We start from the raw sequence: 57671 nt of genomic DNA, 5'->3' as shown, positions 1-57671 counted from the left end.
GCCTCGCAGATCAACCACTGCGCGTTCTGCCTGGACATGCACACCAAGGACGCGCTGGCCGCCGGCGAGAGCGTCGAGCGTCTGATCCAGCTCGGCGCCTGGGAGGAGTCCCGGCACTTCTACACCGAGCGGGAGCTGGCGGCGATCGAGCTGACCGAGGCGGTGACCGTCCTGACGGACGGGTTCGTGCCGGACGCGGTCTACGGGAAGGCGGCCGAGCTGTTCGACGAGACGGAACTGGCCCAGTTGATCGCCGTGATCACGGCGATCAACGCCTGGAACCGGTTCGGCGTGGCCTGCCGCCTCGCGCCGGGGCACTACACCCCGGGCATGTTCAAGCACTGAGCCCGAGGGTCGCCCGGCCCGGCGCGGCGTCTCAGCCGCCCGGCCGGAACGCGGCCAGCGCCCGTACCTGGTGGTCCCGCGTGGCCGTCCACGCGGTGTCCGGGCCCGCCGCGAGGACGGCCCACTTGGCGCCGTCCGCGGCGATGAAGACGCGTTCGACGCCGCGCCGGCGACCGCCCGACTCGGCGTTGTCGTACTCGTACACCAGCTCCCCCGCCCCGGTGTCGCCCTGGACGGCGCCGATCCGGATCTCCTGGTAGCCGGGGTTGGCGGTCCGCAGGTAGGCGGACGCGGCCCGGACGGCTTCGAGCGGGTCGAGTTCCGGTTCCGCGACCCGGAAGACCTGGAGCAGGGCGCTCCGGTCGGGCGAGCGGTACAGGACCCCCGCGCCGCTCTCCTCGCGGACCCAGCCCGCGGGCACGGCGACGGTGAAGCCCTTCGGGTCGCGCCGCACCTCGTGGCCGTCGCCCGGACTCCCGGTGGCCCCCGGCGCGGTCTCCGCGCCGGTTCCGGGCGCCGACGGCGTCGGCGGCGGGCCGCTCGTGCCCGTCGGGCCCGCGGAGCCGAGCCCGCCCGACTCCGTCGCCTGCGCCGGCGGCTTCGCGTCGTCGTCCCGTTCGACGAACCACACCGCGGCGCCGCCGATCGCGACGGCGGCCACCGCGATCCCGGCCATCGCCGGGTTCAACCACCGCCCGGTCCGCGGCCGGCGGCCGGGCGACGGCGGCAGCGGTGCGGGCGACGGGGCCCCGGTCGGCAGGGGCGGCGGCGACGGGGCCACCAACGGCAGGGGCGGCGGCGCGGACGGGGGCGGGACCGCGGGCCGCGCCGTCTCCGGCGACACCCAGCGCTGCGTCCGCGCGTCCCAGCGCAGCCCGTCCCCCGGTTCCGGAGCCACGACTCAGCCCCCCAGCGAGCCCAGCAGCCCGCCCAGGGCGGTCGCCGCGCTCACCGACTCGATCAGCGGGGCCCAGCGTTCCAACGCCCCGCGCAGCCGGGCGGGCAGGCCGGGCCGGATGGTGTCGGCGTCCTCCAGGTCCCCGGCGACCGCGTCGAGTTCGCTGTCGAGCGCCGCCCGGTCCTCGCCGCGGGGCAGCCGCACGAGGGCGGCGCGCAGCTCCTGTACGGCGGCCAGCAGTTCTCCCGGGCCGGGGGCGGCGGCTCCCGGGCCCCCGTGGTGGACGGTGTTGGTGTGGTGCGCACCCCCGATGCTGAACGCGCTGCCGTTGACGGATTCGATCCGCACGGGCGGTTCCGCCCCGCTCTCTCCGCTCATCGTGTTCCCCCCTGCTTCTTGACCTTGTTGACGTGTCCGGATCCGCCGATGCTGAAGGCGCTGTCGTGGACCGCGCGGATGAAGACCCCGCCCTCGGCCACGTTGACGGCGCGCTCGGCGAACTCCTCGGTGTGCCAGCCCGCTTCGTGCAGGGCGACGGTAACGCCCCCGACGACCCGGTCCTGAATGGTTTTCAGGAACCGGTCGAGGTCCATGAGGTGGAACAGCGAGCCGTTGTCCTGCGAGGCCAGCTCGCGCACCGACAGGCGCGGCCCCTCGGGCCGGGCGCCGCCGTTGCCGCTGGTGGCGATCCGCCACCAGCTGCTCACGCCGCGGGCCAGGGCGAGAACGGCGGTGGCGAAGGAGGTGGGGGTGTGCCGCAGGGCCGCGGCGGCCTTGCCGAGCAGGTTGCTGTCGCGGTGGCGCCGCGCGTCGGCGTCCGCGTTGTGGAAGGCGGTGCGGACGGGCAGCAGCACGTGCGGGGCCACCTCCAGCATCATCATGCCGCCCTGGGTGTGCACCCGTACGAAGACGGTGACGACGAGGTTCTCGTCCCAGCCGCCGACCCGGACGCGCAGGAAGTGCCGGCGGCGTTCACCGCCCTCCTCGATGGCGGCGGCGCGCTGTTCGGCGTACTGCCGGTGGATGGCCTGGGCTGCGTCGCGGTGAGGCAGTCCGTTGGCCGGCAGGAACACGCACTCGTCCACGACGAGTTCGCGCAGCCGGTCCTCGACGGCGGCCTCGGCCTGGAGGGAGCCGTGCGGCGAGGGCACCCGCAGGCGTTCCAGCAGCGGGATGATCCGGGCCACGAGGTGCGCGTTGGTGACGGGCGTCGGCTTGCGGTCGGGGCCGAGGTCCTCGCGCGGGCGCAGTTCCACGGAGAGCTGCCACGGCCGGTACGGGTCACCCGCCCCGCAGAACGGGTCGTTGACGTCGTACATGACCACCGGGGCGTGCTGCTCGGCGCGGACGCGGTCCCGGATCCGGGCGAAGCGGGTGCCGGGCGAGGCTTCGGCGGGGTCGCCCGCGTGGTCGGCGTACCGGCTCTCCTCCAGGTCCTCGGCGATCGTGCGGTACACGTGGCCGCGCTGCAGACCGACCACGGCGACCACGCCGGCGAAGACGACCGGAACCCACCAGAGGACGGCGGTGGAGTCCGGGCCGCCGGACGGGCCGAGGTCCGGTTCGTAGGGGGAGTAGGGACCCGTTGCGTCGACCCCGACGGCCCCCGTGACGTATCCGCCCAGATCGGAGGGACCGAATCCGGAGAAGACGACGAGGACGACGACCAGCGCGAGGAGCAGCCAGGCGTAGACGCGCAGGAGGGTGCCCAACAGCCGTGCGAGCACCGGTTCCCGGCCCTGGAGCCAGTCGGCCAGGGTGAGCATCAGGAAGAGCGGGAGCAGCAGCCCGAGGACGCCTCCGGTGAGCAGGGAGCCGACGAACCAGGCGCCGAGCACGGCGACCGCCCAGCCGAGTTCGGCCCGCCGGGCACGGAGCGCGTGGGCGAGCACCCGGGCGGCGTCGTAGCCGTACGAGGGGGCGACGATGCGTTCCTCGTGGACGAAGAGTTCGTCGATGACCTGGTCGCGGTACCCGGCGTCGAGGTGGACGCCCGCGCAGAGGAATCGGCCGGCCGAGCTGCGGGAGGGGTGCACCGGAGCGCGGTCGGCGCGGGGATCGCCCCAGGCGCCGACGGGGGGCTGCTGCCGAGGGATCGGGTTGTCGGTCACCGACCGACTTTAGTTTTCGCCTGGATCGCCCGCCAGGCCGCTTCACGCCAAAGCGCCCCGGCCTGGTGCGGCCGGGGCGCTTCGCCGTGTGTACGGGTTCGATCAGAGCAGGCCGAGCTCGCGCACCGCGTCGCGCTCCTCGACGAGCTCCGCCACGGACGCGTCGATGCGCGCACGGGAGAACTCGTTGATGTCCAGGCCCTGGACGATCTCGTACTTGCCGTCCTTGGTGGTGACGGGGAAGGACGAGATGATGCCCTCCGGGACGCCGTAGGAGCCGTCCGACGGAATGCCCATCGAGGTCCAGTCGCCCGCGGCGGTGCCGTTGACCCAGGTGTGCACGTGGTCGATGGCGGCGTTGGCGGCCGACGCGGCCGAGGACGCGCCACGCGCCTCGATGATCGCGGCGCCGCGCTTGGCGACGGTCGGGATGAAGGTGTCGGCGAGCCACTGCTCGTCGCTGACGACCTCGGCGGCGTTCTTGCCGGCGATCTCCGCGTGGAAGATGTCGGGGTACTGGGTCGCCGAGTGGTTGCCCCAGATGGTCAGGCGCTTGATGTCGGAGACGGCGGCGCCGGTCTTGGCGGCCAGCTGCGAGATCGCGCGGTTGTGGTCCAGGCGGGTCATCGCGGTGAAGCGCTCGGCCGGTACGTCCGGGGCGGCGGCCTGCGCGATGAGCGCGTTGGTGTTGGCCGGGTTGCCCACGACCAGGACCTTGATGTCGTCCGCGGCGTGCGCGTTGATCGCGGCGCCCTGCGGCTTGAAGATGCCGCCGTTGGCGGAGAGCAGGTCACCGCGCTCCATGCCCTTGGTACGCGGGCGGGCGCCCACGAGCAGCGCGACGTTCGCACCCTCGAAGCCCTTGTTCGGGTCGTCGAAGATGTCGATGCCGGCGAGCAGCGGGAAGGCGCAGTCGTCAAGCTCCATGGCGGTGCCCTCAGCGGCCTTCATGCCCTGCGGGATCTCCAGGAGGCGGAGCTTGACCGGCACGTCCGCGCCGAGGAGGTGACCGGACGCGATGCGGAAGAGCAGCGCGTAGCCGATCTGTCCGGCGGCGCCGGTGACGGTGACATTCACGGGAGTGCGGGTCATGGCCTTCTCCGTTAGACAGCTGGCGATGGGGCGTCCCTGCCCCCTGTGCTGGGAGGACGCCGCTCCCCGACCCTGTAAATCTTGACGTGAAGAGACATCCGTCGATCAGGCTATCCGACCCGGGGGGCGCCCAACCCCCGGGTCCGTGTGGTGCAGGGCACACGGACCCGGGCGTTCGAAGGCGGCATCGGGGGCCGGGCCCTCGTTCCACCCCTGAGACCTCGCCGGTGCGGTGGTCTTCCACCGGCGTGACGCGGCCGTGCGCGGCGCGCGCCACCGGACGACGTACGAGGCCCGCACACGGGTCCCCGTACGCGTCGAGGGACTCGGCGGACTCGGCGAACACCAGTGGGGCCTGGGCCCTGTCGTCGAAGTGGCGCCGCGGGCCGGGCGCGACTTCGACGACGGGGACTAGCGCACGGTGAAGCGGACCACGTCGGTCAGGAAGGGGATCTCCAGCCACGCCTTGGGGGCTTGCACGACCAGCGCGAGCAGCGTGATCGACGCCCCCAGCAGCCCGTACGTGACCATGTCCGTGAACCGGGACCGCACCGCGAGCATCCCCACCGACGGCAGTATCCAGCGCATGACCGCCCCCGCGATCAGTGCGGCCCCGATGATCAGGCACCCGACGCGGGGGTATCCGATCGCCGTGGTGAGCAGCCCGATCGCGGTGGCGCCCAGCACGCTGAGCATCGGCCACTGACGCGCCGGGGCGGGCGCGCCCCCGGGCGCGGCCCGGCCGCCCCCCTCGGGGCGGGCGGTGTCGCGGGTGACGGAGGGGAAGCGACGGGACTTCGCCGCCGCCGCCTCCGGCCCCTCGCCGTCGGCCTCGTCCGCGTCGCTCTCGTCACCCGCGGCGACTGCCTCGACCGGCGTGGCCGGCTCGGCCGAGCCGGCCGGGTCGGGCTCGTCGGCCACGTCGGGCTCGGCCGGGAGCGGCTGCGACCGCCGCGCTTCCGTCGGCTCGACGGCACCCTCGGGCGCCCTCGGCTCCGGGGCCTCCGCCGGTTCCGTGTCGCGCTCAGCCCGCACTGGTCGTCCGCTCCGCCGCCTCGACGACGTTGACGAGCAGCTGGGCGCGGGTCATCGGGCCGACACCGCCCGGGTTCGGCGAGATCCAGCCGGCCACCTCGGCGACACCGGGGTGCACGTCGCCGACGATCTTCCCGCTCTCGTCGCGGCTCACGCCGACGTCGAGTACGGCCGCGCCCGGCTTCACGTCCTCCGGCTTGACCAGGTGCGGGACACCGGCCGCCGCGACGACGATGTCGGCCTGGCGCAGCAGCCCGGACAGGTCTCGCGTGCCGGTGTGGCACAGCGTCACGGTCGCGTTCTCGGACTTGCGGGTCAGGAGCAGGCCGATCGAGCGGCCCACGGTGATGCCGCGGCCCAGCACCACGACGTGCGCGCCGTTGATCTCGACCCCGTGGTGGCGGAGCAGTTCGACGATCCCGTACGGGGTGCAGGGCAGCGGGCCCGGCTCGTTCAGCACGAGCCGGCCGAGCGACATGGGGTGCAGGCCGTCGGCGTCCTTGGTCGGGTCCATCAGTTCGAGCACGCGGTTGGTGTCGATGCCCTTGGGGAGGGGGAGTTGGACGATGTAGCCGGTGCACTCGGGATTGGCGTTGAGTTCCCGCACGACCTCCTCGATGTCCTCCTGGGAGGCCGTCGCGGGCAGTTCGCGCTGGATGGAGGCGATGCCGACCTCGGCACAGTCCTTGTGCTTGCCGTTGACGTACCAGCGGCTGCCCGGATCGTCACCGACCAGCAGGGTGCCGAGGCCGGGGGTGATGCCCCGTGCCTTCAGCGCCGCCACGCGGGCGGTCAGTTCGGACTTGATCGCGGCTGCGGTGGCCTTGCCATCGAGAATCTGGGCGGTCATGCCCCCCATCCTCCCGGATGGAGTGGCCCCGGTTCCAGTCAAGGGGTCTCCGGTGGACCGCCGGGTGTACGCGGGTGAGGTGGTTCATTGCACTTGCACAACAAGTGGCACGCCGTTCGTGCCCCGGCTGGACAACGCGGGGTCGACCGGACCACGATGACGGGCAATGAGTGCCGCGGGCAGTGCCGGGGGGCGGACCGCAGAGAAGTGCAGTGTTCCTCCGATAGTGCCGTGCGTCCCCGCACTTCCACGGAGGAACACCGCAAGATGAGCTTCGGCGACCCGAACAACCCGTACGGACAGCAACCCCAGAACCCGCCGGCCCAGCCGGGCCAGCAGCCCGGCTACGGCTACCCCCAGCAGGCCCCGCAGGGCGTCCCGCCGCAGGGTGCCTACGGCTACCCGCAGCAGGGGCAGGCCCCGTACGGCGCCATGCCCCCGCAGGCCCCCGGCACACTGCAGGCCAACAACGGCTTCATCAACGTGGCCGGTCTCGGCACGGTCCAGGTCGCCACGATGGGACGCCGTTTCGGCGCGCGTGCGATCGACGGCGTGGTCATTTTCGTCCTTTACCTCATCCTCAGCTCGATCGGTTTCGCGGGCGTCTTCGGTGCCTCCAAGTCCCTGAACGACTGCACCGCCCTGGACCCGATGTCGAGCGCGTACCAGACGTGCGTCAACGACACGGCCGAGGCCGCCGGTGGCATCATCGCCGCGTTCCTCGGCTTCCTCCTCATCTTCTTCGTCGCGACCCTGCTCTACGAATGGCTGATGATCGCGTTCGTGGGCGCGACCGTTGGGAAGCTGGCGCTCGGCCTGAAGGTCGTCAAGGAGAACACCGGCCAGGTCCCCGGCCTGGGAGGCGGCTTCATCCGCTGGATCATCCCGATGGTCGGTGCCCTCCTCTGCGGCATCGGTCAGATCCTGACCTACCTCTCCCCCTTCTTCGACAACTCGGGCAAGCTCCAGGGTTGGCACGACCGCGCCGCCGGCACGCTCGTCGTGAAGAAGTAGCGGTATCGCTCGCACCATGCGGAAGGCCGGGCCCCCTCCCTGTGGAGGGGGCCCGGCCTTCCGCGTGTCCGGACAAGGTCCGGTCAGTGGGGTCCGGTCAACGGGATGCCGTCACCTTGGTCCGCTCAGTGGAAGAAGTGACGGGTACCGGTGAAGTACATCGTCACGCCCGCGGCCTTGGCGGCCTCGATGACCAGCTCGTCGCGCATCGATCCGCCCGGCTGGACCACGGCCTTGATGCCCGCGGCGGTCAGGATCTCCAGCCCGTCGGGGAAGGGGAAGAAGGCGTCGGACGCGGCGTACGAGCCGCGCGCCCGCTCGGTCCCCGCCCGCTCGACGGCGAGCTTCGCGGAGTCGACGCGGTTGACCTGCCCCATGCCGACGCCGACCGAGGCGCCGCCCTTGGCGAGCAGGATCGCGTTGGACTTGACGGCGCGGCAGGCCTTCCACGCGAAGGACAGCTCGGCGAGTTCGTCGGCGGAGAGCGCCTCGCCGGTGGCGAGGGTCCAGTTGGCCGGGTCGTCACCCCCGGCGCGGCCCGCCCCCTCGGCGAACGTGTCGCTCTGCTGGAGCAGCGCGCCGCCGGAGATGAGCTTGAGGTCGCCCGGCTGGTGCGGGGAGCCGGCCACCTTGAGGATCCGGATGTTCTTCTTCTTCGCCAGGATCTCGACCGCGCCGGCCTCGTAGTCGGGGGCGGCGATGACCTCGGTGAAGATCTCCGCGACCTGCTCGGCGAGCTCGACGGTCACCGGGCGGTTGACGGCGATGACGCCGCCGAAGGCGGACAGCGGGTCGCAGGCGTGCGCCTTGCGGTGGGCCGCGGCCACGTCCTTGTCGACGGCGATGCCGCACGGGTTGGCGTGCTTGATGATCGCGACGCAGGGCTCTTCGTGGTCGTGGGCGGCGCGGCGCGCCGCCTCGGTGTCCACGTAGTTGTTGAAGGACATCTCCTTGCCGTGCAGCTGCTCGGCGTTGGCGAGCCCGCCCGGCCGGCCGTCGGTGTAGAGGGCGGCGGCCTGGTGGGGGTTCTCGCCGTAGCGCAGGGTCGACTTGCGCTCCCAGGCCTCGGCCAGGAACTCGGGCAGGACGGCCTCGGGCTCCGGGGCGTACGCATTCGTGAACCAGGACGCGACGGCCACGTCGTAGGCCGCGGTGTGCTGGAAGGCCTCGGCCGCGAGCCGCTTGCGGGCGGTCAGGTCGAAGCCGCCTCCCCGGGCCGCGGTGAGGACGTCGGCGTAGCGCTCGGGGCTGGTGACCACGGCGACGGACGGGTGGTTCTTGGCGGCCGCGCGGACCATCGACGGACCGCCGATGTCGATCTGCTCGACGCACTCGTCCGGGGTCGCGCCCGACTGGACGGTCGCCAGGAAGGGGTAGAGGTTGACGATCACCAGGTCGAACGGCTCGACGCCCAGCTCGGCCAGCTGGTTGCGGTGGTCCTCCAGCCGCAGGTCGGCGAGGATGCCGGCGTGCACGCGCGGGTGCAGGGTCTTGACGCGGCCGTCGAGGCACTCGGGGAAGCCGGTGAGCTCCTCGACCTTGGTGACGGGCACACCGGCCGCGGCGATCTTCGAGGCGGTGGAGCCGGTCGAGACGAGCGCGACGCCCGCCTCGTGCAGGCCGCGGGCCAGGTCTTCCAGTCCCGTCTTGTCGTAGACGCTGATGAGCGCACGACGGATCGGCCGCTGGGTCGTGGTCGGGTCGTTGCTGCTGCTGTCTGCGGCGGTCACTGGATTGTTACCTTTCGTCCCTCAATGCGGTAGCCGTGCCGGGCCAGGCGCCCCACGACGTCGACGAGCAGCGTGCGCTCGACTTCCTTGATGCGCTCATGGAGAGCGGCTTCGTCTTCCCCGTCCCGGATCTCGACGACACCCTGGGCGATGATCGGACCGGTGTCGACGCCGCCGTCCACGAAGTGGACCGTGCAGCCGGTGACCTTCGCGCCGTAGGCGAGGGCGTCGCGCACGCCGTGCGCGCCCGGGAACGCCGGGAGCAGCGCGGGGTGGGTGTTGATGAACCGGCCGCCGAAGCGGTCGATGAACTCCCGGCCCACGATCTTCATGAACCCGGCGGAGACCACCAGGTCCGGGGCGTGGGCGGCGGTCGCCTCGGCGAGGGCGACGTCCCACTCCGCGCGGGTGGCGTACGCCTTGACCGGACACACGAAGGTGGGGATCCCGGCCTTCTCGGCACGCTCCAACCCGGCGATGCCGTCTCGGTCGGCCCCGACGGCCACCACGCGGGCACCGAAGCCCTCGGGGCCTTCGGGGTGGGCGTCGATGGCGTCGAGCAGGGCCTGGAGGTTGGTGCCGGAACCTGAGACCAGCACGACCAGGCGGGAGGCGGCCATGTACGGCCCTTTCTCACGTGAATGCGGCGTTCGTCTTGTGTGATCGCCTTGTGCGATCGTATGAAACTACGGGGCACCGGTATACGGGGAACCATACGAAGCCACCGACCGCCTGCAACGATACCGGCACACCGGACCGCCCCCGAGGGACGGGGGGACGGCCGGGCGGTAGCGTCTGGCATACAAGCCACAAACGACGCGGCGCGACGCCTTTGGCCGCACGACAGCAGGGGAAGTAACGCACTCGATGCCGGACCGCCGTCAGCCCGACCCCTCGACCGACGACAACCCCTTCGCGGCTCCCCCGGAGGGCCGGCCCGACCAGCCGTGGCAGCCGCGCGGTGGCGGCCCCGGCCAGGGTCAGGACCGGGGCTCGGACCCGTCCGGCCCCGACGGTCCGGCCCGCTGGGACCCGACCGACCCGATCCAGCGGCGCGCCCGGTACGCCCTGTTGGCGGGCATGTGGGGATTCTTCTTCGGGATCTTCGGAATCCCGTCGGTGGGGCTCCTGCTCGGCGCGCTGGCCATGTACTGGGGCATCAGCGCCCTGCGCGGCCGACCGGCCGAGCCGGCCACGGATGCCGGCTCCCCGGACTCCGGCCCCACGACCGCGACCGCGACCACCACCCCGGCGCCGGCCACCACCCCGACCCCCGGCGGCCTCGCGGCCCTCGGCCCGGCGGCCCGCCCCCAGCGCACCGCCGCGATCAGCGGCCTGGTCACGGCGTCGCTGGCACTGCTGCTGGCGATGAGCTCGTACGCCCTGCAACTGGCCTACAAGGACTTCTACGTGTGCCGCGAGGACGCGCTGACGAAGACCGCGGAACTCCAGTGCAACACCCTGCTCCCCGACAACTTCCTGGGCAAGGTCCTCAAGGTCCAACGCTGACCCCCACCCCCTGACCACCCCACCCGGGGCGGTCAGGGCCACCCCGGCCCCACCACCCGGACCCCGCCACACCATCCCGGCCCGGCCGCGCCACCCCAGCCCCGCCGGCGTTTGAGGCGCCCCACCCAGCCGAACGCCGCGCCCCAACCCCCCGGCCCCGCCATCCCAGCCCCGCCGGCGTTTGAGGCGCCCGGCGCAGCCGGGGCCGGCAGCGACGACGCCGTCACCCCGACGACTGCGCGACTACTCCGACTACTCCGACGGCCTCCGCGACAGGACACGCGCCCCGGACACCCCGGGAAGCAGCGGCGCGACCGCGTCCGCAACGGCCGCAGGCACCTCCGGCCCGGCACCCGGCCCCACCACCACCGGCGCAGCCACCGGCCCCACCGCCACCACCGGCGCAGCCACCGGTTCCACCGCCACCACCGGCGGAGCCACCGGTACGGGCGGAGCCGAAGCCACCGCAGACCCCGGCACCACCCCCGACACCGGCGGAGCAACCGCCACGGCGCGGCCCGGCCCCTCCTCCGCCCCCACGGGAACCATCGGCGTGGCCGCCCGCCGAAGCGCCGCCCAGCGCAGTTCCCGTACCCCGGAGTCGTGCCATTCGTCGGCCGCGGCCGCGGCCCCCCGCACGGGCCGCGTCCGCCACGCGTGCACCGCCACGGCCAGCGGCACCGCCAGCGCCAGCGTCCATCCCGTGGCGGCGGCCCCGACCTGCCACCACACCGGCCCGAAGCTCGCCAGGGCCGCCGCGCCCATCGGCCCGGCCGCCGCCGCCGCGAGTCCGGCCATCACGAGCCCGCACACCATCGATCCGAGCGCGGCGGTGAGCGCGGTCTCCCCGTACGAGACCTCCCGCGCCCGCCGCACGGCGAACCATCCGACGCCCAGTCCCGCGGCCACCGGCACCGCGACCGCGGCCCAGGTCAGCGGCGTTCCGGAGCCCTCCGGTGGCAGGGCCGCGAGCAGCGGGAACCTCGGCAGTGCCGGCGATCCCCCGAAGCCGAGCGGCGTGGCGGTCGCGCCGGTGCCCAGCGCGAAGCCGGGGCCCAGGCCGTACGCCGCACCCCACACCATCGCGTTGGGGATCAGGGTCAGCGCGAGCAGCAGGACCGCGAATCGTCCGGACCACACCCCGGTCAGCGCGAGGAAGGATCCCTGGACCTCGGAGCCGTGCCAGGCCAGCGAGGCGCCGACGAGCAGGATGCCCCCGCCCAGGAGGACGAGCGCCCCGGCCGCGCCGGAGCGCAGGGCCAGCGCGTAGCGGGGGCGCGCGATTGCCGTTCGTACGCCCCTGGTCGCCCATCCCGGCGCCCAGGCCGGGAGCGTCACCGGCGGCCTGCCGCGGGCCTCCCACACTCCGCCGGCGGCGGCCAGTACGGCGACCAGCGGCACGTGCCAGGCCGCGCTCAGCGGATCGGCCGGCATCGGGCCGCCCGCCGCGTACACCGTGGCCATCGCGCCGACGGTCAGGTATCCGCAGGTCACTGCGGAGAAGACCACGCTCGGCGGCAGTACCTCGTCGTCCATGGAGCCGTCGCCCGAGGCGCTGCCGAGGCGCGCGGCCCGCCGCATCAGCAGCATCGGCAGCGCCACCAGGAGCAGCGGGGTCACTCCGACGGGCGCCGGTACACCGGAAAGGGTGTCGTAGCGGACGAGTTCCGTCCCGTGGGCCAGCAACCACAGGCCGGCTGCGAGGTGCAGCGCGCCACCGGGGCCGCTGTCGGGGTAGGGGGAGCTGATCCACAGCACGATCACGAGCACGGCCAGGAAGCCGAGCCCCAGTCCGGCGGCCACCGCGCCGCCCAGCACACATGCGGCGGCGGCCGGTGAACGGCGCCGCGCGGCGGCCTGCGGGGCCGTCGGCAACAGGGTCCCGCGTTCGGTCACTTGGGTCACCCCGCCATGGTGCCAACGACACGCGCTATGGGCGGGTAACAGGCGAATGTCCGTGGTGTCGCTCAATATACGTTTATGTACTTTTTCGCGCAGGACTGCCGGGTCGCGGGGAGTGTGGCATGACACAGGACGTCGAGACGGCCTCCGCCACCGGGGAGACCGATCTCCCCTCCCCCAAGGAGCGCCGCAGACTGCGTGAAATCGCCGAGCTGACGCACGAGGACCTCGCGTCGACCCTGGGCGTCACGACGAACACGGCGCGCTCCTGGGAGAACGGCCGCACGGACCCGCGCGGTCGCAAGCGCGAGGCGTACGCCAAGCTGCTCACCCACCTCGCCGCCGAGCAGGCCGCGTCCACCGCACCCCCGAGCGAACCCACCGAACCGGCCGAACCGGCGGCTCCCGCAGCGACGACGACCCGGGCCGCGACGTCCGAGGGCGTCGCCCCCGCCCCGCCCCCGGGGGCGGACGGCGGGTCCGACGCGGAAGCGGATACCGAGGCGGGCCCCACGTCCGCCTCCGGACCCGCCCGGCGCATGGCCGGCGCCGTACGCGCCTTCGCCGCCGGCGCTCAGTCACGCCCCGCCGGCCCCCCGAACCGGCCCAAGGGCGCGGCGAAGCGCGCCGTCAAGCCGCCGGCCGCCGTGGCTCGCCACGAGTCCAAGACCCCGGTGAGATCCGGCTCCGGCGCAGGCGGCGGCCGCCCCGGCGGCGCGGAACCCCCTTCCGCCCCCGCGACGTCGGGGGGCCGGAACCGGTCCGACGCACCCGCCGAGGAAGTCGAGGCGGCACCTGCGGACAAGGTCGCGGACCGGGTCGAGGCCGAGCCGGACCGAACCGCGACGGCCAAGGCCACAACGGACGAGGCCACAACGGACGAGGCGACGCCTGCCGACGTCCCGCCGGACACGGCCGGAGCCGACGGGCAGGAGGCGGGCAGGGCCGAGACGGGCGAACCCGAGGCGGACCGGGCCGGGGAGGACAGGACCGAGGAGGGCCCTGCGGACGAGGCCGCCCCGGCTCCGGGGGCCGCCCTCACCCCCGCCCAGGCCTTCGACGCGCTCTACGCGTACGCCGCGCCCGCCCTGGCACGCCAGACCTACCTGCTCACCGGCCGCCGCGCCCTCTCCCTGGAAGCCGTCGAACGGGCGTTCCAGAACGCCTGGGAGCGCTGGCCCGAGGTCGCCACCGACCCGGACCCGGTGGGCTGGGTGCGCGCGGCCGCGTACGAGCACGCCCTGTCCCCCTGGCAGCGGCTGCGACGCGCCCACCGCAACCCCGACCAGGCCCCGGCCGAGCCCGCGGACCGGATCCTGATGGACGCGATGCTGGCGCTCCCCACCACGCACCGGCGCACGGTGCTGCTCTACGACGGGGTCGGCCTCGACCTGCCCGACACGGCCGCCGAGACCGAGGCCAGCACCCCCACCACCGGCATCCGGTTGCTCCACGCGCACGCCGACCTCGCCGACCGGATCCCCGAGTTGGCCGCCGCACCGCCGGAGCGGCACTCCGCCCTGCTGCGCGAACGCCTGGGCGCGGTCCGCCCGCCCGTACGGCTGGAGCCGCGCGAGGCGTCCGTCGTGCGCGTGGCGTGCGAGCGCCGGGCCCGGTTGTGGTCCCGCGCCGCGATCGGCCTGACCGCCGTGATCGCGGTGGCGACGGCGTACACGCTGACGACCGCGCCCACCCGGTACGAGCCCCCGGTCTCCCCCGGCGCGAACGTCACCGGGGTGCCCCCGCACAGCGGCCCGCAGGCGCTCACCGAGCGGAGCAAGGAACTCCACGACACGCTGCGCTTCCACCCGGCCGCCCGGCCCGACCGCCTCACGCCCACGGTGGAGTGACGACCGGCGGCACCACGCGAAACGGGCGTGGCCCGCGCCCCGAAAGGTGCGGGCCACGCCCGTACACGCGTACAGCGACTGCCTACTGAGCGGCGTTCAGGATCTCGCGCGCCAGCTTGGCGGTCTCGGTCGGCGTCTTGCCGACCTTCACGCCCGCGGCCTCGAGGGCTTCCTTCTTGGCCTGCGCGGTGCCGGAAGAACCGGAGACGATGGCGCCGGCGTGGCCCATGGTCTTGCCCTCGGGGGCGGTGAAGCCCGCGACGTAACCGACGACCGGCTTGGTGACGTTCTTCGCGATGAAGTCCGCCGCACGCTCCTCGGCGTCGCCGCCGATCTCGCCGATCATGACGATCAGGTCGGTGTCGGGGTCCGCCTCGAACGCCGCGAGGGCGTCGATGTGCGTGGTGCCGATGACCGGGTCGCCACCGATGCCGACGGCGGAGGAGAAGCCGAGGTCACGGAGTTCGTACATCATCTGGTAGGTCAGCGTGCCGGACTTGGACACGAGACCGATGCGGCCGGGCTTGGTGATGTCGCCCGGGATGATGCCGGCGTTGGACTGGCCGGGGGTGATCAGACCCGGGCAGTTCGGGCCGATGATCCGCGTGGTGTTGCCCTTGGCGGTCGCGTACGCCCAGAAGGCGGCGGAGTCGTGCACCGCGATGCCCTCGGTGATGACGACGGCCAGCGGGATCTCGGCGTCGATGGCCTCGACGACGGCGGCCTTGGCGAAGGCCGGCGGGACGAAGAGGACGGAGACGTTGGCGCCCGTCTTCTCCATCGCCTCGGCGACGGAACCGAAGACCGGTACCTCGGTGCCGTCGAAGTCGACGGTGGTGCCGGCCTTGCGCGGGTTCACGCCGCCGACGATGTTGGTGCCGTCAGCCAGCATCAGCTTGGTGTGCTTCATGCCCGTGGCACCGGTCATGCCCTGGACGATGACCTTGCTGTCCTTGTTGAGGAAGATAGCCATGTGAGTCTGTGACCTCTGCCCTTACTTCGCAGCCGCGAGCTCGGCGGCCTTGTCGGCCGCGCCGTCCATGGTGTCCACGCGCTGCACCAGCGGGTGGTTGGCGTCCGACAGGATCTTGCGACCCAGCTCGGCGTTGTTGCCGTCGAGGCGGACGACGAGCGGCTTGGTGACCGCCTCGCCCTTGTCCGCCAGCAGCTGGAGTGCCTGGACGATGCCGTTGGCGACCTCGTCACACGCGGTGATGCCACCGAAGACGTTGACGAACACGGACTTGACGTCCGGGTCGCCGAGGATGATCTCCAGGCCGTTGGCCATGACGGCGGCGGAAGCGCCACCACCGATGTCCAGGAAGTTGGCGGGCTTGACGCCGCCGTGGTTCTCACCGGCGTACGCGACCACGTCGAGGGTGCTCATGACGAGACCCGCGCCGTTGCCGATGATGCCGACCTCGCCGTCGAGCTTCACGTAGTTGAGGTTCTTCGCCTTGGCGGCGGCCTCGAGCGGGTTCGCGGCAGCGTGGTCCACGAACTCCTCGTGACCCGGCTGGCGGAACTCGGCGTTCTCGTCGAGCGAGACCTTGCCGTCGAGCGCGAGGACGTCGCCGTTGGCGACCTTCGCGAGCGGGTTGACCTCGACGAGGAGCGCGTCCTCGGCGATGAAGGTGTCCCACAGGGTCACGAGGACCTCGGCGACCTTCTCGGCGACCTCGGCCGGGAACTTCGCCAGCGCGACGATCTCGCGGGCCTTCTCGATGGTCACGCCCTCGTTGGCGTTGACCGGGACCTTCGCGAGGGCCTCGGGGGTCTTCTCCGCGACCTCCTCGATGTCCATGCCGCCCTGCACCGAGGCCATGGCCAGGAAGGTGCGGTTGGTGCGGTCGAGGAGGTACGAGACGTAGTACTCCTCGAGGATCTCGGGAGCGGTCTCGGCGATCATCACCTTGTGGACCGTGTGGCCCTTGATGTCCATCCCGAGGATGTCCGTCGCCCGGGCCACGGCCTCGTCCGGGGTCGCGGCAAGCTTCACGCCGCCGGCCTTGCCTCGGCCACCGACCTTCACCTGCGCCTTGACGACCGACTTGCCGCCCAGCCGCTCGGTGGCCTCGCGCGCCGCCTCAGGCGTGTCGATCACTTCACCGGCCAGCACCGGTACACCGTGCTTGGCGAAGAGGTCCCTCGCCTGGTACTCGAACAGGTCCACGCGCGTCCGTCCCTTGTCTTCAAAGATTCGCAGTGATTCGCGGTTGTCTGCTATCTGCGTGGGCGTGCCGCGGAGGGCAACGTGACGGCGCTGTCACAAGGAAGGCGCACACGGTGACCGTGGACGCGGCATGTCCGTCCCGCAGGTTATCCCCGTGGGCCGTGGGTCCCTAAATCGCAGATCACACCTGAGCGGTGATACCTGTCACAGATCGCCTGACGGTTGAACTGCGCGTTCGTGTGATCTGCCGATGTGCGGACGCGATGGGCCGGGGATGAGCGGGCGGTGTTCGCCGGGGTGGGCGGCGGGTGGGGCGGACGGTGGGCCGCCGGTGTGCCGCCTGAGGCCACCGGTGGTCAGGGGCCTCAGGGCATCGGCAGGGGCCGTTTCTCCAGCGCGGCGGCCATCACGTCCGGGAACAGGTCGGGAGTGCAGGCGAAGGCGGGCGCGCCGAGCGCCGCGAGCGCCGCCGCGTGCTGGTGGTCGTAGGCGGGGGCGCCCTCGTCGGACAGTGCCAGCAGGGTCACGAACTCCACCCCGGCGGCCTTCATGGAGGCGACCCGCTTGAGCATCTCGTCGCGGATGCCGCCCTCGCAGAGGTCGCTGATGAGGACGACGACGGTGTCGGCGGGCCGGGTGATCTTGGACTGGCAGTGGGCGAGGGCGCGGTTGATGTCCGTGCCACCGCCGAGCTGGGTGCCGAAGAGGACGTCCACCGGATCGGTGAGCCGGTCGGTCAGGTCCACGACGGAGGTGTCGAAGACGACGAGGCGGGTGGAGATCGAGCGCATCGAGGCGAGCACCGCGCCGAAGACGGAGGCGTAGACGACGGAGGCGGCCATCGAGCCGGACTGGTCGATGCAGAGGATCACCTCCTTCTTCACGGACCGGGCCGCCCGGCCGTATCCGATCAGTCGTTCGGGGACGACCGTGCGGTGCTCGGGGAGGTAGTTCTTGAGGTTGGCGCGGATCGTCCGGTCCCAGTCGATGTCGTGGTGGCGGGGACGGCTGATCCGCGCCGAACGGTCCAGGGCGCCCGTGAGCGTGGCCCTGGTGCGGGCCGCCAGCCGCTTCTCCAGTTGCTCGACCACCTTGCGGACCACCGCCCGCGCCGTCTCCCGGGTCGTCTCCGGCATCGCCTTGTTCAGGGAGAGGAGGGTGCCGACCAGGTGGACGTCCGGCTCGACGGCCTCCAACATCTCCGGCTCCATCAGCAGGGACGCGAGACCGAGCCGCTCGATCGCGTCGCGCTGCATCACCTGGACCACGGGAGCGGGGAAGTACGTCCGGATGTCCCCGAGCCAGCGCGCCACCCGGGGCGCCGACCCGCCGAGACCGGCGGAGCGCTCGCCCGGCGGCTTGCCGTTGCCGGCGCCGGCCGCGCTGCCGTAGAGGGCGCCGAGTGCGGCGTCCATCGCCGCGTCCCGCCCGGCGAGGGTGTGGCCGGTCCCGTCGCCCTCGCCTCCGCCGAGCACCATCCGCCACCGGCGCAGCCGCTCCGCGTCCGCCGTGCCGGCCTCCTTCGCCGTGTTCTCCGTCGCCGTGTTCTCCGTCGCCGTGTTCTCCGTCGCCGTCACGTGCCCCGCCCTCCCCGTCGCCCCGCCGTCCATGACCCCGCCCCCCACTGCAGCTCCGTTCCCCGTCGACCCGCCCGCCATCGACCCGTCCCCCAGCGCCCCGCCCTCGCCGTCATCCCGCCGGCGTCGCGAGGATCAGCCGGACCAGCTCCGCCGCGGCGTCGGCCCGTATCGGGTCCGGCTCGGCGGCGAAGCCCTCGGATCCCGAACCGGCCCGGCCCCTCCCGGCCCGGTCTCCGGGGGCCCGGCGGACCAGTTCACCCAGAGTGCGCTTCACACCCGACTCGTACGCCCCGAACGTCCGGCGCAACAGGGGCAGCACATCGATGAACGCCCCCTCCGGCACCGACACCAGCCAGGCGTCGATCAGGCCCAGCAGCCGATCGTCGTGGATCAGCAGGGTCCCGCCGCCCGCGCCGCCGCCCGCGAAGCCCTCGATCCAGCCCGCCGCGTCGGCCGGGGCGGTCGCCGGGGAGAGCGCCAGCCCCATGAGCCGGGCCGTCTCCTCGGGCGGCAACCGTCCGTCGTCGAGCAGCAGTCGGGTGGCGCGGCCTCGTATCGTCCCGGGCACACCGTCCCGGCCGGCGAGCGTCCGCAGCACCGTCGCCCAGCGCTCCGGCAGGCCGTCCACCTCCAGGAGCGCGACCGCGCCGTGCACCCCGTCCACGTGCCCGCGCAGTTCGGCCGCTCCGTCGGCGTCCAGGCCCGCCGCGCAGGCGGGCGGCAGTGCCACGCAGATCCTGTCCGCGAGCCCGACCGCGACCGTGCCGAGGGCCGTCGCGTCGGTGCCGCGCACGTCCCCGTACCGCAGCGAGCGGGCCAGCGCGGGCAGGGCCTCGGCGAGCCGCGCCACGTCGGTGGCGAGCGCCGCCCGGTCGGCGAGAGCGCGCAGCACGGCGGGCAGCGCCTCCGACAGCCCGGCCGACAGGCACCGCTCGGCCAGGGCCGTGACCTCGCCCAACTCCGTTGCCGCGACCGCGTCGGCCTCGACCTTGGCCGTGGCGGCGCCGACGACGGTGGTGCCCCAGATGCCGGCTTCCGCGACCCGCACCGACAACTCCGGTTCCCAGCGGAGCCGCCAGGTCTCACGAAAGGTTCCGGTGCTGCCCCGGGAGGCGGTGGGTGTCCCCCAGTCGATCCCGAGCAGCCGCAGCCGGTGCAGCAGGAGGGACTTGGCCGTGTCGGTGTCCTTGCGGAGGTCGAGTTCCAGGTCCCGCTCCTGCGCCTCGACCTTGAGCCGCAGGGCGCGCCGGCTTCGTGTGAGGTCCCGTTGGAGCGGTACGACGGGTGCCGCGTCGGGAACCTCGCCGAGTACGTCACCGACGACCAAACGGTCCTCGATCAGCGCGAGGGGGACGTCGGAGCCGTCGCACATCACCGCCCGCACCGCTTCGAGGGTCTCGGTGAGGCCCGGAACGGGGCGTCCGCGCACGACGGCCAGGGCTTCGGCGAGCCGGACCGTCTCGATGACGTGGGCCGGGCCGACCTGCCGGTCCTCGGCCCGCAGCAGTCCGGCGGCCCGGGTGAGCCAGCGTTCGAGGGGCCGGTCACGGGACTCGAAGAGGTGGGCGTACCAGCCGGGCGAGGTCACGCCGGCTCCGTACCCGTCCGCCCGGGTGAGCCGGCGGTGGGTCCAGGGCACCCAGGTGGTCTCCACCTTGACCTTGGGCAGCCCGGTGAGCAGGGCCTTGTCGGCGGCGGCGGTGGTCCTCGCGCGCAGGGCCGGGACGTGCCAGGCGCCGCAGACCACGGCGTAGGCGTCGCCGAACTCCTTGCGGGCGGCGCGCATCCGCTGCCGCATGTGGGCCTCGCGGACCCGGTCGCTCGGGTGCCCGCCGTCCCCGTACGCCTCGCGCAGGGCCCCCATCGCCTCGGCGAGGGCCGCGAAGGTCGCGCGGGGGTCCCGGACGGCTCCGCTGCCCCGGTGCTCGACGACGTCCTCCCACCAGCGTTCGGGGTCGTCGTACCCGGCGGTCTCGGCGAGTACGGCGAGGGGGTCGATCCGTACGGCGTCGGGGTCGGGCGCCTGCGGATCGCGGGGGGCGGCGAGCGTGTGCGCGGCCGGCAGGTCGATGAACCGGACGGGCACGTCGCGTTCTTGCGCCCAGCGCAGGGCGGCCCACTCCGGGGAGAACCCGGCGAGCGGCCAGAACGCGGCCCTGCCGGGGTCGTCCGCGGCGTGTGCGAGGAGCGCGACCGGCGGTCTCATCCCGGGCTCGGCGGCCAGGGGCAGCAGGGCGTCGCCCTCGGGTGGTCCCTCGATGAGGACCGCGCGCGGGGTCGCGGCGTCGAGCGCGGCCCGCACCGCGCGGGCGGAGCCCGGTCCGTGGTGTCGGACGCCCAACAGCAGGGGCCCCGCGCCCTCGGGGCTCATGCGGACACCTCCCGGCAGGCGCGGTAGAAGTCCTTCCAGCCGTCCCGTTCGCGGACGACGGTCTCCAGGTACTCCTGCCAGACGACACGGTCGGCGGCCGGATCGCGGACGACGGCGCCGAGGATGCCGGCGGCCACGTCGCAGGAGCGCAGGACGCCGTCGCCGAAGTGGGCGGCGAGTGCCAGGCCTCCGGTGACCACGGAGATCGCCTCGGCGGTGGAGAGGGTGCCGCTGGGCGACTTGACCTTGGTGCGGCCGTCGCCGGTGATCCCGTCGCGCAGCTCGCGGAAGACCGTGACGACGCGGCGGATCTCCTCCAGTCCCTCGGGTACGGCCGGCAGGTCGAGGGCGCGGCCCATCTGGTCGACGCGTCGGGCGACGATGTCGACCTCGGCCTCGGCGGTGGCGGGCAGCGGGAGGACGACGGTGTTGAAGCGGCGGCGGAGCGCGCTGGAGAGCTCGTTGACGCCGCGGTCGCGGTCGTTGGCGGTGGCGATGAGGTTGAAGCCGCCCACCGCCTGCACTTCCTGGCCGAGTTCGGGTATCGGCAGTGTCTTCTCGGACAAGACGGTGATCAGGGTGTCCTGGACGTCGGCGGGGATGCGGGTGAGTTCCTCGACGCGGGCGGTCATGCCGTCGGCCATGGCGCGCATGACGGGGCTGGGTACGAGGGCTTCCCTGCTGGGGCCGTGCGCCAGGAGGCGGGCGTAGTTCCAGCCGTACCGGATGGCCTCCTCGGGGGTGCCCGCGGTGCCTTGGACCAGGAGGGTGGAGTCGCCGCTGACGGCGGCGGCGAGGTGTTCGGACATCCAGGTCTTGGCGGTGCCGGGGACGCCGAGGAGGAGCAGGGCCCGGTCGGTGGCGAGCGTGCTGACGGCGACCTCGACGATGCGCCGGGGTCCGACGTACTTGGGTGTGACGACGGTGCCGTCGGAGAGTTCCCCGCCGAGGAGGTACGTCGCGACGGCCCACGGGGAGAGCTTCCAGCGGCTCGGGCGGGGCCGGTCGTCGGCTGCGGCCAAGGCTTTCAGTTCGTGCGCGAAGGCGTCTTCGGCGTGCGGGCGCAGCACTTCGGTACCGGTGCCGTTCTCGGGCGTGGTCATGGTCCCCCTCCAATGCTCGGCAGCCGCGTCGGACTGCTGTGACCACGGTGCACCACCCCACTGACAACGGCCGCCGTGAGCATGGTTGTTGCAGGTCAGGACGATTGTCAGTGGGGGTCTCTACGGTGGGACACATGACTGAGCGGGAGGTCCGCTGGACAGCGGAACAGGTACTGGCTCTGGCTCCTGACGATGTGTCGAGAAAGGCGGGGGGAAGACTGGGTGGGGCGGGTCCGTGGTCACAGATCGGAGGTTCCGCTTCCGGTTCTCTGTGGGGGTTGTGCAGCGGCAGCGGCAGTCGGCCGTACCGGACGGTCGTGGACCTGACGGGCCCCGCGTACAAGTGCTCGTGTCCGAGCCGGAAGTTCCCGTGCAAACACGCTCTGGGGCTGCTGCTGCTCTGGGCCGCGGAGGGGGTGGGGGACCCGGCGCCCGCACCGGACTGGGCGCAGGAGTGGTTGACCGGGCGGGCGGAGAAGGCCGCACGACCGGCCGCCGGGCCGGTGGACGAGGAGGGGGCGCGCCGGCGCGCCGAACGGAGGTCGGCCCGGGTGGGCGCGGGTGTCGTCGAGTTGGAGCGGCGGCTCGCCGATCTGCTGCACGGCGGTCTGGCCGGGCAGGAGCAGGCGGGGTACGCGGGCTGGGAGGAGACCGCGGCGCGGATGGTCGACGCCCAGGCGCCCGGACTGGCCTCTCGGGTAAGGGAGTTGGGGACAATACCCGGTTGCGGGCCCGGCTGGCCCGCCCGGATGCTTGAGGAGTTCGCGCTGCTGCACCTGCTGAACAAGGCCTGGTTGGGGGTGTCCGGGCTGCCGGAGCAGTTGGCTGCGACGACGAGGACCCGGGTGGGGGTGCCGGTGTCCGCGGAGGGCGAGGTCGTACGGGATCGCTGGCTCGTGTTGGCCCAGTACGACTCGGTTTCCCCGGACGGGCGGCTCACCACCCGCCGGATCTGGCTGCGGGGGCAGGAGAGCGGTCGTCCGGCGCTGGTGTTGGACTTCGGTCCACCGGGGCGGCCTCCGGGATTGGCGTTGCCGATCGGGCTGGTGTGGGAGGCGGAAGCCCGCTTCCGCCCGGGCTCGGCGGGGCTGCGTGTCGACCTCGGGGAGCGCCTCTCGGCGGCGACGCCGGGCACCGGGGCGCCGGCCGGGATCGGCACGGGGGCCGCGCTGGAGGCGTACGGGGCCGCCCTGCGGGTGGATCCCTGGCTGGAGTCCTGGCCGGTGGTGTTGGGCCCGGTGGTGCCGATACCGGGCGAGGCGGGCTGGCAACTGGCGGACTCGGAGGGGACGTCCGCCCTGCCTGTGCCCCGGTCGGGTTCGGCCAGCGGGTCCCGAGCGGGCCTGTGGCAGTTGGCCGCGTTGTCGGGCGGGGGCCCGGTGACGGTGTTCGGCGAGGTCGGCCATCGCGGGTTCACGCCCCTGACGGCGTGGCAGCCGGGATCGGCCGAGCCGATACCGCTGGTCTGACCGGGCCGGGGGGCCCGGATCGGACCGGAGGGAAGAGCAGGAGGCGACCGACGCGGGACGGCGTCGGCGCCGGGGAGGGAACGGCGGCGCGGGGGCGCCGTCGTGTGTGAACGAGAAAGCCGGGGGGCTTCGATGGACGACAACCACGCGAGCTGAAAAGCGATGTGACACGACACATCCACGTACTGCTCCGGTCCCGTGGAGGGGGCGGGATCGGAGCACGGGGACATCACGAGGGAGGGGGTCGCATGGACACGGCACACGAGGAGTGGGACGAGCTGGTCGGTGCCGCGCTGCTGGGCACGGGTCGGCGCCGGGGCGGCTCGCCGGAGGCCCTGTTGGACGCGGCGGCCGTGCGGACCGTACGGCGCCGGGCCGGGCTGCGGCCGGCCGAGGCGGCCCCGAGACCGGAGCCGGCGGCGCACGATCCGCGACCCGAGCCGCCGGACGCGGCCCGCCGACGGCTCGCGCAGCTGTTGGCGGGCCGGACCGCCGCGGGCGGGTCCGGCGGCCGGCGGGGGGCCGCCCCGGATCTGACGGAGTTGTTGCCGCAGTGGTTGGCGGCGGCCGGCCGCCACGGTTACCGCGCGCCGGCGGCGCTCGTGCCGGCGCTGTTGGACGCGGCCCGGGCCCGAACGGATCTGCGACCGCCCGCCTTGGCCCTGGTCGGGGCGCGCGGCCTGTGGCTGGCCCGATTGAATCCGGACTGGCGGTTCGCGCTGCGGGGCGGGACGGGGGACGCCGGGGGGCTGCCCGACGCGGCGGATCGAGAGGCGGTGGAAAGCCTGTGGGAGGAAGGGTTGTTCGCCGAGCGGGTGGCCCTGTTGGGCACGGTACGGGCTCATGAGCCGGCGGCGGCGGTCCGGCTGCTGACGACCACCTGGGCCACCGAGCGGGCGGAGGACCGGCTGATGTTCCTCGATTCGCTGCGGGTGGGGCTGTCGCCGGCGGACGAGGAGTTCCTGGAGTCGGCCCTCGGTGATCGGAGCCGCAACGTCCGGGCGACGGCGGCCGAGCTGCTGTCCGCGCTGACGGGTTCGGCGCTGGCCGGCCGGATGGCGGAGCGCGCACTGGCCTGCGTGGGCCCCGAAGGGGTGGAACCACCGGCCGACTGCGACGCGGGCATGCTCCGTGACGGGGTGGTGAGACGACCGCCGGCGGGACGCGGGGAGCGGGCCTGGTGGCTGGGGCAGCTCCTGGAAGCCGCGCCGCTGTCCTGTTGGCGGGGCCGCTTCGGGGGGCTGACCCCGGCGGAGATCGTGGCCTGGCCGGTCGCCGAGGGCTGGGCGGAGGAACTCCACGCGGCCTGGTGCCGGGCGGCCGTGCGCCAGCGTGATCCCGCGTGGTCGAAGGCCCTGCTGGGTTCGGCCGCCGCACCGCCCGCGGCGGGACCGGGTACGGCGTCGCTGGCCGAGCGGGCGAAGCTGCTGTCGATCCTGCCCGCCGGGGAACGGGCCGAGTGGGTGGCCGAGTTCGTCCGGGCCCACGGACTGTCGGAGGCGTTCCAGTTGCTGGGGGTCTGCGTGGTGCCGTGGGCGGGGACGCTGGGACGGGCGGTGGTCGACGCGCTGGACACGGCACGGGAGGCCGGGAGCTACCCGTGGAGCTTCAGCGGGGTGATGGGACTGGCGGAACGCTGCCTGGATCCGACGGAAGCGGGTCGGCTGGAAGCGCTGACCGCGGCGTCACAGGACCCGCCGGACGCGTCGCCGGGAGCAGCCGCCTACTGGGCGGAGGCCTTTCAGCGACTGGTGGCCACCTTGCGCGTGCGCGCGGCCATGCTCGCGGAACTGGCCCCGTCCGACTGACCCTCCGGTCACCCGCCGCCCACCTCTTGGTGGCGGCGGCTCGCACAGGACAGGCGAAGCCCCGCCTGCCCGCCACGCCCGTCGGCCCGTCGGGCGTGGCGGGCATGACCCGGCGCCTTCCGGAACGGGGTCGGTCGGCCCTGCCGCCCTCCGAGGTCGTGCCCGCCGGGGGCCGCAGGGGCCGCTCCCCCGGTCATGCCACGGGATCGCGGGCCTGCGGTTTGCCGGCGTCGCGCCCGACGGGGTGAGGGGCCGCGCCGCGCACGGCACGTACGCGGCGCGGCGGGGGGACGAGAGACGTACGCGGGCGCCCCGGCAGCGCACCGTAGGGCGTGGTGCCGGGCGCAGCGTCAGGCGCGATGCCGGACGTGGTGTCAGGCACGGTGCCGGGCCCGGCACCGTGCACGGGAAGGCCCGAAGGGACCGGACTAGCCCTGGCGCACGTTGCCGTTGACCCAGTCCACGATCGCCGTCGTCGTGGCGCCCGGGGTGAAGATCTCGGCGACGCCCTTGGCCTTGAGGGGGGCGATGTCGTCCTCCGGAATGATCCCGCCGCCGAAGACCTTGATGTCTTCCGCGTCGCGCTCCTTGAGGAGCTCCAGCACACGCGCGAACAGCGTGTTGTGCGCGCCCGAGAGGATCGACAGGCCGATCGCGTCGGCGTCTTCCTGGATCGCGGTGTCGACGATCTGCTCGGGAGTCTGGTGGAGGCCCGTGTAGATGACCTCCATGCCCGCGTCCCGCAGCGCACGCGCGATCACCTTGGCGCCGCGGTCGTGGCCGTCGAGACCCGGCTTGGCCACCACCACACGGATCGGACCGGTCACACCCATCGCACTGCCTCCCGAGTGAACGAACGTTAAGTACAGCATCGCGCACGCCGCCGTTTCGCGGTCGGCCAAGAGGGGGAAATCACACGTGGGACGCCAATGATTCACCGCACCGAGTCGCCCCGCCTCCGCGCCGTCAGCCGCCCGGCGCGGCGGTGGGGCGACATCGGCTTCACGGCCGCGTACCCAGCCACATACCCAAGAGGCCCAGGGGAGGCCGTTCATGGGGCTGTCGAGCACGCCGCCATCCCTCCCACTCCCCGGACTGCTTCCCGGGCTGCGTCCCGGATCGCTTCCCGGGCCGAGGCCGGTTCCGGAATCCGCTTCGAGGCCCGCTCCGGGATCCGTTTCGGACGCGACCCCGGAGCCCGTCCCGACCCGCCCGGCCCTGCCGCCCCTGTCTCTGCCGGCCGTGCCGTCCCCGCCCGTGACGCCGTCCCCGCCCTCACCGCTGTCGCTGCCCCTACCGCTGTCCCTGCCGCTGTCCCTGATCGCCTCCGGGGCCGCCCTGCGCGCCGCCGCACTGGAGGCCGTGGTGCTCACGGGACACCTGTTGCTGTATCCCACCGGGGTACGGGAGGAACGTCCGGCCGCCGGGCCGGCCGTCGGGGCCGGCGGGCAGCGACCGCCCGTCCTGCTGCTGCACGGCTTCAACGACAACCGATCGATCTTCGTCCTGCTGCGGCGCGCCCTCGGAGCGGACGGCCTGCGGCGTGTGGAGACGTACAACTACTCGCCCTTCACCCGGGATCTGCGCGCCACCGCCCGCCATCTCGCCCGTCGCGTCGAGGACCTGTGCGAGCGCAGTGGGCAGGAGCGCGTGGACCTCGTGGGACACAGCCTCGGTGGACTGGTCGCCCGGTACTACGTCCAGCGGCTCGGCGGTGATGCGCGGGTACGGACACTCGTCACGTTGGGCACCCCGCACGCCGGGACCCGCGTGGCCCCCTTCATGGACGCCCATCCGCTGGTCCGCCAGATGCGACCCGATTCCGACGTGATGGCCGAACTCGCCGCGCCCTCGCCCGGCTGCCGGACCCGGTACGTGGCGTTCTGGAGCGAGTTCGACGCGATCATGGCGCCGACCGGAACCGCCCGCATCGAACACCCGGACCTCGATGCGGAGAACGTGCTGGTCACCGGCATCGGTCACCTGGCTCTCGCGGTCCACCCCGCGGTGATCGCCGCGGTGCGTCGAGCCCTCGACGACCTGACGGCCCACTCACGCACCACCGACCGCCCCGCCGACCGCACCACCGACCGCCCCGCCGTCCGGACCGCCGAGCGCGCCACCGGCTCGGGCACCGAGGGGCGGAGCCGGGCCGTCTGAACCCCCGACGAACCGGGTCACGACACATCGGGATCCGGGACGAAACGGCGGAACGCGAGCCTCCGGCGCCGGAATCGGTAAGTCCGCTCTGACGCACGGTGACGGCGAGCCGCTCGATTCTCGCGGCACCCTCCCCACCGGGCGGTTTCACCGAGACGGACGTCTTGCACATTCCGCCCCTGGAGTCGAACATATTTCGAACTCAAGGCCAAGGCTGCGTCTTTGTGCGACCGAAAGGCGGCCGAATGCCCGGTTCCCGCGATACCGGCCTCCGCCGACGATTGTCGTTGCCTGTGACCGACGGGTACAGTCGCGCCACTGCTCTCCTCCGGTGAACCTCGAGTTCACCGGCCACCCAGGCCCCCCACTGCCGAGGCGAAAGAGAAGTTGGTGAACGACCGCCCCCCGTCGGGCCAGTACCCCGAAACCGGGTACGACGGCCTTTCCACCACCACTTTCGCTGGTGACCAGGCCTACGTTTCCTATGAAACGCAGGGCCAGGGCTACAACTACGGTGTGTCCGGCACCTACGACGCCTACGGCTCGTACGAGTCCACCGGCACGTACGACTCCACCGCCTGGGCCCCGCAGGAGAGTTACCCGACGAACGTCCCCACCCAGGGCGCCCCCGAGGACACCACCGGGCAGTGGGACGCGAGCGCCTGGACCTCCGCCGGTTCCGACTACCAACCGGCGTCCTTCGGTTACGAGTCCGGCGGCGCGGAGCAGCAGACCGGCCAGTGGTCCACTTTCACCGGCTACCCCCAGGACACCGGCGCGTACGACGCCACCGCGTGGAACGGCGGGGCCGACGCGTTCGACCTCACCGGCGCGGCGACGGTCACCGCGAGTGTCCAGGACTACGCGTCGCAGCCCGACGGCGGATACGCGTACGCGTACGGCCACGACACCACGCAGGCCGCCCCCGCAGACTCCCTCCCGTACGAGCCCGCGTACGAGGCGACGACCGTCGTCCCGATCACCGTCGTCGATCCGTACCCGAGCACCGATCCGTACGCGGGCCACGACCCGTACGCGGCCGACGAGCGGCACGCGAACGCCGACCCGTACGCGAACAACGACCTGCACGCCGCCGACACCGCCGTCTTCGAGGCCGTCACCGACGCGCTCCCGGACGACGCGCCGGAGCCGCTGGGCGCCGTCCACGACATGCCCACCCAGGCCATGCCCGTGACGCCCCGCGCGGAGAACGAGCCGCGGCCCACGCGCCGCGCCGGCGCTCCCGCCAAGGGCGCCGTCAAGAGTTCCGCGAGGGCGGGCGGCAGCAGCCGTCGGCGCACTCCGGCGAAGCGTTCCGCCCTGTTGACGGTGGCCGTTCCCTCCGCCTGCGTGATGGGGGTCGCGGGAGTCGCCGCGGCGTCCGTCGGCGGACTCGCCGGTGGCGCCGAGAAGCCCGCCGAGGAACCCGTCACCATGGCGGCGCCCGATCCGGCCTCGGTGAAGCCGATCGCCGCGAACAACAAGCTCGACACGCAGTTGGCCGCGCTCAGCGCCGACGCGGGCGACTTCGCCGACCGCGCGAGCCGCACCCAGGAGCGCATCGACCTCCGCGAGCGCCAGTTGGAAGAGAAGAAGAAGCGCGCCGAGGAGGCTGCGGCCAAGGAGGCCGCCCGCCCCAAGTTCGCCGTCCCGGTCGCCCAGCACGGTCTGAGCGCCGGTTTCGGCCAGGCCGGAGGCATGTGGATGTCGGTGCACACCGGGATCGACTTCCCGGTCTCGTACGGCACTCCGGTCATGGCCGCCACCGACGGCACCGTGCGCACCCAGTTCAACAGCGCTTACGGCAACATGGCCATATTGACCTCGCCCGACGGCACCGAGACCTGGTACTGCCACCTCAGCAGCACCAAGATCCGGTCCGGCAAGGTCAAGGCCGGTGAGGTGATCGCCTACTCCGGCAACTCCGGCAACTCCACCGGCCCGCACCTGCACTTCGAGGTCAGGCCCGGCGGCGGCTCCCCGATCGACCCCCAGGCGTGGCTGCGCAGCCACGGCCTGGACCCGAACTAGAGCACGCCCCCTCCCGGCACCCGCGCCCACACCCACGGCACCGGACGCACGGGTCGAGCGACGGGCCGACCCGATCCCACAGGCCGTCCCGCCGCGCCCCGGCGAACTCCGTCCGCCGTATGCCGTGTGCCGTCCGCGCTAGAGCTTCTGTACCGGCGCGTACCGCAGCAGCAGCCGCTTCGGCTTGTCGTCACCGAAGTCGATGGTGGCCTGGGCGTCCGCGCCGGCGCCCCTGACCTCCATGACCGTGCCCAGCCCGAACTGGTCGTGCGTGACCCGGTCCCCGACCACCAACGTGATGACGGGCTTGTCGGAGGCACGCCGCGTGGCGAATCCCGAGGGGCCCGACTTCGTGCGCGACGAGGACAGGAACGATTCCGGCGAGGTCCCGAACGAGCTCCTGGAACCGGAGCCGCCCGAGGAGCCCGAGCCGTAGGCCGAACTGCGCATCGGTCCGGCCGGCTTCTGGGTCGCGCCCGTGCGCTTCCACTGGAGGTACTCGGTCGGGATCTCCTCCAGGAAGCGTGACGGCGGGTTGTACGAGGGCGTGCCCCAGGCGCTGCGCATCGAGGAGCGCGTCAGGTAGAGCCGCTCGCGCGCCCGCGTGATGCCGACGTACGCGAGGCGCCGCTCCTCCTCAAGTTCCTTGGTCTGTCCCAGCGCGCGCATGTGCGGGAAGACCCCGTCCTCCATGCCGGTCAGGAAGACCACCGGGAACTCCAGGCCCTTGGCGGTGTGCAGGGTCATCAAGGTGATGACGCCGCTGCCGTCGGTGTCCTCGTCGGGGATCTGGTCGGAGTCCGCGACGAGCGCGACCTGCTCCAGGAACTCCGCCAGCGTGCCGGGACCCGGGCCGGCCGCGGGGGCGTCGGCATCGGCGTCGGCATCGGCGTCGGCATCAGCGGTGTCGGCACCGCCCTCGGCACCCGCGTCGACCGCCGGGGGCTGCGGGCCGGCCGCGCGGGCCTGCTCGAACTCCAGCGCCACCGCGGCGAGTTCCTGGAGGTTCTCGATGCGCGTCTCGTCCTGCGGGTCGGTCGAGGCCTGCAGCTCCGCGAGGTAGCCCGTTCGCTCCAGCACCGCTTCCAACACCACCGCCGGGCCCGCGCCCGACTCCACGATGGTCCGCAGTTCCTCCATGAGCACGTTGAACCGCTTCACGGCGTTGGTCGAGCGCGCGGCCATGCCGAAGGCCTCGTCCACGCGCCGCAGCGCCTGCGGGAAGGTGATCTTCTCGCGCATGGCGAGGGCGTCGATCATCGCCTCGGCACGCTCGCCGATGCCGCGCTTGGGTACGTTCAGGATGCGGCGCAGGGGGACGTTGTCCTCCGGGTTCGCCAGGACGCGCAGGTACGCGAGGACGTCGCGGACCTCCTTGCGCTCGTAGAAGCGGACACCGCCGACGACCTTGTAGGGCAGGCCGACGCGGATGAAGATCTCCTCGAAGACGCGCGACTGCGCGTTCGTGCGGTAGAAGATCGCGACGTCGCCCGCCTTGGCGTCGCCGGCGTCGGTCAGCCGGTCGATCTCGTCGGCGACGAACTGTGCCTCGTCGTGCTCGGTGTCCGAGACGTAGCCGGTGATGACCGCGCCGGTGCCGGCCTCGGTCCACAGGTTCTTCGCCCGGCGGTTCTCGTTGCGCTCGATGACGGCGTTGGCGGCGGACAGGATGGTCTGCGTGGAGCGGTAGTTCTGCTCCAGCAGGATCGTCGTCGCGTCCGCGTAGTCCTCCTCGAACCGGAGGATGTTGCGGATGGTCGCGCCGCGGAAGGCGTAGATCGACTGGTCGGCGTCGCCCACCACGCACAGCTCGGCGGGCGGCAGGTCCGGGTAGCCGGTGCCGACCAGCTCGCGCACCAGGGTGTACTGGGCGTGGTTGGTGTCCTGGTACTCGTCGACGAGGACGTGCCGGAAGCGGCGCCGGTAGTGCTCGGCGACCTCCGGGAACGCCTGGAGCAGGTGCACCGTGGTCATGATGATGTCGTCGAAGTCGAGGGCGTTGGCCTCGCGCAGCCGTCCCTGGTACATCGCGTACGCCTGGGCCAGCGTCTTCTCGAACCCGTCCGCCGCCTGGCCCGCGAACGCGTCCTCGTCGATGAGCTCGTTCTTGAGGTTCGAGATCTTGGCGTTGAAGGACTTCGGCGGGAACTTCTTCGGGTCCAGGTCCAGGTCGCGGCAGACGAGCGCCATCAGGCGCTTCGAGTCGGCCGCGTCGTAGATCGAGAACGAGGAGGTGAAGCCGAGGCGCTTCGACTCGCGGCGCAGGATGCGCACGCACGCGCTGTGGAACGTCGAGACCCACATGGCGTTCGCGCGCGGGCCCACCAGGCCCTCGACGCGTTCCTTCATCTCGCCGGCGGCCTTGTTGGTGAAGGTGATCGCCAGGATCTGTCCCGGGTGGACCCCGCGCGCGGCCAGCAGGTGGCCGATGCGGTGGGTCAGGACCCGGGTCTTGCCGGAGCCGGCGCCGGCCACGATGAGCAGCGGGGAACCCGCGTGGACCACGGCGGCGCGCTGCTCGGTGTTGAGCCCGTCCAGGAGCGCCGCCGGGTCGATGACGGGTTTGGGCGCCCCGTCGCGGTAGTGGGAGTCCCCGCTCATGGGTACGTCGAACCGGCCGCCGAAGAGGTCGTCCGCGCCCGCTTCCGGGGCGGCGTGGTCCTCGGGCGGCGGTTGGACCTCGTCGGAGGGGGAGAGGTCCGCCAGGAAACTGTCGTCAAAGAGGCTGCTCATCGCCTTCCGAGTTTAGGGGGCCGGACCGACAGCCGGTCCCGGGCCCGAAAAATCGGTGGCATATGCCCGTATCCGGGCCGCCCCGCCCCCTCCTCCGGGGCGGGTCAGCCCAGTACCAGCGCCAGCAGTCCGGGGAAGCGCAGCTCCAGGTCATCGCGCCGCAGGGCCAGGTAGAGCCGGCGCCCGGCGGGGCGGCGGGTGATCACTCCGCTCTCGTACAGCGTCTTGAGGTGGTGCGTGACGCTGGAGCGCGGCAGATCGGGTACCACCTCGCCGCAGAACGCCTCCGAGCCCGAGGCGAGCCTGCGCACGATCTCCATCCGGACGGGGTGACCCAGCGCCGCGAGTACCTCGACGAGCTCCAGCCGGTCGACGTCGGGATGGTCGACGTCGGGCCGGTCGATGTCGGGCCGGTCGACTTCCGGCCGGTCGACGTCGGGGTGGGGTGGTCCAGCGGCGGGAGTGGCGGCCATGTCCTTACTCTACGCAGGCCGGGACGGGCCTCGACGGGCCCGCGCAGCCCTCGCCGACCTGCCGGATTCGGCTCGGGGAGTGCCCCGTACGCTCGACGGCATGGACGTATTGATCAAGGTTTTCGTCGGCCTGCACATCATCGGGATCGCCTCGCTCCTCGGCGGATTCCTCACCCAGGTGAAGGCGATGGGGGCCGGCACCGCCCGCTTCGTCCCGGCGATGCTGCACGGCGCGCTGACCATGCTCGTGACCGGCGTGCTGCTGGTCGGCTTCCGGGAGATGGACGGCGGCACGATCAACCAGGTCAAGATAGGCGTGAAGCTCGCCGTCCTGTTCGTGATCCTGGCGCTGGTCTACGTGAAGCGGGACGAGGAGCGGGTGGACAAGGCCCTCTTCGGCGCGGTCGGCGGACTGACCATCGCCAATATCTTTATCGCCCTGCTCTGGCACTGACCGGTCAACTGCGGTCGATTCGGGTCATCTCGTCATCGGCCCGTTACCTTCAGGTTTAACGTCCTCCCCCAAGACCAACGGAAGGACGTGACGCCCCCGTGGCAAGTCATCGAAAGCCCAGGCAGCGCCCGCTCTCCGGCCCCGCCGTACGGACCGCGGCCACCACCCTCGCCCTCGCGGGCGCTGCCACCGCCACCACCTTCGAAGGCGTCTCCCAGGCCGAGCCCCGTCAGAGTCCCGCCCAGGTCGCGGCGGACGTGGACCGGCTCTACGAGGAGGCCGAGGCGGCGACCGAGCGGTACAACGGGGCGAAGGAGAAGGCCGACGAGGCCGAACGGGAGCTGTCCGGCCTGCGTGACGAGGCCGCCCGCCGGACGGACCGGCTCAACACCGCGCGCACCGCACTGGGTTCCCTCGCCGCCGGCCAGTACCGCAGCGGGAGTCTGGGGCCGGCGGTCCAGCTGGCGATGGCCGAGGACCCGCAGGAGTACCTGGAGCGGGCCGCGTTCCTGAGTCGGACCGGCGACCGCGCCGCGGCCGAGGTGGCCTCCGTACGGGCCCGGTTGGACCAGGTCGCGAAGGTCCGCGAGAAGGCCTCCGGGCGGCTGGCGGACCTGCGCGGGCGGCGGGACGAACTCGCCGAGACCAAGGCCCTCGTCGAGGGCAGGCTGGCCGCGGCCAAGCGGCTGCTGGCGAAGCTCACCGCGGAGGAGCGGGCGGCGTACGAGGCCCGCTCGGCGCCGAGCACCGTCACCGCCGGCGGCGCGCCGATCGGCGCGGTGTCACCGGGCGGCCCGCGGGCCGCCGCGCCGGCGCCCGCCGACGGTTCGCGCGCCGCTCGGGCCATCGCCTTCGCGCACGGGGCGATCGGCAAGCCGTACGTCTGGGGCGCCACCGGACCGGGTTCGTTCGACTGCTCCGGTCTGACGCAGGCCGCCTGGCGGGCCGCCGGGGTCTCGCTGCCCCGCACCACCTACACCCAGATCAACGCCGGGCGCCGGGTCGTCCGCGACCAACTGGCCCCGGGCGATCTGGTGTTCTTCTACTCCGGGGTGACACACGTGGGCCTGTACATCGGGAACGGCCAGATGATCCACGCCCCGCGCCCCGGCTCGACGGTCCGGGTGGCCCCCGTGGACTCGATGCCCTGGGCGGGCGCCTCCCGCCCCGCGTAGCCCCGGGCCCACGCCGCTCCCCTACGGCGCCTTGACCTGCCGGCTGAGCCAGCCGAAGGTCTGCGGCAGCTGCCTGGACCAGGCTTCCAGGTTGTGGCCGCCGGTGATCCTCTCCGCGTGCACCGTCGTCGGGTTCTTCGCGAGGGCCTTGAGGTCCATCCCGGACAGGTAGCCGTCGTGCTCGGCGCCCGACATCCACAGCGCGACCGCCGGCGGCGCGGGCCGGCCCTTGAGCAGCTCCTTCAGGTTGTGCGTGCGGCGCAGCTCGGGGTCCTTGGCCACCAGCGAACTGGGCTCCTGGCCCGGGTCGTTGTAGCCGGACAGGGAGACGGCGGCGCTGTAGCGGTCGGGGTGCAGGATCGCCAGCTTGGCGGCGCAGTACGCGCCGGCCGAGTAGCCGGCCACACCCCAGTTCCGGGCCTCGTCCGAGGCCCGGAAGTTGTCGACGACCATCTTGCGGACGTCGACGCTGAACCAGCTGTCGGCGTTGACCTTGCCGGGGATGTTGGCGCAGCCGGTGTCGCCGTTGCCGAGCAGCATGGCGCGGGGCGAGACCAGGATGAACGGCTGCACCGTGCCGTTCCTCATCAGCGGCTCCAGCACCTCGTGCGCCTTGAGGCCCTGGAACCAGGACTTGCCCGTGCCCGGGATGCCGGGGATCAGTTCGACGACGGGGAACTTCCGGTCCTTGTGGGCGGGGTCGTCGTACTGCGGCGGCAGCCACACCATGACGTCGCCCTTGACCCCGGAGATCTTCCCGTCGAGTTCGGTCGTGCGGACGCCGCCGCCGACGCCCTCGACGGGCCGGAACTCCTGGCGGACCTTGGGCTCGCGGGCCACCTCGGCGGCCTTCGCGCCCCCGAGCCCGTCCGGGCCGAGGTCGGGGGCGGCCGTGACGTACTTCCCGGTGCCGAGCAGGTCTCCCCAGGAGGCGTAGAAGTTCTGCTCGCGGTTGACCGCGACGAACACCAGCGCGATGGCGGTGACCTGCGCGAAGACCACCATCAGGCCGCGGGTGGCGACGCGCACGACGGCGGGTCCGCGCGCCTTGCCCCACAGCAGCAGGGGCAGGAGGGCGGCGATCACCACGAGGGCGATCGCCGTCAGGAAGAGGGGGGTCCCGGTCAGGCTCGTCACGCCGGCGAAGAGGCCCCGGGAACCCGTCCCGGTTCCCTCGGCCGGTGCGGCGTGGATCACAGGGCCGTGGCCCGCGACCCCCTCCGGGTCACACCAGGCGGCGGGCCGTGGCCCAGCGGGTCAGCTCGTGCCGGTTGGAGAGCTGGAGCTTCCTGAGCACCGCCGACACGTGCGACTCGACCGTCTTGACCGAGATGAACAGCTGCTTGGCGATCTCCTTGTACGCGTAGCCGCGCGCGATCAGCCGCAGCACCTCGCGCTCGCGCTGGGTCAGTCGGTCGAGGTCCTCGTCCACGGGCGGTGCGTCGGTGGAGGCGAAGGCGTCGAGGACGAAACCGGCCAGCCGGGGGGAGAACACCGCGTCCCCGTCCTGCACCCGGAAGATCGAGTTCACCAGGTCGGCGCCGGTGATGGTCTTGGTGACGTAGCCGCGCGCGCCGCCGCGGATGACCCCGATGACGTCCTCGGCGGCGTCCGACACCGACAGGGCCAGGAACCGCACCGGGTTCACGGCGGCCGACATCAGGGGGGCGCAGCGCCGCAGCACCTCGACCCCGCCGCCGCCGGGCAGGTGCACGTCGAGGAGCACCACCTCGGGGCGGGTGGCGGTGATGACGGTGACGGCCTGGTCCACGTCCGCGGCCTCGCCGACGACCTCGACGCCGGTCCGCGCGGTCTCGCCGATCTCGGCCTGTACGCCGGTGCGGAACATCCGGTGGTCGTCGACGAGCACCACCCGGACCCTCCCCGGGTCGGCGTCGGGGGCTCCCCCGGTCGGCGCGCCGGTGTTCGCGTTGTCCTCGGTCATGCTGCGTTCGCCGCCCTCTCCATCTCCAGCTCGACTTCCGTGCCGCCGTCGGGCGCGGACCGCAGCCGCGCGGTCCCGCCGTTGCGCTGCATCCGGCCGATGATCGATTCTCGTACGCCCATCCGGTCGTCCGGTACCGCGTCGATGTCGAATCCGGGTCCGCGGTCCCGTACGGACACGAACACGGTGCGGCCCTCGACCTCCGCGTACACCTGTACGGGTCCGCCCTCGCCACCGTACTTGGCGGCGTTGACCATTGCCTCGCGTGCGGCCTGGATCTGGGCGGCCAGCTTCTCGTCGAGCGGGCAGTCGCCGACGACGACGACCTCGATGGGGACGCCGTGGTGGTCCTCGACCTCGGCGGCGGTCCGCTTCACGGCGTCGGCGAGCGTGGTGGGTTCCTCGGCCTCGTCCTTGCCGGTGCCCTCGGGCTTGTAGAGCCAGTTCCGCAGCTCGCGTTCCTGGGCGCGGGCGAGGCGGCGGACCTCGCCGACGTCCTCGGCGTTGCGTTGGATCAGGGTGAGGGTGTGCAGCACCGAGTCGTGGACGTGGGCGGCGACCTCGGCGCGTTCCTGGGCGCGGATGCGCATCAGGCGTTCCTCGGAGAGGTCCTGGGTCATCCGTATCAGCCACGGGCCGGCGAGCAGGGCGACGCCGACGAGGACGGCGAGGGTGGCGGTGAGGACGTTGCCCAGTTGGGCGGCGGAGCCCCGTACGACGATGAACACGGTCAGGCCCACGCAGACCAGGGCCACCCCGGCGAGCGCCCTGGCGGCCTGGAGGAGCCGGCCGTGCCGGCCGGCGGCGGCGCTCCAGTGGGCGCGGCGGGCGTTGTCGGCCTGCCGCCAGACCAGCACCACGCCGGCGCCGACGAGCAGCGTGGGCCAGATGTAGCGGCCGTTGGTGCCGCCGACCCGCAGCTGGGAGAAGAAGATGCCGGCGCCCACGCACAGTGCGATCAGCGCGGTGATCTGCCCCTTGTCGGGTTTGCGCAGGCGCCGGCTGCCGTCGGGGAGGGTCTCGAAGTAGGAGCGGTGTCCGGTGCGTCCGCCGATGCCGAGCGGTACGAAGACCCAGAACGCGGCGTACAGCAGGATCCCGAGGCCGTCCCCCCACATGAACAGGCCGAGGAACGCGAGGCGGACCCAGACGACGGGCAGCCCGAGGTGCCCGGCGAGCCCGCGCGCGACCCCGCCGAGCATCCGGCCGTCGGCGCTGCGGTAGAGCTTGCGGTGCGGTGCCTCGGAGCCCGACGGGGGCTCCTGTACGTGCGGGATGCGGGGGGCGGCTGCTGCTGCGGGCATGGCACTGATGGTCACACGGCCGGCGGGCGCGGGGCATCAGGGCAGCCCCCCACTTCGATCGGGGGGATATCAGGGTTGTCCCAGGGTCGGGCCGGATGCCCCGGGGGCCGACGGCCCGTCACCATGGACCCATGACCGAAGCACACGAGGCCCCGCCGGCGGATTCCGGGGCTCCTGCCCCTCCCGAACATCCTCCCCTGCGCCGCGGCAGGCGCGACAAGGTGCTCGCCGGCGTGTGCGCGGGCCTCGGCCGGTACTTCGACCTGGATCCGGTGGTGTTCCGGATCGTGCTGGCCGTCCTCGCCGTCACCGGTGGTGTCGGCCTGATCTTCTACGGGTTCGCCTGGCTGCTGCTCCCCCAGGACGGCGACGAGGAGTCCGAGGCGAAGAAGCTGCTGACGGGCCGGGTGGAGGGGGCGACCCTGGCGGCGTTGTTCGCGGCGCTGGTGGGCTGCGCGCTGTTCCTGACGATGGTGGACAACGGCGGGCTCGGGGTGTTCTCAATCCTGGTGATCCTGGCGCTCGGCGGGGCCTCGTACTGGTCCCGGCGGCGGGCCGGAGGCGCGCCGGAGGCGCAGATCCCGCCCGCGTCCCGGGCGGTGCCGCCGCCGGAGACGCAGGCGCCGCCGGCGCCCGGCAGCCCCTCCTGGTGGCGGGACCCGCTGGTCAAGGACGGCACGACCGGTCCGGTGGGAGCCGCCGGGTACCTGTGGGGTCCGGCGGACGTGGACTCCCCCGCGGGCCGGACGCCGAAGCCCGCCGCACCGGTTTCCCGGGCGGTCGGGCGCGGTGGCATCGGCGGACGGGTCTTCGTGCTGGCGCTGCTCGGCGGGGCCGTCGCCACCGCCTCGGTGTGGGAGGGCAGCACCCTCTCGCACGCCCTCACGGTCGGGCTGGCCGCCGCGCTGGCCGTCTTCGGGCTGGGGCTGGCCGTCAGTTCGGTCAAGGGCCGCACCGGCTTCGGCACCGTCCTGCTGTCGCTGATCACCGCCGGGCTGTTGGCGGGGGCGGGCGCGCTGCCGAAGGAGATCGGCACGGACTGGCGGGACGTCTCGTGGCGGCCCGCCGCGGTGGCCGACGTACGACCCTCGTACGAGGCGGGCACCGGCCTGGCGACCCTGGACCTGAGTCGGCTGGACGTGCCGAAGGGCACCACGCTGTCCGTCCGGGCGTCCATCGACGCGGGCCGACTGAAGGTGGTCGTGCCCCGTGAGGTCACGGCGCGGTCGGACCTGACGATCCGCTTGGGCGACCTGCGGCTGCCCGGCGAGAGGGGCGGACAGGTGCGCGTCAAGACCGGCGGCGAGCACCGGACGCAGACGTTGCCCCCCGCCGCCGGCACCGAGGCCGGCGGAATGATCGAGCTGCATCTCGAAGCGGGTGTGGGACAGGTGGAGGTGGCCCGTGCGGCGTCATGAGTTCCAGCCGGGACGGCTGATCGCGGGGCTGGTCCTGCTCACCGCGGGCACGCTCCGCCTGCTGGACGCGGCCGGCGAGGTGGACCTGCCCTGGCTCGCCGTGGTCCCGATGGCCGCGGGCGGCCTCGCGCTCGCGGCCGTCGTCGGGGTGGTGACCTACGCGGTGCGTCGGGACCGGCGCGAGCGGATCACGGAGTCCAGCGACAGGTAGGGCGCCCCCGCGAGGATCAGCGGGGTACAGGCCATCAGGTAGATCAGGTCGTTGCCGTAGTAGTACGGGGTGACCGCCCAGGAGACCGTGAGCCACAGGCTGAGCGCGATCAGCGCACCGCCCAGGGCGGCGATCCGGGTCAGCAGTCCGGCCAGGAGCCCGAGGCCCACCAGGAGCTCGCCGACGGCCAGGGTGACGGCGAAGCCGACGGGCGCCTTGAGCGCCAGGTCCACCAGGGCGGGGATCGCGGAGGTGTCGCGGACCCCGCGCATGAGTTCGCCGATGGAGCCGTCGCCGCCGGCGGAGAGGAACGCGGAGTCGGTCAGCTTGTCCAGACCCGCGTACACGAAGGTCACGCCGAGGAAGATCCGCAGGGGGAGGAGGGCGTGCCGGGCGGCGTGTTCCCGCAGTCCGGGGGCGGCACCGGAGGGGGCGTCAGTTCGGGTCACGCCCCATGTCTACCCCGTCGCCGTTCACTCCGCCACGTCGATGCCGCAGCGGTTGGACTCCACTCCGGCGGCGGTCACCACCTGGACGTCGACGCGCCCCGGTTCCACCTCCGCCGGCACCGGCACGGTCAGCACCGCGTCGGAGGGGTTGGTGAATCCGCCGGCCACCGGCACCAACGGCACGTGCACGTGGACCGTTCCGATCCGCACCACCAACCGGGCCAGCATCTCCGGCGTCTGCGCGCCGGGCGGCACGAAGCCGACGCCGCGGATCTCGATGTCGTCCCCGGGGCGGACGGCCGAGTCCAGGTCCCCGGGCTCCCGTCTGCGCACCACCGACAGCACCAACGGGCGGCTGCCCTCCGCGTACTTCGCCGCGAGGTACACGGCGGCCGACAGGGCCACCAGCAGGGCCGGCGCCCACGGCAGTCGGGGCAGCCGGTCGGGGAACCGGGCCAGCGACACCGCCGCGAAGGCCAGCACCACCGTGGAGACCAGCACGTACTGGGCGTCCGCGAAACTCCCCCGTCCCGCGTCGTCCGTCAGCAGGTCGGCGCCCGAGGGCCGGTCGGCGGGCAGCTTCTGGAGCCGCTGCCCCATGATCCGTACGGAGACCACCCGGCGTACCAGCACCGCCACCCCCGACGTCAGCGCGAGCACCGCCAGCAACGGCAGCGCCCTCCCGAGCGCCAGCCCCGCGTACAGGGCGTCGCGTTCGGGCCCCGGCGAGGAGACGGCGAGCCGCAGCGCGGGCAGCAGGAAGGAGAAGGCGATCAGGACCAGCCAGGCGCTCGGCACGGCCTTGGAGGTGGACAGCCGGTTGTCCTCGCCGACCAGCGGGGCCAGCAGTCCGCCGCGCAGCGACTGGGCGCGGGACCCGACGGTGAGCAGCGCCACCAGCACCAGCGCGGCCAGCAGTCCGGCGGTGCGCGCCGACGACCAGCCGGCGCCCAGCGCGGTGCCGACCTGGACCAGCAACAGCACCCCGGCGGCGATCCACAGGGCGAGGACGGCCCGCCGGGACAGCAGGTACAGCCAGGAGTGCCCGGCCTCGCGGCCCCGGTCGGCGACCGTGCGGGCGGACAGGGTCAGCTCGTCGGAGACCCACTGGCGGGAGGCGCCGGCGGATCGGGACAGGGCGGCGGGCAGGCCCTGGCCGGCGGCGAACTCCTCGCGCTTCTCCAGGAAGGCGGCCACCGCCCGGCGGTGTCCCTCCCGGGCTCCGTGGGGGCAGTCGTCGCAGGTGCAGGTGCCGGCGTGGGTACTTCTGGGGATCTCTTGGACAGCCACGTGCGTGCCGCCTCTCTGAACTCCGGTGCAATGCCAGCGAATTGTGCACCACTGCGGAAGTGCTCCGGATTGCGCACGATGTCAGAGCAGGTGATTAACCGTTCATGATGTTGACGTCAGCCTTCCGGCGGCGCGGAACGGGCCCACGGTGCGACGGTCTGCCAGAGCGGCTGGTAGTTCACCCAGGCCGCGAGGTCCGTCCCGAACCGCTCCCTGGTGGCGACCGCGGCGCGGTGGTCGACGGGCACCGGCTTCCCGGCCGCCCGGGCGATCAGCTGCACCTGCGCGGCCCGCTCCGCCGCGATGAACCACCAGGCCGCCGCGTCCACGGAGTCGCCGACCGTCAACAGCCCCTGGTTGCGCAGGATCAGCGCCTTGTAGGGGCCGAGCGCGCGGCCGATCCGCTCGCCGTCAGCGTCCCCGGCGTACTCGTCGAGGAGCGCGTGGTCCTCGTAGAAGGCGCAGGCCTCCCGGGTCACGGGGGCCAGCAGCTCGCCGAGGGCGGCCAGCGCCCTGCCGTACGGGGCCTGCGTGCGCACCACCGCCACCACCTCGGGCCGGGCCCGGTGCACGGCCGCGTGCACGGCGAACGCCAGCTGGTTGACCCGCCGCTCCCCCACCAGCACCCGGCCGTCCGCGTCGACCAGCAGCAGGTCGTCGGCGCCCAGGTGGGCGAAGGCCCGACCGAAGGGGTTCACCCAGTAGCGGTCCTCGAACTCGGGGTCCCGCGCGGTGACGTGCCCGCCGACCCCGTCCTCGTACCCGAGCCGCCCGAACAGGCGCAGCGCCCCGGCGAGCCGTTCCTTGCGGTGGGCGCGCTCGTCGGCCGGGTCCGGGTGCCGGGGCGGCAGCTCGAAGCGCAACCGGTCGGCGGGGACGGGTTCCAGGGCGGGCTGCTGGTCCGGCATGGCCACTCCTCGGTCGGCGTCGACTCGCGGCGCAAGGTACCGGCACCCTCCTGAACTGGCCAGGGGAACGCCGAAGCCGCCGCTCCCCGAGGGGAACGGCGGCTTCGTCAGGTCCGGCGGGGCCGGGTGGGGACTACTCCCACTCGATGGTGCCCGGGGGCTTGCTCGTGCAGTCCAGGACCACGCGGTTCACGTCCGGTACCTCGTTGGTGATGCGGGTGGAGATCCGGGCGAGGACCTCGTACGGCATGCGCGTCCAGTCGGCGGTCATCGCGTCCTCGGAGGAGACGGGGCGCAGCACGATCGGGTGGCCGTAGGTGCGGCCGTCGCCCTGGACGCCGACGCTGCGGACGTCCGCGAGCAGGACGACCGGGCACTGCCAGATCTCCCGGTCGAGGCCGGCGGCGGTCAGCTCGTGGCGGGCGATGGCGTCGGCCTCGCGGAGCAGGTCGAGCCGCTCCTTGGTGACCTCGCCGACGATGCGGATGCCGAGGCCGGGGCCGGGGAAGGGCTGGCGCTGGACGATCTCGTCCGGCAGGCCCAGCTCCTGGCCGACCATGCGGACCTCGTCCTTGAACAGCTGGCGCAGCGGCTCGACGAGTTCGAACTCGATGTCGTCGGGGAGGCCGCCGACGTTGTGGTGGGACTTGATGTTCGCGGTGCCGCTGCCGCCGCCGGACTCGACGACGTCCGGGTACAGGGTGCCCTGGACCAGGAAGGCCACGTCCGCGCCACCCTCGGCGATGATCTCGGCCTGGGCCTGCTCGAAGACGCGGATGAACTCGCGGCCGATGATCTTCCGCTTGGTCTCCGGGTCGGAGACGCCGGCCAGCGCGTTCAGGAAGCGCTCCTGGGCGTCGACGACCTTCAGCTGGACGCCGGTGGCCGCGACGAAGTCCTTCTCGACCTGCTCGGTCTCGCCCTTGCGCATCAGACCGTGGTCGACGTAGACGCAGGTGAGCTGCGAGCCGATGGCCTTCTGTACGAGCGCCGCCGCCACGGCGGAGTCCACGCCGCCGGAGAGGCCGCAGATGGCGCGCTTGTCGCCGACCTGCTCGCGGATGGCCGCGACCTGCTCCTCGACGATGTTGCCGGTGGTCCAGGTGGGGGCCAGGCCGGCGCCGCGGTAGAGGAAGTGCTCCAGGATCTGCTGGCCGTGCGTGGAGTGCATGACCTCGGGGTGGTACTGGACCCCGTACAGCTTCTTCTCGTCGTTCTCGAAGGCCGCGACCGGGACGACGTTCGTCGAGGCGGTGACGGTGAAGCCCTCGGGGGCGGCGGAGCAGGCGTCGCCGTGGGACATCCACACCGACTGGTTGTCGGGGGTGCCCTCGAAGAGGGTGGATCCCGACTTGGAGACGGCCAGCGGGGTGCGGCCGTACTCGCGGGCGCCGGTGTTGTCGACCTGACCGCCGAGGGTGACCGCCATCAGCTGGAAGCCGTAGCACATGCCGAAGACGGGGACGCCGGCCTCGAACAGGGCGCGGTCGATGGTGGGTGCGCCCTCTTCGTACACCGAGGACGGGCCTCCGGACAGGATGATCGCCTTGGGGTTCTTGGCGAGCATCTCGGCCACGGGCATCGTGCCGGGCACGATCTCGCTGTAGACCCGGGCCTCGCGGACGCGGCGGGCGATGAGCTGGGCGTACTGGGCACCGAAGTCGACGACGAGAACCGTGTCCGGGGCGCTGTCGTGGGCGGCGGTGTGTGCTTCAGGCACGGGCAGGCCTTCCGGCGGAAGAGGGTGTGTTTTGTCGATTCTAACGGGGGACGGGTGGGCCGTTTCGTCTCACCATCCGAACCCGTTTGGTCGGGAGCGGGGTGGAAGGTCATAATCCGTTCCATGCGCGAGCAGCTGAGCTTCCTCTTTACCTATGGCACCGGTCGGTCCGGTCGCCATGGGTCATCGTGATGCTCGCTTGAGCCGCTGACTTCCCAGAGCGCCCCGGTCCGACAGGACCGGGGCGCTCTGGCGTTCCCGCTCCCTGTCGGGCCCCAACACCCACAGGAGAACCTGATGTCCGTCACCACCCCCGAGCAGCTCATCACCGACTCCCGCGAGCGGATCGACGCCATCGACGACCGGATCATCGGCCTGATCCAGGAACGGATGGCCGTCTCGACGGTGATCCAGGAGGCCCGGATCGGCTCGGGCGGCCGTCGGGTGCACCTGTCACGCGAGATGGAGGTGCTCTCGCACTGGAGCGACGCCCTCGGCAAGCCGGGCACCCAGCTCGCCATGACCCTGCTGGAGCTGTGCCGGGGCCGCGTCTGAGGCGGGCGCGGGGCGTGCGGGCCCGGTCGCGGGCGGGTGTTCGTCACTCGTCCGGACCGTGACCGGCCCGAGCGGTCTTCGTTGAGGGGGTGTCCGCGCCGGCCAGGTGCGGGTCCGCACCACCACGCGTGGCTCTGCCGGAGCGATGAGACGTACGGCCCGACGGTCGTGCGTCGTGGGACCTCGCTCCTTCACGTGACCGGACGGCAGGGGACAGCGGTCCGGTCACCACGTGAGAAGACGGCCGGCCCGGGGGACGCCCCGGGCCGGCCGTTGTGCCGTGTCCCCGAGAAGGCGGCCGGGACCTACGTGCGCGCGGGACCCCGGCGGCGGACCGCCACGTACAGCGCGCCGCCCGCGGCGATCAGGGCTGCGGCGCCGAGCGCGATCGGGCCGGCGGTGACGCCGGTGGAGGCGAGGCCGCCGCTCCCGTGGGCGGTGGTGCCCGTACCCGAGCCGGTGCCCGCGCCCTTGGCGCCGGCGGCCGTGGCCGACACGGTCGCCGTCGGGGTCGCGGAGGCGCCCGGCGAGGGGGTGCCGGCGCTCGTGGAGGGGCGCGGGGTCGGGCGCGGGCCGGTGCCGTCGTCCTGGGCGTTCACCACGAGGACGGCCGTGTTGTTGGCGGGGTTCGGGTCGAAGGAGTGCGGTCGCGGGGCGGTCGCGCTCCAGTCGCCGACGGTGACGGAGCCCTTGGCGTTCACCAGGGTCTTCTCCACCTTGAGGTCGAACGGGTAGACCGCCCGCTGGTCCTCGCGGACCGTGTCGCCGAGCGCGCACACGTAGCGGGGCGCGCCGAGCTGCTCGGTGCGTTCGCCGCCGGTGGCGGTGGTGGCGGTGCAGCCGTCGGGCTTGCGGACGACCCGTACGCCGTCGGGCATCACGATGACGGTGCGGGCCGCCGAGTCGCCGGCGCGGGCACTGCGGATCCAGGCCGGGCCCTTGTTCTCGAAGGCGAACGCGGTCGTCAGGGTGTCGCCCGAGTCGCCTTCGAGGGTCACGGCCGCCGTGCTGAAGTCGGCCGTGTTGCGGACGTGGAAGTCGAACGTGCGCCGGTTGTCGCCCGGGTTCAGGTCGACGGCGCGCGCGCTCGCGGCGGCCTTCGTGGCCCGCTTGGCGGCGCCCAGGCGCTTGCCCGTGGCGGCCTTGCCGTCCCACTGCGCGGCCTTCGGCTCGTCGCCGGCCGGGTGGATGCCGTAGCCGAGCCGGTCGCTGTAGGCGTTCGGGTTGGCCTTGACGTGCAGCGGGCTGTCCCCGGCGAGTTCGTAGGTCTCGCCGGGCTCGAAGTCCCCGTCGACCGAGCACAGGGCCGTGGTGACGTCCGCGACGGTGCGGGTGCGGCAGTTGTCGTACGCCTCCACGACGCTCATGCCGCGCGTGGTCTCCAGCTCCAGCACCACGCCCCTGGCCGACTGGGTGCCCGCGTTCGTGAACACGAGCGGCAGCGGCTGGCTCTCGCCGGGCCGCGGGTCGCCCTTGAGCGCCATCTCCCGCATGACGAGGTCCGGTCCGCCGACGGTGAGCTTCGTGGTGGTCGGGGTGACGGTGGCCCCGTCCGTCTTCCCCGTCACCGTGATCTCGCCGGTGTCGCCGTTCTTGGCGTTCTTGGCGGCGGCCACGGAGAGTTCGACGCGCGGGAGGGTGCCGCGCACGGTGCAGACCAGGGCGGTGGCGCTCGTCGCGCACTGCTCCTTGGCGCCGCGCGCGTTCTCCCGGACGGTCGCGATGCCGGCGACCTTGGTCAGGTCGACGGTGAGGACGGCCTCCCCGCCGAAACCGGCGCCGGTCCGGGGGACGTCGAGGGTGAAGACGAGCGACTCTTCCCTCGGGCTGCCGGTCGCCGGGGGCACCGGGAGCGCGAGGGCGGTGGGGCCGCTCACCGGGAAGGCGGGGTCCGCGGCGTGCGCGGGGGTGGTGGCCAGGCCCACGGCCACCAGGCCGCAGGCGGCCAGGAGGGAGATGCGCTTTCTCATGCCCCCGTTGACCGTCCGGGGTGCGGGGCGGTTGCCTCGTTGACCATGTGATGGACACCACAGCCCTGTCGGACCGATTCCGCTACAACCTTCCGGGGCGACCACCGGTCACTCATGTACATCGGCGGACACCGCGCTCGGAGGGGGAGCGCGGTGTCCGCCGATGCCGTACCCGGGCCGGGATCCGGCCTCAGTGCTCCGGTTCCGGTTGCCTCGGAGGTATTTCGGGGACGGCGAGGAACGGCAGTCGCAGCGCGCCGAAGGCGTCCTTCGGGACGGCCGGCCGGACCGGTTCCACGGCCGAGAGGCGGACGTATCCGGCGCCCTGGGCGGGACGCGGGTCCTCCTCGCCGTTGTTCGGCCAGTACGACATGGCCCGCTCGGCCTGCGCCGTGATCGTCAGCGACGGGTTGACCCCGAGGTTGGCGGACACCGCCGAGCCGTCGACCACCGAGATGCCGGGGTGACCGTACAGCCGGTGGTACGGGTCGACGACCCCCTCGGCCGGGTTCTCGCCGATCGGGCAGCCGCCGAGGAAGTGCGCGGTCAGCGGGGTGCCCATCAGCTCGCCGACGTTGCTGCCCGCGAACCCGTTGATCTCCTCGGCGAGCAGGGTCGCGGCCTCGGTGGCCTCCGCGATCTGTACCGGGTTGGGGGCGCCGTGGCCCTGCCGGGCGGTCAGCAGGCCCTTTCCGATCCCGCCGGGCTTGCGGTACGTGGTGAGGGAGTTGTCCAGGGACTGCATGACGAGCCCGATGATCGTCCGCTCGGACCAGCGCCGGTTGGAGAGCGAGCGCGCCAGTTGCACGGGATGCCTGGCGGTCCGGGCGAACCAGGCCCGGACCCGGTGCCTGGCGTACGGCACCTGGAGGATGGTCATGAACCCCATGGCGTTGGAGCCCTTGCCGTAGCGGACGGGCTCGATGTGGGTGTTCGCGTCGGGGTGCACGGACGAGGTGATGGCCACCCCGTGGGTGAAGTCGGCCCGGCGGCCCTCGCCGTGCCGCCTGCGGTAGCGCCGGTCGTCGGTCTGGGCGCCGACCAGGCCCTCGGAGTTGGTGCGGGTCAGTTCCCCGAGCCGGTCCGAGAGCCGGGGCAGCTCGCCCCGGTCCTTCATCGTGTGCAGCAGGGTCTGGGTGCCGTACGTGCCGGCCGCGACGACCACGTACCGGGCGCGCAGCACCTTGGCCTTGCCGCGGCGGCGGTGGTCGGTGGGGACGGTGCGGACCCGGTGGCCGCCGTCGGGGTGCTCGGAGATCGCGGTGACGGTGGTCATGGGGTGGATGACGGCGCCGGCGCGCTCGGCGAGGTGCAGGTAGTTCTCGTTCAGGGTGTTCTTCGCGCCGTGCCGGCAGCCGGTCATGCACTCGCCGCACTCGGTGCACGCCTTGCGGGCGGGGCCCTTGCCGCCGAAGTAGGGGTCGGCGACCTCCTCGCCGGCCCTGGCCCGGTGGCGGCCCTCGGCGTCCTCGCCGTCCCCGAAGAAGACGCCGACCGGGGCCATGTGGAAGGAGTCGGCGACGCCCATGCGTTCGGCGACCGCCTTCAGGTGGACGTCCGAGGGGGTCGTCGTCGGGTTGAGCCGGACCCCCAACATCCGCTTGGCCTGGTCGTAGTACGGGGCGAGTTCCTCGCGCCAGTCGGTGATGGAGGCCCACTGGCGGTCCTCGAAGAAGGCGGCGGGCGGCACGTAGAGGGTGTTGGCGTAGTTCAGCGAACCGCCGCCCACGCCGGCGCCCGCGAGCACCATCACGTTGCCGAGCAGGTGGATCCGCTGGATGCCGTAGAGCCCGAGCGCCGGGGCCCACAGGTAGTTCCGCAGGTCCCAGCTGTTCTTCGGCAGGCTCTGGCGGGTGAAGCGGCGCCCTGCCTCCAGGACGCCGACCCGGTAGCCCTTCTCGGTGAGCCGCAGCGCCGAGACCGACCCTCCGAAGCCCGATCCGATGACGATCACGTCGTAGTCGTACGACACTGCGTTGCCTCCCGGGCGGTCGTGCCTAACGGAATCGGAGCGCCTTCATGACCTTGAGGCTGCGGGTCATGAACGCCGCGTACTTCTCGTCGTCCATGCCCAGCGAGGGAGCCATCGGGAGCAGCCGCTGGTGGGCGACGGTCTGCGCCTCGGTGTACTTGAGGATGCCCTCGGAGCCGTGCCGGCGGCCGAGGCCGGAGTCCTTCATGCCGCCCATGGGCGCCTGGGCGCTGCCGTAGGCGGGGGCGTAGCCCTCGTTGATGTTGACGGTGCCGGTGCGCAGGCGGGCGGCGACGGCGTGGCCGCGCCGCGCGTCCTTCGTCCAGACGCTGGAGTTGAGTCCGTAGGCGGTGGCGTTGGCCTGCGCGACGGCCTCGTCCTCGTCGGTGAACCGGTAGATCGAGACGACCGGGCCGAAGGTCTCCTCGCCGCAGACCGCCATCGGGGTCTCGACCCCGTCGAGGATGGTGGGCTCGTAGAACAGCGGGCCGATGTCGGGGCGGGCGACACCGCCCGCGACCAGGGTGGCGCCCTTGGCGACGGCCTCGTCCACGTGCCGTCGGACGGTCTCCAGCTGGCGTTCGCCGACGAGCGAGCCCATGTCGGCGCCGTACGCGAGGGAGTTGCCGAGCCGCATGGCCTTGGTGCGGGCGGCGAACCGCTCGACGAACGCGTCCGCGATGGACTCGTGGACGTAGAGCCGTTCGATGGAGATGCACAGCTGTCCCGCGGAGGAGAAGCAGGCGCGGACGGCGCCCGCCGCGGCCTTCTCCACGTCGGCGTCGCGGAGCACGAGCATGGCGTTCTTGCCGCCGAGTTCGAGGGTGACGCCGACGAGGCGGTCGGCCGCGCCGCGGGCGACCTCGCGGCCGGTGCGGGTGGAGCCGGTGAAGGAGACGTAGTCGGCGTGCCGGACCACCTCGGGGCCGACGACGGGCCCCTCGCCGAGGACGATCTGGAAGACCTCGGCGGGCAGGCCGGCCTCGATCAGCAGGTCGCGGGCCCACAGGGCGGTGAGCGCGGTCTCCGTGTCGGGCTTCATGACCACGGCGTTGCCGGCGACGAAGGCGGGCAGCGCGTCGCCGACGGACAGTTCGAGGGGGTAGTTCCAGGGGGCGATCTGGCCGACGACCCCGCGCGGCTGGCGCAGCTCGGTGACCTTGGTGAGGGTGGGGATGGCGCCGGTGTGGCCCTTGGGACGCAGGTACGAGGGGGCCTTGCGGCCGTAGTGGCGGGCGGCGACCGCGACGGCCTGCACCTCCTCGTGGGCGTGCAGCCGGGCCTTGCCGGTCTCCAGCTGGATCAGGTCGAGCACCTCGGCCTGCCGGGCCAGCACCAGGTCGTGGAAGCGCAGCAGCACGGCGGCCCGGCCGCGTGCGGAGACGGCGGCCCAGGCGGGCTGGGCGGCGCGGGCCAGGGCGAAGGCCTCGGCCACGTCCTCGGGACCGGCCTCGGGCAGGTCCGCCAGTCTGTCCCCGGTGAACGGGGTGTGGTTGGCGGTGCGACCGGATCCGATCACCCCGCGGGTCAGCCGGGCGACCAGGTCGGGGGTCACCACGTCGGCGGCGGTACGGGCGCCGGCCGGGGCGGCGGCCACCGGGTTGGTGGGCTGCGGTGCGGCGCGGAGGGGGGCGGCGGGGGCCTGCGAGTCCGTCATGGCGGTGAGCGTATTCCGCCTGCGGGCCTTTGGGTACCCGTGGGTAACCGGATTTTGGCATTTCCGCCAGTGATCGCTGGCAGGATGCCCGGCCGAGCGGCCCCCGGACCCCCGTCAGTCCTCCTTGGGCGGCGGCTGCCAGCCGCTGAGCACCGTGTCGAACTGCTGCCGGGTCTTCGCCCAGTCGGCGGCCGGGCTCGACATGTAGACCGCGTACTCGGTGTCGTCCGGAGCCACGTACATCTGCTCGATGGCCCGGCGCGGACCGGCGTGCGTGCCCTTCTCGGTCAGGGTGAACTCCCAGATCGCGGCACGGACGGTGTCCCGGAAGCCGTTCTGCTCCAGCTTCTGCCGCTTGTAGTCCGACCGCTGCTTGAGCTGCTTCTCCAGGTCCAGCAGATGCGTGTACGGGTTGTCGTAGTCCGGGGTCGGGTCGAAGGCGATCCGCACGAAGTGGTTGCCGTTGTCCGGGGTGTAGTCGATCTGGGTGCCGTTCATCTGGCGCTCCCAGCCGTCCGGGACGAAGAGCGTGAAGCCCGCCGGGTCGACGACCTTCTTCCAGCCCGCGGGCGGGGTGGCCGCCGCCTGCGGCTTGTCACCGGACTGCCCCTGGTCGGGGGCGCTGACGTTCTTGTCCTCGCCCTCGGCCCTGCCCTCCGTGTACTTGAGGACCCCGAAGACCCCGCCGCCGCCGAGCAGCGCCGCGACCAGGGCCACGGCCGCCGCCCGCTTGAGGCGGCCCGGGAACGGGACCGGGGCGGGGGACGACTGCTCGGCGAGCACGGTCGTGCCACCGGGTTCGCCGCCCGTCGGGGGCCGCGTCGGGGGCTCCTGGGCCGACTCCTCGCCCCCGCCGACCTCCCGGGCGGCGGGAGACCGTTCCTCCGCGCTCATCGCACGCGTCGGGACGTACGCCTGGGCCGACTTCGGCTCCCGGCCCTCCATCGCCTCGATCAGCATCCGCTCGGCCTCCGACGCCGAGGGCCGCTCCCCGGGGTCCTTGCGGAGCAGCGCCGTGATGACGGGGCCGAGCGCCCCGGCCTGACGCAGGGCGGGCGGCTCGTCGTTGACGACGGCCTGGAGACTGGAGATGGGCGAGGTGCGCCGGAACGGCGAGCGGGCCTCGACCGCGGTGTAGAGGGTGGCACCGAGTGACCACAGGTCCGAGGACGGATCGGGGGCGCCGCCGGTGACCCGCTCGGGAGCCAGGTAGTCGATGGAGCCGACGAGTTCACCCGTGCGCGTGATGGACGAGTCGCCCTCGATCGCTGCGATGCCGAAGTCGGTGAGCAGGACCCGTCCGTCCTTGGCGAGCAGGACGTTGCCCGGCTTCACGTCGCGGTGCAGCACCCCGACGGCGTGTGCGGCCCGCAGGGCGCCCAGCACGTGCAGCCCGATCCGGGCGGCCTCGCGGGGCTCGATGCGGCCCGCCGCCTTCGCCGCCTCGGCGAGGGAGGGCCCGTCGATGTACTCCATGACGATCCACGGCCGGTCGTCGTGCTCCAACACGTCGTGGACGGTCACGACCGCCGGATGCTGGATCCGGGCCGCGGCCCGGGCCTCCTTCTGCGTCCGGGCATGCATGACCTCCCGGTCGGCCTGGGCGACGTACAGACCTGCCGTCAGCTCCTTGACCGCCACGGTCCTGTGCAGCAACTCATCATGCGCGCGCCACACCCTGCCCATGCCGCCGCGGCCGATGGGCTCGACGAGCCTGTACCGGCTCGCGAGCACTGCACCCGCACCTGTCTGCTGTTCCACGAAACCTCGCCGCTCTGTGCACTTCGGGCCAGATTACGGAGCTTGCGCGCGATGCCGACACCGCGCGGGCGCGGTGAGACAGCACTGTGACGCAATCGCCGCATTGACATGCCGTCAGCGCTCTGTCAACCCCCTGGCTTGTAACTCCCCGTGGCCTTCTCGAAGACCTCGGTGACCCTTCCTTCCTCGTCCTGCGGTCCGGTCACCAGGACCACGTGGTAGACCCCGCCCAACGCGACGACGAAGTTCCGCGCCACGACGTTGCGTCCCGCCGAGTCGATCCACGTGTACCGCCCTGTGACCCGGACCTGTTGGCCCACCGTGGTCGACTTGACGTCCCCACCGCTCGCCCAACTGGAATTACGGTACGGGGAAAGCTCCGGCTCCTTGTCCTTCTGGTACGTGAGCGGATCCGGCCTGCCGCCCTCGACCTTGTCCCGTCCCGGCACCACCGTCAACACGAATTGCCCGTCCACGTACCGGACCTGGCCCGCCTCGTTGATGCCGCGCCGTTCCCAGCCGTCGGGAACCGCCATCTCGAAGTGCTCGGGGTCCTGTTGGGTGGTGTAGCCGGGCGGAGCGGGCACGGGGGCGTTGCTCTGCGAGGCGGGCTTGGACTCCGGGGTGCCCGAGGGCGTCCGGCCGGGGCCCTGGCCGGACGTGGGCGGCGCGGTGGAGACGGGGGGTCGGGGAGTGGAACCGCCCGGCTCCCCCTGCGCCCGCTGGTCCGCGGAACGCGGCATGAACAGCAGGGCGTACCCCACCGCCGCCGCGAGTAACGCGAGGACGCCGACCAGCAGGGTCCGCCCGAGGGAACGCGGCTTGCGGCGCGGGGCGTCCGCGCTGCGGTGGCGACCGTGCACGTCGCCGCGCCTGCGCACGACGGGCAGCCGCGTCGGGTCGGACTCCGCCATCGGCAGCATCCCGAAGGCGCCGTCGGGCTCGGGAGCGGAGCGCACCAGAGAGCGCAGCCAGCCGCGCAGCTCCTCGAAGTCGGGCCGTTCGGTGGGGTCCTGGCGCAGCAGCGACTCGACGATCGGGCGCAGCGGGCCGCATTCCTCGGCGAAGGCCGGGGGTTCGGAGCAGACCATCTCCACGAGGTCGGGGACGCTCTCCTCGGGGTACGGGGCGTGCCCCTGGACGGCGCGGTACAGGAGCGCGCCGAGCGCCCAGAGGTCGGTTGCGGGTCCGACGGGCGCGGCCAGTTGCCAGTGTCCGTGCACGGGGCCCGCCTGCTCGGGCGCCCAGCGCTCGGTGACGGCTCCCACGACGGCCATCCGGGTCTGCCGCGCGCGCTCGGCGTCCAGGCCGGTCCTGGGGCCGCCGCCGCTGCGGACGCCGGACCAGCCATCGACGCCGACGGGCCGCGGGGCCGCCGGCGGGACCGGCTCGGCGGTCGAGCGCGGGATCGGCCGCGGAGGCGCCGGACGGGGCACGGCGACCCCGCTCCCGGGCCGGGACTCACCGGGCCGCACGACCGGGAAGGGGCCGGTCGGCTCCGGGGGTTCGGCTTGGCGGTACCCCTGGGGCAGGGCGAGCCGCACCGGCAGCGCGGGCACGTTCACGGCGTCCGGCGACTCCGCGTCGGGCGCGGGCCCGGGCGCCTCCCCCGGCTCGGGGTCCGATGGGTACGCGGGCTCCGGCTCCGGGGCCGGCGCGTACGCGGACTCCCGGTCGGCGGCCTGTTCCCGCTCGTCGCCCGTGTCCTGGTCCGGCCGGCGGCGCGGGGTGGCCCCGTGCCAGGGCGCGGCCGGCGCGGCGGCCGGGCCCCCGTACGGGTACGAGTACCCCTGCGGCAGGTTCGAGCCCTCCGGGCGCGCCTCGGGTGCGGCGCCCGCGCCGGCCCGGCGTTCCTCCTCGACCTTGGCCGCGGCCGCCCGCGCGCCGGCCCGGTAGGCGGCGATGGTGCCGGCCCGCGCGGCGGCCTTGGCGTCGGGCGGCTCGGCGGAGGGGTCCGCGCCGGCCTCGGGACCCGCCTGGAGTACCGGGAGCACCGGGATCGGGGGGCGCTGCGGGGTGATGTGGTCGGAGTACCGCGGCCCGGTGTCGTAGCCAGGAGCCACCAGCGGGGCGTACTCGATGCCGGCGGACTCCCGCGCGGGCGGAAGCGTCCGGGTGTCGGATTCGGACTCGGCCCCGGACACGGGTTCCGGGGCGGCCGGCGACCGGCCGGGTCCGGGGATCCGACCGTACGGATCGGCCGCCCGCGGACCGACGTCGAACCCCCGGCGCGCGGTTTCGCGGTCCGACGGGTCCCCCGCCGGCCCTCGGCTCGCCGGGTAACGGTCGACCGGCTCGGACGCGGGGAGTTCCGTACCGATCCCGGCACCCTCGGGAACCGGGTCGTATCCGCAGAGGGCTTCCTCCGCGGCGCCCGCCGCGAGCCCCGTCAGGACGACCCGGCCGTCATCGCATATCAACACGGTCCGGGCGGTGATGTTGCGGTGGGTCCAGCCGTGCGCGTGCAGCACCCGCAGCGCGGTCAGCACGTCGGCGGCCACCTCCGCCGCCCGATAGGGGGTCAGCGGCTCCTCGGCGATCAGGGCCGCCAACGGCCGCGCGGGGACGAGTTCGCTGACGATCCACAGCGAACCGCCCTCCGCGAAGACGTCGAAGACCTGGTCGAGGCGCGCGTGGTCGGGTACCGACGCGGCGGCCTGCGCCGCCGCGATGGCCCGGCGCACGGCCGGGAGTTCGCCGGACGGCCGACGCCCGGTCGCCGGACCGCGCGTCCCGTCCAGCAGCTCCGCGTCCACGATCTCCGGCAACGGCACCTGACGGACCAGGACTTCCTGACCGCTGCGCGTGTCGAAGGCCCGGGTCTCGACGGGCTCGTACTCGTCCGACGGCGGCAGCGGCAGACGGTATCGGTCGGACAGGATCCGACCCGCGTAGTCCTCCACATCGCCTCCCCCGAGTGCGGTACCACCCCATGGTTCCCGCGGACACGATACGTCGCCCGGGGTGCCCGCGTCCCGGGCCTGGCAAGGCCCGCCCCCGCGCGGGGGACGAGCCAGCTCAGCCCAGGGGCTGGAAGGTCTCGAATGCCGTGTTGCGCATCTGTGTGCACTCGGGGCCGTCCCACTGGTCGGCCGGGCAGCTGACCATGACGGCGTAGCCGTGCTTCCCGTCCACCTTGAAGCCCCGGTTCAGCACGTGGACCTTGATGCCCTTCTGCTCGCGCTCGAACTCCCAGTCCGCCGCGGTCGGATAGCCGCGGTAGTCCACGCCGTCCAACCGGATCAGGTGGTAGCCCGAGCTGCTGCCCGAGACGGCCGGGGCCAACTGGGCCCAGGCGAGGCGCGCGTCGCCGGTCGGGCTGTCGGTGAAGTCGACCTGGATGCGCGGGAAACCGCCGTCGCGGCTGTATATGCCGCCGGAGTTCTCGCCGGCCGTGTCGGTCTGGTGGAAGCCCTCGGGCATCGCCATGGAGAAGTGGAACCGGGTGTCCGAGACCTTCGTGTAGCCGGCCGGCAGTGCGGTGCCCGGGCCGGCGCCCTGACCCTGCGTCTGGCCCGTGTTCTGGCCCTGGCCCTGGCCCTGGCCCTGCCCCTGGCCTTGTCCCTGCCCTTGCCCCTGGGTCTGGCCCTGCCCCTGGCTCTGCGCGGGAGTCTGCGCCGGGCTGGGCTCGCCGCTCTTCTTGCCCCCGTCGGAGCCGCTGTTCGAAGACCCCTTGCCGGCGGTACCCGCCGACGCGCCCACGGCCGTACCCGGGTTCGCGGACCCGGAGGCGGACGGCTTGGGGCCGGCCTTGTCCTTGCCCTTGTCGTCGTCCCCGCTGAACGCCCACACGATCAGCGAGCCGATCACCGCCAGGACCACGACCACGCCGGCGATGGCGAGCGCGATGGTACGGCGCGACATCACGTCGGTGAGCGACGCCGGTATCGGCTTGGGGCGGGACGAGGGGGCCTCTGCCGCGGACGCCGTCGAGGCGGCGGCAGCCGCGGCGGCCGCTTCGGCGGCGGCGGCCTTGCGGGCGGACTTCAGCGCCGCCCGGGCCCGCTCGCGCTGCTCGCGCTCGCGCCGCTCGCGTTCCTTCTTCTCCGCCTTCTCCGCGGCCTTCTCGGCGGCCTTGACCGCGGCGGCGCGCTCGGCGGCGGCCTTGGCCTCGGCCTTCTCCGCCTTGTCCGCCTCGGCCTTCTCCGCCTTCTCCGCCTTCTCCGCCTTCTCCGCAGCGACCTTGTCCGCCGCCTCCTTGGCGTCGGCGAGGGAGATCGCCTTGGTCTCCTCGACGGCCGGGGGCATGGCCGGCGCGGGCTCGGGGGCGTCGAGCACCGCCTTCAGCATCGCCCGGGCGCGGTCGTCGTCGAGCCGCCCGGCGGGGTCCTTGACCAGCAGGCCGTAGATGACCTCGGTCAACGGACCGGCGTTCTTGGGCGGTTCCACCGGTTCGGTCATCACGGCGGTGAGGGTGGCGAGGGCGGAGCCCTTGTCGTACGGGGGCACGCCCTCGACGCAGGCGTACAGCAGGCCGCCGAGCGACCACATGTCGGCGGGCGGGCCGGGCTTCTGGCCCCGGGCGCGCTCGGGAGAGATGTAGGAGGGGGCGCCGACGAGCATGCCGGTGGAGGTGACGGAGGGGTCGCCCTCGACCTGCGCGATGCCGAAGTCGGTGAGCACGACACGACCGTTGTCCGCCATGAGCACGTTGGACGGCTTCACGTCACGGTGCAGGATGCCCTGGTCGTGGGCGGCGCGCAGGACGTCGAGGACGGCGAGCCCGACCTCGGCCGCGCGGCGGGGCGTCAGCGGGCCGCGCTCGCGCACGAACTCGGCGAGGGAGGGGCCCTCGATGAGTTCCATGACGATCCACGGGCGGCCGTCCTCGTCCACGACGTCGTAGACGGTGACGGCGCCGCCGCTGCGGATCCGTGCAATCGCCTTGGCCTCGCGAAGGGTGCGGGTGATGAGGCGGCGCTTCTCGTCCTCGTCCACGCCCATGCTGAAGCGGAGTTCCTTGACGGCGACGGTCCGCCCGAGGATCTCGTCCTCGGCGCGCCACACGGTACCCATGCCGCCCTTGCCGAGGACGGACCCGAGCCGGTACCGGCGGGCGAGCAAACGCCCTTCGTCCTGACCGGATTCCGCCGTGGCCGCCGGGCTCTTCGCGCCCTCGGGGGACCGCTGTGCGGGCACGCCCTCGGGCCGCGCGGACCCGGTCCTGACCGGGTCCGGCTTCGCCGGGGCGGGCTTGGCGTCCTTGGGTCCGGCAGCCTCGGGTCCGGCAGCCTCGGGTCGGGCGTCCTCGGGCTCGGCGGAGGCCACCTTGACGGCCGACGCGGATTCCGCCTTCGCGGCGGGGGCGGCCTTGGCCAGGCTCGGCCCGGCCGGGGTGGACTTCGCCCCGGACGGACGCGGCTTCGGCGCGGCGGGCTTCGCGTCCCGCGACCCCGCACCCGGCGGGGTGTCCGCCTCGACGGCGGTGGCCCCGGCCGGGTTCGACTTCGCGGCGCCGCGCTTCACACCCTCGGGTTCCGCCGCGGGCTCGGCCTTGCGCGGGCTCGGCTTCACACCCGCCGGCTCGGTGCTCGGTTCGGCGCTCTGCGCCTTACCCGCGGAATCCGGCGACTCGGTGTGCTCCGACTTCGACATGCGTCCCCTCTGCGATCGTGCAGCCTGCCCGGCTGCCCCGGCAGCCGCCGAGGGGCACGGTAACCCGCCCCGGCAGAAACCTCATTGTTGCTCACTCCGCAACGGACGGGCGCCCCGGGGCAACGGTTCCCCCCTCCGCATCCCGGAGTTACAACGGAACGATGTCGGGAGCTCCCAGCCTGGCCGCGTCCGCCGTCAGGTCGTCCGGTTGGCGCTGCGATTCACGTTCCGCTTGCACTCGCTTCTCGTAGTGCTCGACCTCGTTCTCGATCTGCTTCTTGTCCCAGCCCAGCACCGGAGCCATCAATTCCGCACACTCCCGCGCCGATCGCGTGCCCCGGTCGAAGGTCTCGATCGAGATCCGCGTCCGACGCGTCAACACGTCGTCCAGGTGCCTGGCCCCTTCATGCGAAGCCGCGTAGACGACTTCCGCCCGCAGATAGTCCTCTGCCCCCGTGAGCGGCTCGGCCAACCCCGGATCCGCCACGATCAGGTCGAGCAGTTCCTCCGTCAGCGACCCGTACCGGTTGAGCAGGTGCTCCACCCGCGCCACGTGGATGCCCGTGCGCGCCGCGATCCGGGCGCGGCCGTTCCACAGGGCCCGGTACCCCTCGGCGCCCACCAGCGGGACGTCCTCCGTCACGCACTCCGCGACCCGCTGGTCCAGCCCGTGCACCGCCTCGTCCACCGCGTCCTTGGCCATCACCCGGTACGTCGTGTACTTGCCGCCCGCCACCACGACCAGCCCCGGCACCGGGTGCGCCACCGTGTGTTCGCGCGAGAGCTTGCTGGTCGCGTCGGACTCGCCGGCCAGCAGGGGCCGCAGGCCCGCGTAGACGCCCTGGACGTCGTCGCGCGTCAGGGGAACCGCCAGCACCGAGTTCACGTGCTCCAGCAGGTAGTCGATGTCCGCGCTCGACGCCGCCGGGTGCGCCTTGTCGAGGTCCCAGTCGGTGTCCGTGGTGCCGACGATCCAGTGACGTCCCCAGGGGATGACGAACAGCACGGACTTCTCCGTGCGCAGGATCAGCCCGGTGGAGGAGTGGATCC

General features: G+C 73.1%; 45 protein-coding genes (2 of these 45 only partly in view). 14 read left to right on the top strand and 31 right to left on the bottom strand.

The window, feature by feature from the left end; translation table 11 throughout:
* Positions 1-345, top strand: partial view of a carboxymuconolactone decarboxylase family protein gene (locus ACQEVM_RS05095; RefSeq protein ID WP_433075444.1) — the 3' portion only. 156 nt of this gene lie to the left of the window's left edge; the window shows 345 of its 501 coding nt (coding positions 157-501); its start codon lies beyond the left edge, outside the window; its stop codon occupies positions 343-345.
* Positions 346-376: 31 nt separating this feature from the next.
* On the opposite strand, the gene ACQEVM_RS05090 is transcribed toward ACQEVM_RS05095, so the two are convergent.
* The 4 genes from ACQEVM_RS05090 to ACQEVM_RS05075 all read right to left on the bottom strand — a co-directional run bounded on the left by ACQEVM_RS05090 (position 377) and on the right by ACQEVM_RS05075 (position 4446).
* Entirely contained in the window at positions 377-1243 is an 867-nt protein-coding gene (locus ACQEVM_RS05090; protein ID WP_433075441.1) for a hypothetical protein, read from the bottom strand.
* A 3-nt stretch (positions 1244-1246) separates the two neighbouring features.
* On the bottom strand, positions 1247-1621 hold the full coding sequence (locus ACQEVM_RS05085; RefSeq protein ID WP_433075438.1) for a hypothetical protein: 375 nt from the start codon (positions 1619-1621) through the stop codon (positions 1247-1249).
* On the bottom strand, positions 1618-3354 hold the full coding sequence (locus ACQEVM_RS05080) for a hypothetical protein (RefSeq protein ID WP_433075435.1): 1737 nt from the start codon (positions 3352-3354) through the stop codon (positions 1618-1620). Before ACQEVM_RS05080 ends, ACQEVM_RS05085 begins: the two co-directional genes overlap by 4 nt.
* A gap of 102 nt (positions 3355-3456) precedes the next feature.
* Positions 3457-4446, bottom strand: coding sequence for a malate dehydrogenase (locus ACQEVM_RS05075; RefSeq protein ID WP_433075432.1), 990 nt, complete (start codon positions 4444-4446; stop codon positions 3457-3459).
* A 232-nt stretch (positions 4447-4678) separates the two neighbouring features.
* On the opposite strand from ACQEVM_RS05075, the gene ACQEVM_RS05070 reads away from it, so the two are divergent.
* Complete coding sequence (locus ACQEVM_RS05070; protein WP_433075429.1) at positions 4679-4861, top strand: hypothetical protein; 183 nt, start codon at positions 4679-4681, stop codon at positions 4859-4861.
* On the opposite strand, the gene ACQEVM_RS05065 is transcribed toward ACQEVM_RS05070, so the two are convergent.
* Together ACQEVM_RS05065 and ACQEVM_RS05060 are read right to left on the bottom strand one after the other, a co-directional pair.
* Positions 4858-5481 (bottom strand): DUF3017 domain-containing protein, encoded by a 624-nt coding sequence (locus ACQEVM_RS05065; protein WP_433075426.1) that lies wholly within the window; start codon positions 5479-5481, stop codon positions 4858-4860. The genes ACQEVM_RS05070 and ACQEVM_RS05065 overlap by 4 nt on opposite strands.
* Complete coding sequence (locus ACQEVM_RS05060; protein ID WP_267796786.1) at positions 5471-6331, bottom strand: bifunctional methylenetetrahydrofolate dehydrogenase/methenyltetrahydrofolate cyclohydrolase; 861 nt, start codon at positions 6329-6331, stop codon at positions 5471-5473. Before ACQEVM_RS05060 ends, ACQEVM_RS05065 begins: the two co-directional genes overlap by 11 nt.
* A 267-nt stretch (positions 6332-6598) precedes the next feature.
* Between ACQEVM_RS05060 and ACQEVM_RS05055 the strand changes: the two genes are divergently transcribed.
* On the top strand, positions 6599-7345 hold the full coding sequence (locus ACQEVM_RS05055) for an RDD family protein (RefSeq protein ID WP_433079811.1): 747 nt from the start codon (positions 6599-6601) through the stop codon (positions 7343-7345).
* 125 nt (positions 7346-7470) lie between these two features.
* On the opposite strand, the gene purH is transcribed toward ACQEVM_RS05055, so the two are convergent.
* Entirely contained in the window at positions 7471-9075 is a 1605-nt protein-coding gene (gene purH / locus ACQEVM_RS05050; protein WP_433075422.1) for a bifunctional phosphoribosylaminoimidazolecarboxamide formyltransferase/IMP cyclohydrolase, read from the bottom strand.
* Complete coding sequence (purN, locus tag ACQEVM_RS05045; protein ID WP_433075419.1) at positions 9072-9695, bottom strand: phosphoribosylglycinamide formyltransferase; 624 nt, start codon at positions 9693-9695, stop codon at positions 9072-9074. The genes purH and purN overlap by 4 nt, the downstream gene beginning before the upstream one ends.
* 247 nt (positions 9696-9942) lie before the next feature.
* On the opposite strand from purN, the gene ACQEVM_RS05040 reads away from it, so the two are divergent.
* Complete coding sequence (locus ACQEVM_RS05040; protein WP_433075416.1) at positions 9943-10584, top strand: hypothetical protein; 642 nt, start codon at positions 9943-9945, stop codon at positions 10582-10584.
* Positions 10585-10836: 252 nt separating this feature from the next.
* Here ACQEVM_RS05040 and ACQEVM_RS05035 read toward each other — a convergent pair whose 3' ends face one another.
* A complete protein-coding gene (locus ACQEVM_RS05035; RefSeq protein ID WP_433075413.1) occupies positions 10837-12489 on the bottom strand; it encodes a cell division protein PerM in 1653 nt (550 codons plus the stop codon).
* A 119-nt stretch (positions 12490-12608) separates the two neighbouring features.
* Here ACQEVM_RS05035 and ACQEVM_RS05030 point away from each other — a divergent pair, with 119 nt between their 5' ends.
* The gene (locus ACQEVM_RS05030; protein ID WP_433075410.1) at positions 12609-14336 is read left to right on the top strand and encodes a helix-turn-helix domain-containing protein; all 1728 of its coding nucleotides are present in this window, start codon (positions 12609-12611) and stop codon (positions 14334-14336) included.
* A gap of 82 nt (positions 14337-14418) precedes the next feature.
* Here the strand turns inward: ACQEVM_RS05030 and sucD are convergent, their stop codons facing one another.
* The 5 genes from sucD to ACQEVM_RS05005 all read right to left on the bottom strand — a co-directional run bounded on the left by sucD (position 14419) and on the right by ACQEVM_RS05005 (position 21563).
* Positions 14419-15309 (bottom strand): succinate--CoA ligase subunit alpha, encoded by an 891-nt coding sequence (gene sucD / locus ACQEVM_RS05025; protein ID WP_053682551.1) that lies wholly within the window; start codon positions 15307-15309, stop codon positions 14419-14421.
* Between the two features lie 21 nt (positions 15310-15330).
* Positions 15331-16509, bottom strand: a complete 1179-nt coding sequence (gene sucC / locus ACQEVM_RS05020; RefSeq protein WP_433075407.1) for an ADP-forming succinate--CoA ligase subunit beta — start codon at positions 16507-16509, stop codon at positions 15331-15333.
* A gap of 365 nt (positions 16510-16874) precedes the next feature.
* The gene (locus tag ACQEVM_RS05015) at positions 16875-17987 is read right to left on the bottom strand and encodes a VWA domain-containing protein (protein ID WP_433079809.1); all 1113 of its coding nucleotides are present in this window, start codon (positions 17985-17987) and stop codon (positions 16875-16877) included.
* Positions 17988-18198: 211 nt separating this feature from the next.
* Positions 18199-20460 (bottom strand): DUF5682 family protein, encoded by a 2262-nt coding sequence (locus ACQEVM_RS05010; RefSeq protein ID WP_433075404.1) that lies wholly within the window; start codon positions 20458-20460, stop codon positions 18199-18201.
* Positions 20457-21563: an ATP-binding protein gene (locus tag ACQEVM_RS05005; protein ID WP_433075401.1), complete on the bottom strand. Its 1107-nt coding sequence runs from the start codon at positions 21561-21563 to the stop codon at positions 20457-20459. Before ACQEVM_RS05005 ends, ACQEVM_RS05010 begins: the two co-directional genes overlap by 4 nt.
* A gap of 134 nt (positions 21564-21697) precedes the next feature.
* On the opposite strand from ACQEVM_RS05005, the gene ACQEVM_RS05000 reads away from it, so the two are divergent.
* Both ACQEVM_RS05000 and ACQEVM_RS04995 read left to right on the top strand, forming a co-directional pair.
* The gene (locus ACQEVM_RS05000; protein ID WP_433075398.1) at positions 21698-23032 is read left to right on the top strand and encodes an SWIM zinc finger family protein; all 1335 of its coding nucleotides are present in this window, start codon (positions 21698-21700) and stop codon (positions 23030-23032) included.
* Between the two features lie 248 nt (positions 23033-23280).
* Entirely contained in the window at positions 23281-24840 is a 1560-nt protein-coding gene (locus ACQEVM_RS04995; RefSeq protein ID WP_433075395.1) for a DUF5691 domain-containing protein, read from the top strand.
* 428 nt (positions 24841-25268) lie between these two features.
* On the opposite strand, the gene ACQEVM_RS04990 is transcribed toward ACQEVM_RS04995, so the two are convergent.
* Entirely contained in the window at positions 25269-25673 is a 405-nt protein-coding gene (locus tag ACQEVM_RS04990; RefSeq protein ID WP_053682557.1) for a cobalamin B12-binding domain-containing protein, read from the bottom strand.
* Positions 25674-26097: 424 nt separating this feature from the next.
* Between ACQEVM_RS04990 and ACQEVM_RS04985 the strand changes: the two genes are divergently transcribed.
* On the top strand, positions 26098-27000 hold the full coding sequence (locus ACQEVM_RS04985; RefSeq protein ID WP_433075392.1) for an esterase/lipase family protein: 903 nt from the start codon (positions 26098-26100) through the stop codon (positions 26998-27000).
* A gap of 390 nt (positions 27001-27390) precedes the next feature.
* Positions 27391-29031 carry a peptidoglycan DD-metalloendopeptidase family protein gene (locus ACQEVM_RS04980; RefSeq protein ID WP_433075389.1) on the top strand — a complete coding sequence of 547 codons (1641 nt, stop codon included), beginning with the start codon at positions 27391-27393 and terminating at the stop codon, positions 29029-29031.
* A 138-nt stretch (positions 29032-29169) separates the two neighbouring features.
* Here ACQEVM_RS04980 and ACQEVM_RS04975 read toward each other — a convergent pair whose 3' ends face one another.
* The gene (locus tag ACQEVM_RS04975; RefSeq protein ID WP_433075386.1) at positions 29170-31764 is read right to left on the bottom strand and encodes an ATP-dependent DNA helicase; all 2595 of its coding nucleotides are present in this window, start codon (positions 31762-31764) and stop codon (positions 29170-29172) included.
* Between the two features lie 104 nt (positions 31765-31868).
* The gene (locus ACQEVM_RS04970; protein WP_433075383.1) at positions 31869-32237 is read right to left on the bottom strand and encodes an ArsR/SmtB family transcription factor; all 369 of its coding nucleotides are present in this window, start codon (positions 32235-32237) and stop codon (positions 31869-31871) included.
* A gap of 100 nt (positions 32238-32337) precedes the next feature.
* On the opposite strand from ACQEVM_RS04970, the gene ACQEVM_RS04965 reads away from it, so the two are divergent.
* Positions 32338-32691 carry a hypothetical protein gene (locus ACQEVM_RS04965; RefSeq protein WP_433075380.1) on the top strand — a complete coding sequence of 118 codons (354 nt, stop codon included), beginning with the start codon at positions 32338-32340 and terminating at the stop codon, positions 32689-32691.
* 98 nt (positions 32692-32789) lie between these two features.
* On the top strand, positions 32790-33866 hold the full coding sequence (locus ACQEVM_RS04960; protein ID WP_433075377.1) for an NlpC/P60 family protein: 1077 nt from the start codon (positions 32790-32792) through the stop codon (positions 33864-33866).
* 21 nt (positions 33867-33887) lie between these two features.
* Here ACQEVM_RS04960 and ACQEVM_RS04955 read toward each other — a convergent pair whose 3' ends face one another.
* The 3 genes from ACQEVM_RS04955 to ACQEVM_RS04945 form a co-directional block, all read right to left on the bottom strand.
* A complete protein-coding gene (locus ACQEVM_RS04955) occupies positions 33888-35003 on the bottom strand; it encodes an alpha/beta hydrolase (protein ID WP_433075374.1) in 1116 nt (371 codons plus the stop codon).
* An 88-nt stretch (positions 35004-35091) separates the two neighbouring features.
* On the bottom strand, positions 35092-35811 hold the full coding sequence (locus ACQEVM_RS04950) for a LuxR C-terminal-related transcriptional regulator (protein ID WP_433075371.1): 720 nt from the start codon (positions 35809-35811) through the stop codon (positions 35092-35094).
* Positions 35808-37115 (bottom strand): PspC domain-containing protein, encoded by a 1308-nt coding sequence (locus tag ACQEVM_RS04945; protein WP_433075368.1) that lies wholly within the window; start codon positions 37113-37115, stop codon positions 35808-35810. The genes ACQEVM_RS04950 and ACQEVM_RS04945 overlap by 4 nt, the downstream gene beginning before the upstream one ends.
* A gap of 131 nt (positions 37116-37246) precedes the next feature.
* Between ACQEVM_RS04945 and ACQEVM_RS04940 the strand changes: the two genes are divergently transcribed.
* Both ACQEVM_RS04940 and ACQEVM_RS04935 read left to right on the top strand, forming a co-directional pair.
* A complete protein-coding gene (locus tag ACQEVM_RS04940) occupies positions 37247-38533 on the top strand; it encodes a PspC domain-containing protein (protein WP_433075365.1) in 1287 nt (428 codons plus the stop codon).
* Positions 38520-38744, top strand: coding sequence for a hypothetical protein (locus ACQEVM_RS04935; RefSeq protein WP_433075362.1), 225 nt, complete (start codon positions 38520-38522; stop codon positions 38742-38744). Before ACQEVM_RS04940 ends, ACQEVM_RS04935 begins: the two co-directional genes overlap by 14 nt.
* Here the strand turns inward: ACQEVM_RS04935 and ACQEVM_RS04930 are convergent.
* From ACQEVM_RS04930 to guaA, 4 genes are all read right to left on the bottom strand, one after another.
* Positions 38690-39193 carry a DoxX family membrane protein gene (locus ACQEVM_RS04930; protein WP_433075359.1) on the bottom strand — a complete coding sequence of 168 codons (504 nt, stop codon included), beginning with the start codon at positions 39191-39193 and terminating at the stop codon, positions 38690-38692. The genes ACQEVM_RS04935 and ACQEVM_RS04930 overlap by 55 nt on opposite strands.
* Positions 39194-39217: 24 nt before the next feature.
* Positions 39218-40483, bottom strand: coding sequence for a hypothetical protein (locus ACQEVM_RS04925; RefSeq protein ID WP_433075356.1), 1266 nt, complete (start codon positions 40481-40483; stop codon positions 39218-39220).
* 116 nt (positions 40484-40599) lie between these two features.
* On the bottom strand, positions 40600-41391 hold the full coding sequence (locus ACQEVM_RS04920; protein ID WP_433075353.1) for a class II aldolase/adducin family protein: 792 nt from the start codon (positions 41389-41391) through the stop codon (positions 40600-40602).
* A gap of 133 nt (positions 41392-41524) precedes the next feature.
* Positions 41525-43111 (bottom strand): glutamine-hydrolyzing GMP synthase, encoded by a 1587-nt coding sequence (guaA, locus tag ACQEVM_RS04915; protein WP_433075350.1) that lies wholly within the window; start codon positions 43109-43111, stop codon positions 41525-41527.
* A gap of 297 nt (positions 43112-43408) precedes the next feature.
* Here guaA and ACQEVM_RS04910 point away from each other — a divergent pair, with 297 nt between their 5' ends.
* Positions 43409-43666, top strand: a complete 258-nt coding sequence (locus ACQEVM_RS04910; RefSeq protein WP_267796277.1) for a chorismate mutase — start codon at positions 43409-43411, stop codon at positions 43664-43666.
* A gap of 305 nt (positions 43667-43971) precedes the next feature.
* Here ACQEVM_RS04910 and ACQEVM_RS04905 read toward each other — a convergent pair whose 3' ends face one another.
* From ACQEVM_RS04905 to ACQEVM_RS04875, 7 genes are all read right to left on the bottom strand, one after another.
* Positions 43972-45636: a peptidase gene (locus ACQEVM_RS04905; RefSeq protein WP_433075347.1), complete on the bottom strand. Its 1665-nt coding sequence runs from the start codon at positions 45634-45636 to the stop codon at positions 43972-43974.
* Positions 45637-45826: 190 nt separating this feature from the next.
* Positions 45827-47608, bottom strand: coding sequence for a GMC oxidoreductase (locus tag ACQEVM_RS04900; RefSeq protein WP_433075344.1), 1782 nt, complete (start codon positions 47606-47608; stop codon positions 45827-45829).
* A 25-nt stretch (positions 47609-47633) separates the two neighbouring features.
* Positions 47634-49265, bottom strand: coding sequence for a succinic semialdehyde dehydrogenase (locus tag ACQEVM_RS04895; RefSeq protein WP_433075341.1), 1632 nt, complete (start codon positions 49263-49265; stop codon positions 47634-47636).
* Positions 49266-49379: 114 nt separating this feature from the next.
* Positions 49380-51026 carry a serine/threonine-protein kinase gene (locus ACQEVM_RS04890; protein ID WP_433075338.1) on the bottom strand — a complete coding sequence of 549 codons (1647 nt, stop codon included), beginning with the start codon at positions 51024-51026 and terminating at the stop codon, positions 49380-49382.
* Between the two features lie 125 nt (positions 51027-51151).
* The gene (locus ACQEVM_RS04885) at positions 51152-53929 is read right to left on the bottom strand and encodes a protein kinase (protein ID WP_433075335.1); all 2778 of its coding nucleotides are present in this window, start codon (positions 53927-53929) and stop codon (positions 51152-51154) included.
* 115 nt (positions 53930-54044) lie between these two features.
* The gene (locus ACQEVM_RS04880; RefSeq protein ID WP_433075332.1) at positions 54045-56621 is read right to left on the bottom strand and encodes a protein kinase domain-containing protein; all 2577 of its coding nucleotides are present in this window, start codon (positions 56619-56621) and stop codon (positions 54045-54047) included.
* A gap of 148 nt (positions 56622-56769) precedes the next feature.
* Positions 56770-57671, bottom strand: the 3' portion of a protein-coding gene (locus ACQEVM_RS04875; protein WP_053682577.1) for a glycerol-3-phosphate dehydrogenase/oxidase. It continues 805 nt past the right edge of the window; the window shows 902 of its 1707 coding nt (coding positions 806-1707); the start codon falls outside the window, past its right edge; the stop codon is at positions 56770-56772.

It is taken from the genome of Streptomyces sp. CA-243310 (assembly GCF_050936775.1).
Classification (GTDB): Bacteria; Actinomycetota; Actinomycetes; order Streptomycetales; family Streptomycetaceae; genus Streptomyces.
This window is presented reverse-complemented; position numbering and strand designations above follow the sequence as displayed.

Excerpts from the sequence above, each read along its gene's own strand:
- ACQEVM_RS04970 (WP_433075383.1), bottom strand. The coding sequence starts at position 32,237 with ATGGCCGCCACTCCCGCCGCTGGACCACCCCACCCCGACGTCGACCGG.
- ACQEVM_RS04950 (WP_433075371.1), bottom strand. The coding sequence starts at position 35,811 with ATGACCGAGGACAACGCGAACACCGGCGCGCCGACCGGGGGAGCCCCC.
- ACQEVM_RS05075 (WP_433075432.1), bottom strand. The coding sequence starts at position 4,446 with ATGACCCGCACTCCCGTGAATGTCACCGTCACCGGCGCCGCCGGACAG.
- ACQEVM_RS04945 (WP_433075368.1), bottom strand. The coding sequence starts at position 37,115 with ATGCCCGCAGCAGCAGCCGCCCCCCGCATCCCGCACGTACAGGAGCCC.
- ACQEVM_RS05085 (WP_433075438.1), bottom strand. The coding sequence starts at position 1,621 with ATGAGCGGAGAGAGCGGGGCGGAACCGCCCGTGCGGATCGAATCCGTC.
- ACQEVM_RS04920 (WP_433075353.1), bottom strand. The coding sequence starts at position 41,391 with ATGCCGGACCAGCAGCCCGCCCTGGAACCCGTCCCCGCCGACCGGTTG.
- sucD (WP_053682551.1), bottom strand. The coding sequence starts at position 15,309 with ATGGCTATCTTCCTCAACAAGGACAGCAAGGTCATCGTCCAGGGCATG.
- ACQEVM_RS04910 (WP_267796277.1), top strand. The coding sequence starts at position 43,409 with ATGTCCGTCACCACCCCCGAGCAGCTCATCACCGACTCCCGCGAGCGG.
- ACQEVM_RS05010 (WP_433075404.1), bottom strand. The coding sequence starts at position 20,460 with ATGAGCCCCGAGGGCGCGGGGCCCCTGCTGTTGGGCGTCCGACACCAC.
- ACQEVM_RS04905 (WP_433075347.1), bottom strand. The coding sequence starts at position 45,636 with ATGAGAAAGCGCATCTCCCTCCTGGCCGCCTGCGGCCTGGTGGCCGTG.
- ACQEVM_RS05040 (WP_433075416.1), top strand. The coding sequence starts at position 9,943 with ATGCCGGACCGCCGTCAGCCCGACCCCTCGACCGACGACAACCCCTTC.
- ACQEVM_RS05000 (WP_433075398.1), top strand. The coding sequence starts at position 21,698 with ATGACTGAGCGGGAGGTCCGCTGGACAGCGGAACAGGTACTGGCTCTG.
- ACQEVM_RS05030 (WP_433075410.1), top strand. The coding sequence starts at position 12,609 with ATGACACAGGACGTCGAGACGGCCTCCGCCACCGGGGAGACCGATCTC.
- purN (WP_433075419.1), bottom strand. The coding sequence starts at position 9,695 with ATGGCCGCCTCCCGCCTGGTCGTGCTGGTCTCAGGTTCCGGCACCAAC.
- ACQEVM_RS05060 (WP_267796786.1), bottom strand. The coding sequence starts at position 6,331 with ATGACCGCCCAGATTCTCGATGGCAAGGCCACCGCAGCCGCGATCAAG.
- ACQEVM_RS04880 (WP_433075332.1), bottom strand. The coding sequence starts at position 56,621 with ATGTCGAAGTCGGAGCACACCGAGTCGCCGGATTCCGCGGGTAAGGCG.
- ACQEVM_RS04975 (WP_433075386.1), bottom strand. The coding sequence starts at position 31,764 with ATGAGCAGCCTCTTTGACGACAGTTTCCTGGCGGACCTCTCCCCCTCC.
- ACQEVM_RS04995 (WP_433075395.1), top strand. The coding sequence starts at position 23,281 with ATGGACACGGCACACGAGGAGTGGGACGAGCTGGTCGGTGCCGCGCTG.
- ACQEVM_RS04990 (WP_053682557.1), bottom strand. The coding sequence starts at position 25,673 with ATGGGTGTGACCGGTCCGATCCGTGTGGTGGTGGCCAAGCCGGGTCTC.
- ACQEVM_RS04965 (WP_433075380.1), top strand. The coding sequence starts at position 32,338 with ATGGACGTATTGATCAAGGTTTTCGTCGGCCTGCACATCATCGGGATC.
- ACQEVM_RS04895 (WP_433075341.1), bottom strand. The coding sequence starts at position 49,265 with ATGACGGACTCGCAGGCCCCCGCCGCCCCCCTCCGCGCCGCACCGCAG.
- ACQEVM_RS05015 (WP_433079809.1), bottom strand. The coding sequence starts at position 17,987 with ATGGTGCTCGGCGGAGGCGAGGGCGACGGGACCGGCCACACCCTCGCC.
- ACQEVM_RS05055 (WP_433079811.1), top strand. The coding sequence starts at position 6,599 with ATGAGCTTCGGCGACCCGAACAACCCGTACGGACAGCAACCCCAGAAC.
- ACQEVM_RS05005 (WP_433075401.1), bottom strand. The coding sequence starts at position 21,563 with ATGACCACGCCCGAGAACGGCACCGGTACCGAAGTGCTGCGCCCGCAC.
- ACQEVM_RS04940 (WP_433075365.1), top strand. The coding sequence starts at position 37,247 with ATGACCGAAGCACACGAGGCCCCGCCGGCGGATTCCGGGGCTCCTGCC.